The organism is Streptomyces sp. NPDC059224 (assembly GCF_042754285.1).
Lineage (GTDB): Bacteria > Actinomycetota > Actinomycetes > Streptomycetales > Streptomycetaceae > Streptomyces.
Genome location: NZ_JBHZAN010000039.1, coordinates 1 through 56886, shown reverse-complemented (window position 1 = coordinate 56886; position 56886 = coordinate 1). Strand labels below are relative to the sequence as shown.

Here is a 56886-nt window from a genome sequence, read left to right as displayed (position 1 = left end):
GCGGCAGAGCAGGCTCGCATTCAGGATTACAGACGGTGACGCCTCGTGACCACCTGGGCACCGGCTTGGTCATGAGACTCCACGAAAGGCGCCAGATGCATCGTGCACGACAGATCCACTCCGGTGCCCGTGTCGACGAACCGCCTTCGCCGTCCGGCCAGGGAACCGGTCCCCAGCCGGCGCTGGATCCTGCGGCACCCGCCGCGCACACCCGGCGTCCTCGCCCCGCGGTTCGCCCGTCTGAGTCTGAGGCCCCCGGGCCATGTGGGACGACTTCGCGCGCGGCACCCGGAGCCGGCCGCCGCGCCTGTCCTGACGCCACGGCCATCGGACGGATCCACGCACGGCCATCCGCTCGCGCCATGGCTCCCCGGACCGACCAGCACCCATCCACCCCAGGAGGTTTCCCCATGCCCGACCTGATGCACCGCCTGATCCAGTCAGTCCGCGTCTACACGATGACCGCCTTTGAAGTAGCCGTTCTCGGCGCGGGGGAAGGGCTCACGCCCCCGGATCCGGGACGCGAGGCTGCTGCCGGAACACCCCTCTGGACCCGGCGTGATCCCGTTCCCCGCGCTGCTGCCGCCCCGGGGGCGGCGGCAGCGCATCGATGACACTGGAAGAACAGCGGAGGGCCGCCTGCCCGTCCGGCCGTAGTGGGGAAGACAAGAACGTGAACAACAGCACGAACCGCTTCATGGAGTGGCTGGTGCGCGGCCTGGCCGTGCTGGCAGGCACCGGAGCACTGGGGACAGTGGACCTGGGCTTGGGACTGGCTCACCCGCTCGTCATCCTGCTCGCTGTCACCGTAGCCCTGGTTGCTTCGCGGCTGTCGGGTACCGCGCTGGGCGTGGGCGCGCTGGTACTGGGAGCGGCCATGCTTGCCGCGACAACAGGCCTTCAGGCGGGCGCTGCGAGCGGTGTTCGTCAGGCCCTGCCGTTCGGGCTCACCGTCGTGGCAGTCGCCCTTCTGGTCATCGGGCTGACTGCGTGGCGGGCGGCGCCCAAGCCCACCGCGTTCGCGCTACCGCTCCTGCTGGCGGGGCTGGTGCTGCAGCCTTTGCGCATGTCCTCCGACAAGATGTCACTGGTGGTATTCGCACTCGTCCTTGCGCTGGCCGGCGTCGTCACCGCCGGCACCGGGCTCTGGGTGCGGACGATTCAGATCAGTCGTCGTCGTGGAGAGATGGCCAGGCAGTTGGCGCAGCGCACGAGCATCGCCTCCGATCTGCACGATTACGTCGCCCACCACGTCACCGGCATCGTGGTGCTTGCTCAGGCCGCCCAAAGTGTCGCGGCCCAGCAGCCTCAGGCGGTGCTCCCCGCGCTGCAGCGCATCGAGCAGGCCGGGGACGAAGCGATGACGGCCATCCGCCGCATGGTGACCCTGCTGCGCGAGGCTGGGGCCGAGGCCCGTCTCTCACCACTGGGCACGATCAGCGACATCGCCTCTCTCACCGAGCACTTCACCTCCGCCGACGGCATGCGGGTAGGGCTGAGCGTCGAGGGTGATTTCGACGACGTGCCGATCGATGTCCAGTCGGCCGTGCACCGAGTGGTGACCGAGGCCCTGACGAACGTCCGCAAGCACGCGGAGGGCGTACGGGAACTCGAGATCCTGGTCGGCCGCGATATGCGTTTCGACATGGTGACGGTGGAGGTGGCCAACGACGGTCGCAGCCGCGGCGGCCACTCGTCAGAAGGCGGTTATGGACTGGCTGGTCTGCGGGAACGGGCTGAGGCGCTCGGTGGCTCATTCGTCGCCGGTCCAAGGAGCGAGGGGGGCTGGCGTGTGCAGGCCCGCATACCGGCAGGAGGAGCGTGATGACTATCCGCGTGCTGCTGGCGGACGATCAGGCCATGGTCCGGACCGGCTTCTCGCTGATCCTGGGCGTCGAGGAAGACATCGAGGTGGTGGGGGAAGCGAAGGACGGCGTCCAGGCGGTGGAGATGAGTCGCCGCCTCGAACCGGACGTCGTCCTCATGGACATCCGGATGCCGCGAATGGACGGGCTGCAAGCCCTGCGCGAGCTCAACCGCCTCGGCCATGGCTCCCCCAAGGTCGTGATGGTCACGACCTTCGACGACGACGCCTACGTCTACGAGGCACTGAACAACGGTGCCTGCGGCTTCCTCCTCAAGGACTCCGGGCCGAGGCTGCTGACCGAAGCGGTGCGCGCGGCTCACTCCGGCGAGGCCCTGGTGAGTCCGGCGATCACGGTCCGGCTGCTGAGAGGCATTCATCCGTCGAAGACCTCCCCCACGGTCGTGTCGGTCCTGTCCTCACGCGAGACCGACGTCGTCCGCCTGGTGGCCGACGGCAAGACCAACGCCGAGATCGCGGCAGCCCTCTTCGTGTCCCTCGGCACGGTCAAGACGCATCTGGGCAACATCCAGTCCAAACTCGCCGTACGCAACCGCGTCGAGATCGCACTCTGGGCGTGGCGTTCGGGCCTTGTGAGCGATTAGGCGGGGCCGTACGGGCCAAGGCGGCGTTGCCGTCCGTGTGCCCTGGTCCTGTGCCTGGCGGGCGGACGGCCTTGCCCCCGGGACTTCGGTACGTCCCTGGCATCCCGGGCCCGACGCATGGCCTGGGGCCGGCTGGGTGCCGGCCTCAACGCCGCTTCCTTCGTCGCCGGCGCGATTCCGGCCGCATGCCTGCGCGTCCCCGAACGGGCGGCCCTGCTCTCGCCGCAGGTGACCACCCCCTGCCCGGTCTGGTCAGACCCAGGGTGGCGTCGCCTGTTCGCAGGCCCCTGTCATGCGATGCCTGGTTCAGCCGGTCGGTGCTTGCGGGGCCGGCCATGGGATGGCGGATGTCGCCGACGCCGTGCTCGTCCACCAGCCAGTCGTGACTCCGGGCGTCGCTGTTGCCTGCGTGTCTCCGGACACCGGCCGTCCAGGGCCCTGCGGACCATCCGCCGGGTGACGTGGTCCTGCCCCGGCGACTCACCGCGTACAGAACAACGCGCGCCGATCTGGGCATCGGCATCGGAGGAGGCGGATCAGAGCGCTCGGCCGAAAGTCGTAGAGGGGTGCCACAGATCCAACTTCTGCTCGAAGCGCGGCGACGGGTCGTCTCCGTAACTTACTGGTCACGAGCGCGCCTGGGAACGGATCACTTCCTGAATGCGAGGAACCGTCAGCCGCGCCCGCCATGGAGGACGTGGCCACGCTGGTCGCGGCGTCCTGGAGAAGAGGCGCGCCGTCACCATGACGGCCGCTGAAGTGACCCAAAACCCGTGCATCAAGGAGTGTCAGTGAGTGACACCAGTCAGGGCGCCGCGTATGCAAGAAGCCCGATCAACACAGCCGGCCCCGTGGCTGAGCCGGCGGTGGAGGCCCACGCGGTGGGGCGGAAGTACCGCCGGGGCTGGGCCCTGAGGGACTGCTCGTTCCGACTCCCGGCCGGCCGGATCTGCGGACTGGTGGGTCCCAATGGAGCGGGCAAGACGACTCTGATGTCGATCGCCGCCAACCTGCTGGAACCGACGGAGGGCACCCTCACGGTCTTCGGCGCGCTCCCCCAGTCCGTGGAGGCGGGACGCCGCACGGCCTTCCTCGCCCAGGAGAAGCCGCTGTTTCGCCGCTTCACAGTGGCCGAGACACTGCGTCTGGGCCGCGAACTGAACCACGGCTGGGACCAGCTCGTCGCCGAGCACATCGTCCGCTCGGGCAATGTGCCCATGAACGCCAAGGTCGGCACCCTCTCCGGCGGGCAGCGCACCCGCGTCGCCTTCGCCCTCGCCTTCGGTAAACGACCCGACCTGCTGCTGCTCGACGAGCCCTTCTCGGACCTCGACCCGCTGGTGCGCCACGAACTCATGAGCCTGCTGCTGGCCGAGGCCGGCGAACACGGCACCACAGTGCTGCTGTCCTCCCACATGCTCAGCGAACTGGAGAGCGTCTGCGACTTCCTCCTCGTCGTCTCCACGGGAGGTCTGCGCATGGCCGGTGACGTGGACGAACTCCGCAGCACCCATCTTCTCCTGCAGGACGTCGGCGGCGCCGACTCGGCGGGCATTTCCAGCGAACTCGCCCGCCACACCGTTGTCGAGTGCCATACCAGCGCAGGCCGAACCAGCGCCCTCGTCCGCCCGGGCGGCCCGGTCAGCGACCAGTGGCAGTCCCGCACCCCGGATCTGGAGGAACTCCTGCTCCCCTACCTGCGCTCCCTCAAAGCGCCGCCACTGATCACTCCCGCAGCTCGGGTCCCGGCCCGGCCGCACAGCCCAGGGGGAGCCGCAGCATGAGCAACCTGACCACGCCCCCGGCCGCCGGACCCGGCAGGTCCGCCTCCTCTCCCGCGCCCTCCGCCGCCTCCCGCCGCATCCGAGCTTCCCGGCTCAGCGGCATGACCTGGCTCACCTGGCGCCAGCACCGCGCCGCCTACTGGACCTACCTCGCCGTCACGGCCCTGATCACGGCGTGGATCGCCCACCAGCGCGCCGGCCTGATGGACCACCTGACCGCCCTCGGCTGGCCCGACTCTTCGCCCGACAAGTGGACGGTGGGCATAGAGCCATACGTGCAGCGGACTCTCAAGGTCGGCTTGGCCCTTCTTCCCCTGCCCGTCATCCTCGGCGTATTCCTGGGCGCCCCCCTGCTCGCCGGCGATTTGGAGAGCGGCACCGCCAAGCTCGTCATGTCTCAGTCCCCGCGCCCCAGCCGCTGGCTGACCGCCAAACTCGGGCTCACCGTCCTGGTGGTCGTCGTGTGCACGACGGTCCTCTCCCTCGCCTGCGGCCGGTGGTGGACGCCGCTGATGGAACAGGACGGGAGCATGGGCTGGGACGTGACCGTGTTCAGCAACACCGGACCCGTGCCAGTCGCACTCACCGTCTTCAGCGTCGTCGGCGGCGTCGCCATCGGCATGGTGCTGCGTCGGACCCTGTTCTCCATGGTCGCCACCTTCTTCTTCACCGTCGCCGTCGAGTTGTTCTGGTCCATGAACCGCCTGAACTTGGCCAACCCCGTGAGGATCGCCAATCATTCGGGAGTCAACGGCTCCCTTCCGCCCGTTCCCCCGGGCGGCCTGACGGTGGACAGCGGGTCGTACATCACGAGCTCCGGGAAGGCCCTCCCCATGCACACCTGTCTGCACGAGCCGTCGGCGAAAGCCGTCGACATCTGTCTCCAGAAGAAGGATGTCGTCGGCAAGTCGGTGGACTACCTGCCCCTCTCGCAGCTCAGCAGCACCCAGTGGCTCGACACCCTGTTCCTCTTCGCTCTTGCCGGCGTTGTGACGGCCTTCATCTTCCTCTGGGGCCGCAAGCGCATCGTCTGACATACGCACCCTCGTCGGCGCCCCTGCCGGTCCAGGACTCCAGCAGGTTCGCTGTCTGACCTGCGGGTTTCGCTGGGCGGCTGGGGTGCAGCGGGTCACGGAGCGGTGAGGGGCGGTCTTACGGAGGCCGCCACTCGAACGTGTGTCGTCGCCGTAGGTAATGGCAGCGCCCGGGGAAGCCCCCCGACGTGATCACCGAGCGTGCTGGCGGACAACGGGACCTCGAATTGGACGACCTCTTCCTGGCCGTTGGTCACCGCTTCCGCCGCATCGGGCTCCGCCGCCGCATGCGTGACTACGTGCGTGGTCTCCTCGCCCGGTGGCCCGCAAGAACAACTGGCATCTGGCAGCCGGCCGAGCAGGTCGGCCGTTCCACTCCTGCCGGACTGCAGCATCTGCTGGCCGGCGCCAAGTGAGACCCGACGACATCCGCGACGATCTGCAGGAATACGTCGCTGACAAGCTCGGCGAGGACGAAGGAGTCCTCATCATCGACGACACCGGCTTCATCAGGAAGGGCACCACCTCTGCCGTGGTCCAGCGCCAGTACTCCGGCACCGCTGGACGCACCGAAAATTGCCAGACCGGCGTCTTTGCCGCCTACGCAACCTCCCGCGGCGGGGCCCTGGTCGACCGAGAGCTGTACTTTCCCAAGTCCCGCGCCGAGGACCGTGAACGCTGCCGCGCGGCGAGAGGTCCGCACGAGCCGGGACAGAGCGGGGAACAGGTCGTGGACAGGGTGGTCGATCGGCCAGCGGGTGACGACGGTACGGTCCCGGGTGGTGACCAACACGTGGAGGACGTCCGCCTACTCCGGCTCGAACCGCCAGCCGTTGCTGAAACCGTAGGCGGCGTCCGGCGTCACCCAGCCGAACGGGACCCGGTCGGCGATCGCCTTGGGGACCACAACCGCCGGTCGGTCAGTGTGCGTCCGCGGCCGGTGCGCAGGCCCGGAAGACCCCGACCTGGAATCCTGCCGGGGACACAACGAGAAGGGCCGGCTCAGGAGGGTTTTGCTCCCGGACTGACCCTTCGGCGTTCCAGGGGTTGTGCCACAGGCGTGCCGCTACAGGCCCGCGGGGTCCGTCTCGGACAGTCAGAGGCCACTCTCCACCTTCCTGGATCATTGCACCGAGCCGATCGGCGATGGCCCGGCCCTGATCGCTGGACATGTGCTGACAGATCAGCACGGCGCGTGAACTGCTGTGGCCCGTGCGAGTCATCGGCTCCGGCGTGCTGGCCCCGGCCGGGGAGGCCGGCGTGTTGCCCGTGGCCGGCCGAGCTGCATTTCCATGATCTGCGGCATGAGACACCGGCAGCCTTCCGGACTCGGGGCAGGAAGGTGTGCGAGAGCTGCCAGCCGAAGAGGGCGATCAGGACGACGACCCAGGGGCGCACGCGACCACGGCCCGGGACCGCCACGTGCCCGGACATCCGCACGAATGAGCACGCCTGACCGGTGGTGTGCGCCACGAGCAGCCGGGGTACTCGGGGGGCCACCGTGCGCGGGGCGCCCCGCAGGAACCCAGGCCGCGGACCGACGGCTGCGGGGTACTCGGCATCCCACATCCTCCCTCCTGCGAGGCCTTCGATGAGCCGTCTCTTCTCGCCGCTCACCCTCCGCGGCACGACCTTCCCGAACCGGGCCTGGGTGGCACCCATGTGCCAGTACAGCTCGGTCGACGGCTATCCACAGGACTGGCATCTGGTGCATCTCGGCTCCCTGGCACGCGGCGGGTCCGGCCTGGTCATGCAGGAGGCCACGGCAGTGGAACCTGAGGGCCGGATCACCCCTTCCGACGCCGGCATCTGGGATGACGGACAGGCCGCCGCGTACAAGCGGATTACCGACTTCGTCCACGGGCAGGGAGCCGTTGCCGGCATCCAGATCTCCCATGCCGGCCGCAAGGCGTCGACGGCACCGCCCTGGGAGGGTGACGTGTACGTCGAACCGGAGGCCGGAGGATGGCAGACGGTCGCACCGTCACCGCTGCCGTTCGGCGACTGGCCGGCCCCGCGGGAGCTCGGCGCGGACGACATCCGCGCTCTGGTCCGGGCCTTCGGCGAGGCCGCCGCGCGGGCGCTGTCCGCCGGTTTCGAGGTCCTCGAGATCCACGCCGCGCACGGCTATCTGCTGCACCAGTTCCTGTCACCGCTGTCCAACCACCGCAGCGACGAGTACGGAGGCGATCTCGACGGCCGCAGCCGTTTCCTGGTCCAGGTCACCGACGCCGTGCGGGCGCAGTGGCCGGAGGACCGCCCCCTGTTCGTACGCTTCTCGGCCACGGACTGGGCCGACGGCGGCTGGACCCCGGAGGAGACGGTCGAGCTGTCGCGGCACCTGGTGGCCCACGGTGTCGATCTGGTGGACATCACCAGCGGCGGGCTCGTCCACAACGCCCGTATCGAAGTGGAGCCCGGCTACCAGGTGCCCTTCGCCCGAACCATCCGCGAGGGCGCGGCCCTGCCCGTCTCCGCGGTCGGCCTGATCACCGCACCGGAGCAGGCCGACCAGATCCTCGTGGACCGCTCGGCCGACGCGATCATGCTCGCGCGCGAACTGCTGCGCAATCCGACGTGGCCGCTCCGCGCTGCCCACGTGCTCGGTGACGACGTCCCGTGGCCGAAGCAGTACCAGCGTGGCCGCCCACGTCATCGCTGAGGCCGTCGCCTCCCGAGCACCCGGGAATTCGACACAAGACAATGCTGTTTCCACCAATATGAGCGATCAATGCGTCAATGCCGCTTTTCCCGCACCCCAGGGCGAGTGGATGCGGACGCTGCTCTCGGCCGACCGTGTCAGCACGCTGCAGCAGATATCCGCCCTTAGCCGTGAGTTCGAAGGGATCGTCGAGGCGAACGCATTGGTGGCGATTGACGACGAGCACGACCCGGAGGGGGCGAGCACGGCCTTCGAGCGGGCACACGTCGCCTCCCTGCTGTCCCAGGCGCGCGAGCATCTGAACGATCTCGATCACGCCCTGGAACGGTGGGAGAGAGGGGACTGCGGGCGCTGCGAGCAATGCGGTGAGCCGATCCCGATGGAGCGCCTCGAAGTTCGCCCGGCGGCGAAAACCTGCGTACGCTGCGCACCCGTAGCTCGTTGAAGGGTGGACAGTTGAGGGCGCGACGACATGTCGTCCGTCCCCACCCGTCGTACGCGCGGACGGCGAGTTCCCCCGTCGGCAGCCGTTCAACGTCCGGCCTTCACCCCGCTTGATCAGGAGAAGCCACGGCCTGGCTCATCGGATGCCGCCGACCGCACCGCCGCTACGAACGCGAGGCCGGCCCCGAGGCCACCGTCAAGCGCTTCCAGCGCGAGGACGGCCACGTCTGGCTCCTCCCCCACAACGCGGCCTGCGAGCCCACCCCCGGCGGCGACGCGACCATCAGGCAAGGTCGTCGCGGTACTGCGGCGCGTGTGACGCCTGCTGCGGGCGCTCATCCCGCCCGCCCTCCGACCGGGCCCCGGAACCTCTGTGCCGGTTCCGAGGTCCTGCACTGTCCGGACCCCGGCAGTCTCCCCTCGGACCGCGGGGTGGCCTGACCGGCACCGCTCAGGCCACCCCGCGATCACTCCGTCTCGGCCTCCGCCTGCCGCGCCGCCGCGTCGATCACCGCAAGCGACCTGCCGACCTGGTTCCAGCCCGTGGTGCACCGGAAATCGGGCAGCGAGGACTTCAGACGTCCGCCATACCGCACGGTGGGTCGAACGCTCACACACCTGGGTCATGAACGCCCGTCGGCACGCGCGCGACTACGAACGGCTCATCGAGCACTCGGAATCGCTGACCACCTGCGCCGCCACCACCCTCATGAACAGGCGAATCACCTCGGCTCTGTCGAGCAACCCCCGGACGGCGTCGTTGAATCCTGCCGTGTCGGTCAAGCCGAAGGCCACACGCTGGAGCAGGAATCCGTGCGGCAGACCGCTCAATACCCGTGCGCCGCTCTCCGGCTCCACGTTTTGGACAGCGCCCGCCGCCTGTCCACGGCGCAGTGCGGCGGCGATGACGACACGCCGTTCATGGCGCTGCCGATCTTCCCGAACCGCAACTTCCGGCATGCCACCGTCTTCGGGAACACCGAGGCGGGAATCGAGAAGCCGCAGGACCTCGTCGGCAAGACACTCGGCGAGTTCGCGCTCTTCGGACACGACGCCGGCGTCTGGCCCAAGGGCATCCTGTCGGACGAGTACGGCGTGACCGTCGACCGATGCCGCCGGGTCATCGGCGGCACCGATCATCCCCTCCCCGCGTTCGACCGGACAGGTGCGGCCGTCCGCAGTCGGCAGATCTCGACCGGTACGACTGATTCGACTGATTCGACCGACATGACGGAATCCCGGTCCCGGACGGGAGATCCGGACCGTGCGGAGCGCGCAGCCATGGGCTCGGTAATTCGGTTTCATTTCCGCGGGAACAATAATGCGTCATTGCATCCCGAACCCGCGTGAGGTTCTGGTAACTCCCCTTTATTCCGGATGACTTCGTTCGGAAATCCCCGAGGGCTGGAGTTGGTCTCCACGGACAGCGGCGAGGTGGCAAGACCTCGGCGCCCGGCATGGAGGATGTCATGCCCGAGATGTATTTTCATGTGCGCTGGCCCGATGGCGTGACGCAGCGCTGCTATTCCCCCTCCACGGTAGTCGAGGACTATTTCGTTCCCGGCGGTCAGTACCCACTTGCGGATTTTGTCGAGCGCAGCCGTACGGCACTCGGGATCGCCGGGGAGCGCGTGAAGGAGAAGTTCGGCTTCTTCTGTACCGGTGCTTTTGACCAGCTCGCACAGATCGAGCGGACCGCCGCCGCGTACGCCACCGTCAGCGGTGCCAAGGTCACGGTCGAATCTCTGACCGGCGCCGACGGGAGCGCGCGGTGAGCTCGGCTCCGGCGACACGGCCGGTCGGCGCCCTCCCTCACAGCCTGTCGGGCAGGGGAGGTGCCCCGATCCCGGTGGTCGTGGTCGGTGGCGGTCAGGCGGGGCTCTCGATGAGCTACTGCCTCGGTCGGCGTGGTGTCGAGCACGTCGTCATCGAGGCGAACCGGGTCGGGTACGAGTGGCGGGAACGGCGCTGGGACTCCTTCTGCCTGGTGACCCCCAACTGGCAGTGCAGGCTGCCCGGTTATCCGTATCAGGGCGATGATCCGGACGGGTTCATGGTCCGTGACGAGATCGTCCGGTACCTGGAGGACTATGTCTCCTTCTTCCGGCCGCCACTGGTTGAGGGCGTGACGGTCACCCGGCTGCGGCGCTCGCCGAGAGGAGTGTTCGAACTCTCCACGACCGCCGGGGACTTCACCGCCGGGCAGGTGGTGGTCGCCACCGGCCCCTACCACACGCCGTCCGTCCCGCCGATGGCCCAGCGACTGCCCGACGGCATCACCCAGGTCCACTCCTCCCGCTACCGCAGCCCCGACCAGCTCCCGGAGGGTCCCGTTCTCGTGGTCGGCACCGGCCAGTCCGGCTGCCAGATCGCCGAGGACCTCCACCTCACCGGGCGCCAGGTGCACCTGGCCGTCGGCAGCGCCCCTCGTGTGGCCCGCTTCTACCGCGGCCGCGACTGCGTGGCCTGGCTCGACGAGATGGGCCACTACGACAAGTCCATCGACGAGTTCGACGACGCAGACGCCGTGCGCATGCGGGTCAACCACTACGTCACCGGCCGCGACGGCGGCCGCGACATCGACCTGCGCGCCTTTGCCCGCGACGGCATGCGGCTGTACGGGCGGCTCACCGGAGTCACCGGTACGGGCCTGGAGTTCGCCGACGACCTAAAGGTGAACCTGGACCACGCCGACGCCGTCGCCGAGGGCATCAAGGACGCCATCGACGCGTACATCGCCGCGCACGGCATCGCCGTCCCGACCGAGCCCCGGTACGTCCCGGTGTGGGAGCCGAACGAGCAGCCGCGCGAACTGGACCTGGAGGCCGCCGGTATCACCTCGGTGGTCTGGTCGACCGGCTTCAGGCGCGACCACCGGTGGATCGAGGCCCCCGTCTTCGACGGCCGCGGCTACCCGATGCACTGGCGCGGCGCGACCGGCACGCCCGGCCTGCACTTCCTCGGTCTGCCCTGGCAGTACTCGTGGGGTTCGGGCCGCTTCGAGGCGGTGGGCCGGGACGCCGAGTTCCTCGCGGACCACATCGACGCCTCGCGCCGCCTGGCCGACGTGTGCGGCACGCTCACCGGAGCCCCCAGCGAACTCGCCTCCGCCCTCCCGATCGGCTGAGGAACCACACCATGGTCTACGACGCACACCGCCACATCGGCGTCCTGCCGGCCTATCCCTTCTACGGCGGCCCACCCGTCAACCCGGACACCACCGCGCGCGCCACCGTCAAGCAGCTCATCGCCGACCTGGACGCGGAGGGAACCGAACGGGCTTTGGTCATCCCCAACTACGGCGTACCGGATCCCGCGATTGCCTTCTCCTTCAACAAGCTGGCGCTGGAGGCCGCGCAGAGCGACGACCGGATCCGTGCCGGGTTGTGGGTGTCCCCGCGCCCGGAGGACGCCCAACGCACGGAAGAGGCCCTCCGGTTGGCCGGCGAGCCCGGGGTCAGGGCCCTCAAGCTGAGCTTCCTGCTGGGCGGCCGCCCCACGGACCCTGCCTGCCGCCCCCAGCTAGACCGGATCTTCGCCGAGGCCGCCCGGCACGGCCTTGTCGTCCATGTGCACACCTCTCCCGGCGCCGCCTCCGACATCGACGAGGTCGGCCATCTCGTCGACTGGTACGCCGGTCAGGTGCCCGTCCACCTCGTGCACTTCGGCGGCGGGATGAGCGGCCACATCAAGCTCGTCGGCTCCCGGTTCTTCGACTGGATCAGCGCCGGCAAGCGCGTCTACACCGATCTCTCCTGGGCCATCGGCTTCACTCCCCGCTGGCTGGCCCAGGAGATCGAGCGCCGCGGCATCGGCCACGACCGGGTGCTCTTCGCCAGCGACCAGCCGTGGGGCGACTTCACCGGCGAGTACGCCCGCCTCGCCGAAGCCACCGGTGGCGGCGAACTCGGCGACCTGGTCTTCCGGGACACGTTCGCCGCGCTCTACGACTGACCGCCCCCGACTCCCTTCCCGTACGCACAAGGAGACAGTCATGTCCGAATCCGTCGTCACCGCCGAGCTCTCCGACGTCGAGCAGAAGTCCCTCGACGAGATCCCGCACCCCTCGCTCCCCGAGGGCACCAGCATCTACGGCTCCACCAAGGTCTTCCCCGACTACCGGGCCGAGAACGGCGAGACCTACTTCACCCTCGTCCACGGCATCGCCCACGAGTCCTCGGTCTCCTTCGTCGCCGTCCTCCAGGCCACCCGCGCCCTGCGCAAGGGCTTCGAGACCGCGATCTACTTCTACGGCCCCGGCTCGCTCAACTGCCTCGCCACCCGCGGCTTCCCGACCGTCGGCAACTCCGCCTTCCCCGGCGAGCACAACATCAACAACCAGCTCAAGACGTTCATCGCAGAGGGCGGCAAGGTCTACTGCTGCCGCTTCGGCCTCTCCCTGCACGGCGCCCGCGAGGAGGACCTCATCGAGGGGGTCATCCCCACCCACCCCCTGGACGTCCAGGACGCGCTGATCCACTACGCGCGCAAGGGCGCCATCATCAACTCCACCTACCAGCTGTAGGGAGAACGACGTGAGCGTTGGCACCGGTGACAGCGGTACGGCGGTGGACGTGCGGATCATGACCCGCGCCGAACTCGCCCTGCGCGGCGTCGCGTCGGACGCGCCCGTGCGGCGGCCGGACGGCGCGGGGCCCAGCGACGACGGACATGTCCTCGTCGACGGTGCCAACGCCGCGCTCCCCCGCAACCCCCACAGTCCCTACTCCGTGCGGAACGGCAAGGTGTGGCTCGGTGACGAGGACACCGGAATCTCCTTCACAGCCGTGCAGCGACCGAAGTTCTACGACCTGACCACGGCCGACGGTCTCCGCTACGAGCAGATCGCCCGCCTGCACGGCTCCGACGTCCTGGCCACCACCGTCGTGCAGACCTGCATCCGCTACGCCGAGTCCGACCGCTGCCGCTTCTGCACCATCGAGGAGTCCCTGCGCTCGGGCGCCACCGTGGCCGCCAAGACCCCGGCGCAGCTCGCTGAGGTCGCCGAGGCCGCGGTACGGCTCGACGGCGTGAAGCAGATGGTGATGACCACAGGCACCACCACCGGACCGGACCGCGGCGCCCGCAACCTCGTGCGGTCGGTCCGGGCGGTGCTGGGGGCCGTGCCCGGTCTGCCGATCCAGGTGCAGTGCGAACCTCCCGGCGACCTCGCCTGGATCCGCGCCCTGCACGACGCCGGGGCCACCGCCATCGGCATCCACGTCGAGTCCCTCGACGACGAGGTGCGACGACGCTGGATGCCCGGCAAGTCGACGGTCCCGCTCGCCGAGTACGAGGCCGCGTGGGACGAGGCGGTGCGCGTCTTCAGACCGAACCGCGTCTCCACCTACCTCCTCGTCGGACTGGGCGAGGACCCCGACGAACTCGTCGCCGGCGCGGGCAGGCTGATCGACCGGGGGGTGTACCCGTTCGTCGTCCCGTTCCGCCCGATGAGCGGCACCCTCGCCGCCCGCGATGGCGCCGGGGCACCCCGCGCGGAACACCTGACGTACGTCACCGAGGGCGTCGCCGCGAGGCTGCGCGCCGCCGGAATGAGCGGCGCCGACCAGAAGGCCGGCTGCGCGGCGTGCGGCGCCTGCAGTGTGCTCCAGGCAGCGGGCGGGTGACCGCCGTGTACCTCGACGGTTCCGTGGTCGTGCCGGCCGTGGACAGTCCGCAGGACATCCTGGCCCTGCTGGGCGACCGCAGCACGCTCGCCCGCCGGCCCGCCTTCCGCATAGAGGAGGCGGACGGCACGGCGGACGTGGCCGCCTACCGGGAGCTGCGCCGTGCCGCCTTCGTCCAAGAGCAGGGGCTCTTCGTCCGTCACGACCTGGACGACCGCGACACCGACCCCCGGACCGTCGTCCTGGTCACGAAGGACCCGGAGGGCACCGTGGTCGGCGGGGTGCGCCTGTGCCCGGTCGACGACGGCTCCGACCTCGGCTGGTGGCAGGGCGGGCGCCTGGTCGTCGCACCCCGGGCCCGCGGCCCGCACGGCATCGGCGCGGCGCTCGTCCGGGCCGCCTGTGCCCGCGCCGAGGCGGAGGGCGTGCTGCGGTTCGACGCGACCGTCCAGGCGCGCAACGAGGTGCTGTTCCGGCGGCTCGGCTGGCAGCGGGTGCGGGACACGACGGTCGCGGGCGTACCGCACGTCCTGATGCGCTGGCCGATCGGCCGTATCGCCGCCCTCGCGGCGGCCACGAAGTCCCCCCTTGGACCGCTCCTGACCGCGCTGGCACCTCCCCCGGGCTTCGTCGGTGACGACGGCGCCCCCGTCCCCGGCACCGACGTGATCGCGGCGTGCGACGCGATCGTGCCGTCCATGGTCGAACGGGACCCCGAGTGGGCGGGCTGGTGCGCGGTCCTCGTGAACGTCAACGACCTCGCGGCGATGGGCGCCGCGCCGCTCGGGCTGCTGGACGCGGTGGGCGCTCGCGACGCCGCGCACGCCGCCCGAATCCTGGCCGGACTGGCCCGGGCGGCACAGGCGTACGACATCCCGGTCCTCGGCGGGCACACCCAGCTCGGCGTCCCGGCCGCCCTGTCGGTGACCGCGCTCGGCCGCACAGGCCGGCCGGTGCCCGGTGGCGGCGGCCGCCCCGGTCACGCCGTACGGCTCACCACCGACCTAGGCGGCCGCTGGCGCCCGGGCTACCGGGGCCGCCAGTGGGACTCGGCCAGCCACCGCCGTAGCGACGAACTGCGCACCATGACCGGCGCGGTGGCCGCCGCCCGGCCCGCCGCCGCCAAGGACGTGTCGATGGCGGGAATCGCCGGCACCCTCGGCATGCTCGCCGAGGCGAGCGGCTGCCGCGCGGTGCTCGACGTGGCCGCCGTCCCCCGACCGGGGGGTGCGACCGTGGGCGACTGGTTCACCTGTTTCCCGGGCTTCGCGATGCTCACGGCCGACGAGCCGGGTGCACCGCCCCTGCCCGCCGGGCCCGCCACGGGTGCGGTGTGCGGGGAGCTCACCGAAGGAGAAGGCGTCGGGCTGCGCTGGCCCGACGGAGAGATCACCGAAGCGGTCATGTCCACCGTGACCGGGATGGGGACCGCATGACCACCCTGCGTATGGCCGCCGTCGCCGCCGAATTCGGCCGCGACCTGGAGGAGGACTTCCAGATCGCCGAACGGCTGATCAAGGAAGCCCGGAGGGAGGGCGTAGGGCTGCTGGCGCTGCCCGAGGCGTGTCTCGGCGGGTATCTGCTCAGCCTCGACGACCGCGCCGAACTCGACGAGGGCCCGCCCGCGCTCGCCCTCGACGGCCCCGAGATCCGCCGGCTGGCCTCCCTGGCGGGGGAGATGACGGTCGTCGCGGGATACTGCGAAGCGGCCGGCGAAGCCCGCTACAACAGCGTCGTCTGCGTCACCGGCGACGGCGTTCTCGGCAACCACCGCAAGGTCCACCAGCCACTCGGCGAGGACGCCAGCTACGCCTCCGGGGACCGCTTCCACGCCTTCGACACCCCGGTCGGCCGGATCGGCATGATGATCTGCTACGACAAGGCGTTCCCGGAGTCCGCCCGCGCGCTCGCGCTCGACGGCGCCGCGATCGGGGTCTGTGTCTCCGCGTGGCCGGGATCCCGGACGAGCGCGGCCGCCCGCCTCGAAGAGGACCGCTGGAAACGCCGCTTCGACCTCTTCGACCAGGCCCGCGCGCTGGAGAATCAGATCGTGTGGCTGTCGGCCAACCAGGCGGGCACGTTCGGGTCGCTACGCTTCGTCGGCAGCGCCAAGGTCGTCGACCCCGGCGGCGAGATCCTCGCCGACACGGGTGTCGCCGCCGGCGTCGCCGTCGCCGAACTGAACGTCGCACAGGCACTGGAGACCGCCCGGCGGTCGATGGGGCACCTGCGCGACCGGCGGCCCGAGACCTACGACATACCCACGGGAGCAGTCAGCGCATGAGCACGATCCGGATCGCGGCCGCGGCCGCCCACTTCGGCCGCGACCTGGAGTTCGACCTGGCCCGCATCGCGAAGCTCATCGACGACGCGCGCGCCTTTGGCGCCGGTCTGCTGGTCCTGCCCGACGCCGCGCTAGGCGGCTACCTCGCCGACCTGCGCCACCCCGACCCCGGGGCCCTGCCGCCGGCTCTGAAGCCGGACGACCCGCTGATCCTCCAGGTCGCCCGCCTGGCCGCCGAGATGGTGGTCTGCCTCGGCTACTGCGAGGACGGTGGCGACGAGCGCTACAACGCCGCGGTCTGCGTCAGCGGCGACGGTGTCCTCGGCCGCCACCGCAAGGTCCATCTGCCGGCCGGCGAGGTCGCCGCCTACGCGGCCGGTGACCGCTTCGACGCCTTCGACACACCCGTCGGCCGCATCGGCATGCTCATCGACTACGACAAGACGTTCCCCGAGTCGGCCCGTTCTCTGGCGTTGGACGGCGCCGAGATCCTCGCCTGTCTCTCCGCCTGGCCCACGTCCCTCACCAACCGCGCCCCGCGCATGGCCCAGGACCGCCAGGCCAAGCTCTTCGACCTGTACGACCAGGCCCGCGCCGCCGAGAACCAGGTCGTCCTCGCCTCCTCCAACCAGACCGGCGCCATGGGCGGCATGCGGTTCCTCGGCCAGTCCAAGGTGGTCGGCCCGGGCGGTGACGTCCTCGCCCGCACCTGGTCCAAGGCCGGCCTGGCGGTCGCCGAGACCGACGTCGCCGAGGAGATCGACCGCGCCCGCCGCATTCTGCGCCACCTCGACGAACGCCGGCCCGGCGCCTACCGGGAGGACCGCACGTGAAGATCGCTCTGCTCAGCTACTCCACCAAGCCGCGCGGCGGCGTCGTCCACACCCTCGCCCTCGCCGAGGCGCTCGCCGCGGCCGGGCAGGACATCACGGTGTGGACGCTGGGCCGCGGCGGTGACGCGGGCTTCTTCCGGCCGGTCGACCCAGCCGTACGGCTGCGGATCGTACCGTTCCCGGACGGCCCGCCCGAGGAGTCCGTCGGCGAACGGATTCTGCGCTCCATCGCCGTCCTGGGCAAGGCTTTCGAGCCCTGTGCGATGGCGTACGACGTCGTCCACGCCCAGGACTGCATCAGCGCCAACGCGGTCGGTGGCCGCTGCATCCGCACGGTCCACCACATCGACCGCTTCACCACCCCCGAACTGGCCGCCTGCCACGAGCGGGCCATCGTCGAACCGTACGCGCACATCTGCGTGTCGACGGCCGTCGCCACGGAACTGGCCGACGGCTGGGGCATCAACGCGGCGGTCATTCCCAACGGAGTGGCCTACGACCGTTTCGCCACCACCGCGCCGGCCGCCCGCGCGAACTGGCGTGCCCGTCTGGGCCGTTACGTCCTTACCGTCGGTGGTATCGAACCCCGCAAGGGTTCGCTGGACCTGCTGGAGGCGTACGCCCGACTGCGCTCCGCACACCCTGACGTACAGCTGGTGATCGCGGGCGGCGAGACCCTCTTCGACTACCGCGACTACCGAGCCCGCTGGGAGACACGCGCAGCCGAACTCCGCCTCGAACCGGTCGTGCTGGGCCAGGTCGCCGAGGACGAGCTGCCGCCACTGGTGGCCGCCGCCTCCGCTTTCGCCTTCCCCTCTGTCAAGGAGGGCTTCGGCCTCGCCGCGATGGAGGCACTCGCCGCGGGAGTTCCGCTGGTCGTACGCGATCTGCCCGTACTGCGCGAGGTGTTCGACGGCGCCGCCCGTTTCGCGACCACCCACCGGGACCTGGCCGCTGAGCTCGGTGCCGCGCTCACGTACGACACCCCCGCGCGCCGGGCCAGGGGCCGCCGACTCGCCGCCCGCCACACCTGGGCCACCGCTGCGGAACGTCACCTGACGTTCTACGGCTCTCGGCTGAAAGACATCTCACGTGCCTGAGCGGCTGTCGTCCTTCCGGCCTTGAGGGCTGCGTTTCCGCTGGTCAGGAATAGGGTCGGCGGCCTCGGGGAGTGGTTACGCGTCGAGTTGTCGCTCTGGGGAGGTTGGGGATACCGTCGGTCGTGGGGTTGCTGGAACAGCGCGAGCTGACCGCTCGCCGTCGCATGGACGAGCTGCAGGAGGAGGCCTACCGAATCCAGGCCGAGCCGGCCGTGGTCGAGCAGGAGTGGAACGGGCGGGTGTTGTAGCGGGTCAGCCGGGCGAAGACGGTCCTGCGACAAGTGGTGGCGTCGCCGTAGTCGTGGACGCCCTGGAGGGTCTCGCGTTTCAGGGACGCGTGGAAGCCTTCGCGGGCCGCGTTGCCCGCACTGGTGCCGACCGCACCCACCGACCGTGTGACCCCGAGCTGGTCGCAGAGGCCGGCGAAGGCCCGGGAGCCGTATTTGGGCGAGTTCAACCAGTCGTTGCAACACCGGGCTGTTGCAGCGAGCGTAGCTGCTCTTCGAAGACCTCGGCGGGTGTCCGCCAGCCGAGGGTCTTGCGGGGCCGGTTGTTGATCGCCATGGCGACGGCTTCGAGGTCCGTGGACGACCACCGGGACAGATCGGTGCCCTTCGGGAGGTACTGACGCAGCAGCCCGTTCGTGTTCTCGTTCGTCGGTCGTTGCCAGGGCGAGTGCGGATCGGCGAAGAACACCTTCGTCCCGGTCTCGAGCGCGAACTGGGCATGACCGGAGAGTTCCTTCCCGCGGTCCCAGGTGAGGGTCTTGCGCAACTGCTCGGGCAGCCGCGCCATCGACGTCGTGAGCGCCGCGTTCATCGCGATCGCGCCATAGCCCCCGAGCGAGGTGCCGTTCTTCACGGGCGGATTCTCGCCCCAGCCCTCGAGCCGGGGCAGGTGCACCAGGAGCGTGGAGCGGCTGCTGCGCTCGAGAAGCACCGCGACGCCCGTCAAGGCGGGGAACGCCTATTTCGCCGAGGTCGGCGGCGAGCATCAACCCCGACAACCTCGTGCGTCTGAGCTGTCACACCCGGAGGGGCTACCTCGTCTCCCTGATGAGAACGCAAAACGGCGCGCGCCCGACGAGCGCGGCGCAGGCCACACGAACGGATCGAAGGAACCATGACCAACCCCCAGCGTGTCAACATCGGCGAGCAGCACCCGGCCGCCTACAAGACCCTCATCGCCCTGTCGGCGGAGGTGGAGAAGGCCACCGCCGCAGCGGGTCTCGACCCCCTCCTGGTCGAGCTGCTGAGGATCCGCACCTCCCAGATCAACGGCTGCGCGTTCTGCCTGCGCATGCACACCCACGACGCCCTCAAGAAGGGCGAGAACCCCGACCGGATCGCGGTGCTGTCGGCCTGGGCGGAGACCGGCTACTTCTCCGACACCGACCGCGCCGCCCTCCGCCTCACCGAGGCGATCACACGTGTGCCGGACGGACATGTCAGCGACGAGGACTTCAACGCCGCCGCGGCCATACTCACCGCAGACCAGATATCGGCAGTCGCCTGGCTGGCAACCGTGATGAACGCCTTCAACCGCGTCGCGATCACCAGTCGGTACCCCGTCGGCAGCTGACCTCGACGGCGCTACCGGCGGTGATGGAGGCCGCCGAAGCTCCACGTCGTGCAATTGCTGGTGCAATCAGCCGGGCGGCCTGTGCGAGCCCAGCGCGGCGCAGCAAACGTCAGGTGCGGCAGGTGTTCCGCCTGTGCTTTGTACAGGCCGACGACGGCGTCGTCCCGTCGGGGCTGGGGACGCGGCGGGCGGGGGCTTGTGTTCGTGGAGAGCTGCGTCGGACGTCGCTGAGGCCGTCGTGGTCGGCGGTCTGTGCCGGGGCGGGCAGGACGGGCGGAGGCTTGTGCTCGGCTGGGGCAGGGATGAGCCGGCCTCGCTTTGAGCGGAGATGCCGGACATCGCCATTCGTGGGCTTCGGTGTCGGAGAGGTTCAGCACGTGCTTCTCCTGGACGCGGCCGCCGAGGACGACCCGCCCGCGGCCAAATGCCGGGGGGCGGGTGCGGGCTGACCGCTGGGACCAGCAGCGGCCAGGCGTTTCAGTCTCGACAAATTCGTGCCCGTCTGAGCTGTCACACTCGGAAGGGCTACCTCGTCTCCCTGATGAGAACGCGGGAACGCGCGACGAGCAGAACAGGTGCCGGAAGGCAGCATCGATCCTGCGGAACGGCGTAGGTCGCGCACACCGGCACATATAAGCAGTGCGTTTCAGCCGACATGACCGAAACTTGTATTTGAGGTGGAAAGTGGAAGCCAAACCGGGTTCAGAGTCGAAGATGCAGAAATTTGATATCTGCGTGAAGGGGATCCCGCCTCTCCCGGAGGGGACGCATGGGATGGTGCAGGTCGTGGAACTTCCGCCGGGCGATCCTGGCCCGGAACCACACCGTCACTCCGGCCCCTTGTTCGGGTACATGCTCGAAGGGGAGATGCTTTTCGAGCTGGAAGGCGGAAAGCCCTACGCGATCAAAGCCGGGGAGGGATTCTGGGAGCCCGCTGATGTCGTTCACTATCGGGCATCCAATCTGCGGGACGACATCACAAGTCGGTTCGTGGTATTTATGCTCTGCGCTCCGGGTGTACCGATGACTACATTCCTTGACGAAGCTGAGATCGCAGAGCGTTCTCAGCTTCGCTACCCGAATGTGGAGATAGAGGAGTATTCTCACCGAATTCCTCCGGTGCCGTCATCCTAAAGGATTTCCCGCGACTCGGTGAAAATGCTGTCCGGGGCGGCGAAGTGCGAACGGGTCCTGTGCTCGATGGCCTGACCTTGGCCGCTCCGTGGCACTCGGGGTTCATCAGGTCACAACGGCCGGTTCACTCGGTGAAACAGCTGCGACGATCCCTGACTTGATGCCCGGTGGCAATCCGTCGCGAGTGCTTGTCGGCTTGCTGCCGACCCTTTCCCTGACGCCGTCACACTGGCGGATGACATGAAAGGTCCACGGGCTGATCATGGTGAGGGGGATCGTCCGTGGGAAGCACCCGCCGTCACACAACGGCCTCGGTGTGCAGTTGAGATGATTTCCCGTTGTGTTTGCACTCGGCCGCCGCAAGGTGGGGGCGCTTGTCCTCCACCGCGGGTGATGGCCTCCCACGAGACGGTCCGGCGATCGTGCACCACGTCTGCGCACCTACGACGACGGACTGCGTCGCGGCCGGCTCCGGCCTGGAGCGAAGGGCATCTGAGGTGTTCGTCGCGGTCAGCAGGACGGACACGTACCCGTGGCAGGCCCTCGACGAAGACAGCGACATCCTCGAGACCCTCGTGCATCGGCACCGGACGAGGCCGACGCCCGGTGCTTTGACCGACCTGCTCGATCAACACCGTCCGGCGCAGGAGAAAGGCAAGGACATCGCGGTGGCTGCTCTGCACTGGTTGCTGACGGTCTGCTTCGCCGCCGTCGCCGGGCGAGCGGCGTGGCGTGCGGGCGCCGCCCCCGACGGTGGAGCACCTGCCGGGGATCCTGCCCTCGAGCGTGTCGCACACGCGCTGCACGCCCTGATGGCCGTGGCGATGGCCGTGATGACCTGGCCGTGGGGCATGAGCGTTCCCGTCACACCGCAGGTGGCCTTCTTCTCCCTCGCGGCCATCTGGTTCCTGGCCGCGGCGTGCTTCGTTCGATCCTCGACCGCGCCGCTGTCATACCGGCTCCTCCACGCCGCTCCGCACGCCCTCACCATGGCCGCAACCGCCTGGATGGCCCATACGATGCGCACCGGTCCTTCCGTCGGCGGTGGCGAAAGCGGCTCCAGCATGGTGGAGATGCCCGGCATGCAGATGAGTGCACCGGGAAGTACAGCCGCCACGACGCTCACCGGCTCGGACTCCAGCCTCACGATCATCGTGGCCGTGGTCGCCCTCGCCCTCGCACTGCGCTGGCTCACCCCGGGGTTCAATCTTGCCCGGAACAAGCCAGCGGTGAGGACGCCGCATACGCCGATGCCGACCGCACCACACGGCCTGTCCTACCACGATCTGATGGCACTGGGCATGGCGGTCATGCTGATCGTGATCGCCTGATTCGAAAATCACCGGTCCTGGGTCCGTAGTCGCTGGTTGCGATGGTGAGCAGGGGCGCTGTGACGGCTGCCGTCAGGCCGGGTACGACGACGACCAGGCCCACGGTGCCGACGGAGACGTGGAGACTGGATCCCATGACGGGCAGGAGCCCGATCGGCAGGAACTCCGAGAGCACCAGCACGAAGGACATCAAGGCGACCGAAGCGACGGCCGGCCAGTTGCTCTGCGGCGAGGGTGTGGCGTGCCCTTCCGCTCGTAGCGGTTCTGGTCGGCCGACGACCGATGCCGTGCTGGAGTGGTCACTCATGTTTCTGGTCTCCTGGAAGGATCGGGGCCGTGGGTGGCCCGCGCCGCGTTGTTGCGCGGCGGCTGTGCCACAACGGTGGGACGTGAGCGGCCGCGGTCACGGCGGCGTGACCATGGGAACGAGGCGCGCGCTCGGGCCGGTGGATCGCCGGGCAGGTGGGGGCGCACCGCAGCCGCGCCGGTGACCTGCTGCGTTGATCGGACGGTACGCCCGGTACGACAGGGTCACGCGGCAGTCGGATCCTGTTGTGCTGCAGGTGAGGGCTCTCTCGGCCCGCTGCTGGACGGAGGACCACTCAGATCTGGTTCAGTCCACCGTCGACGTAGAGCTCGGCGCCGGTGACGAAACTGCTCTGGTCGGACGCGAGGAAGAGAGCAGCCGCGGCCGCTTCGGCGGGCTCGCCCATGCGGCCGAGAGGAACCTGCTGCGCGAAGAAGGCGTGCAGCGACTTGGCCTCTTCCTCGTTGGGCGCGAGGCCGGTGATTCCCGGGGTCTTGATCGGTCCGGGCACCAGGGTGTTGACACGGATGCCACGGCCACGCAGCTCGTTGGCCCAGGTGCGCGAGAAGGAGCGGACGGCCGCCTTCGATGCGGCATAGACGCCGAACGCCTCTCCGCCGGTGGTGGCGGCGGTGGAACCGGTCAGGATTACCGAGGCGCCGTCATTGAGGAGCGGAAGTGCTTTCTGCACGGTGAAGAGCGTCCCGCGAACGTTGATGTTGAACGTGTCGTCGAAGTGCTGCTCCGTCACCTCCTCCAGGGTTGCGAATTCCCCGCCGCCGGCGTTCGCGAAGAGTACGTCGACGCGGCGGCCCTGCTCGGCGATGACCGAGAAGAGCCGGTCGAGGTCGGCTGGGCTGGCTATGTCTCCGCGGACGGCGGTGACGTCGTGGCCGATCTCGGCGGCGGCCGCGTCCAGCGCATCCTGGCGTCGGCCGGTGATGATCACATGGGCGCCTTCAGCGGCGAATCGCCGCGCCGCAGCCAGCCCGATGCCGCTGTTCGCCCCGGTGACCACGGCCACTTTGCCTGCGAGTACTGCCGTCATGACGCGCCACTCCTAGATAGTTCTTGACTGCTTCGTCCATAACGCTAGCCGTTATGGACGAAGCAGTCAAGAACGCGTAGGATCACCTCCATGGCACGACCTCGGAAATTCGACGAGCAGCAGGTAGTGGCGACCGCACGGGAGCGGTTCTGGGCGGGCGGGTACGCCGCCACGAGCATGGACGACATCGCTGCGGCGACAGGCCTCGGCAAAGGCAGCCTGTACGGCGCGTTCGGCGGCAAGCAGGACCTCTTCCACCGCGTGTTCGACGACTACTGCACCTCAGTAGTCGACGCCACAGCCCAGCAACTGCGCGGCGATGACGAGAACGCGTACACGCGATTGTCCGCCCACATTCACGCGGTGGCCGCAGCCGCCGCGGACACCGCCCAGCGCGGATGCCTGCTGGCCAAAGGCACCGCCGAGCTGGCCGAACACGACAAAACCGTGGCCCAGCGTGCGCACACAGCCATCGAAGCGCTGCACGCACTGCTGAAGGACGACATCGCCGCCTGCCAGCGCAACGGCGACCTCGACGCGAAGGCGGATCCCGGACAGCTGGCCGCGCTGGTGCTCGCCGTACTACGGGGCATCGAAGCGCTGGCCAAGGCCGGAGCCAACGAGGAGACACTGACGGACATCGCTCGCACCGCCCTCGCCGTACTGCCACGCTCCGCGAACTGACGGACCCATCGGCCCACGTCGTCGGGGTTACAAGGAGGGCGAGAGCCGTCTCGCCCAGCACTTTCACTATTGCGCCAACTCGCCCCGCTGTCCGGCGTCTCGAAGTCTGCGGCAGACCGGATCGTCGACCAGCGCACCCGATGTCCCCCGGAGCGACGGGCGCCGACTCTACGAGGCACTTCGTGCCCGCCGGTTCGTGCTTGCCACCTCGAACGACTCCGCTCACCCTCGCCTCGTCGATCAGCGGGTGGTCCGACAGAGTGGAGACCGTGTCCGCACAGGGCTCGACGGTAAGAAGTGTGCTGGGCCGGCCTGACGCCTATATCGCTTGGGCCGTGACGGACGAGTCACCTGAACGCCGCATCGACACAACTCGCCAGGCGTTGGCGCACAAGTGCGGGGCGCAGCAGGCGAGTCCACGAAGCAGACTTCGCTCGTGTGACACCTCCGCACAGTTTACGAGGGCCCATGCGGAGCCGAGCACTTTCACCACCCTGCGTCCTCTTGCCGGTCGGCCCCACCGGAGCCCGGTCGGGTCAGCGCGCAGCCGGATACCCGGGAAGAAATGTGCCTTGAACCATGCCCTTTACCGTCCGTGCCGCAAGTGCCGCATAGCCAAGGGTGGAGAGTGCGAGGAGAACGTACGCGATCACCCTCGAATGATCGACGTCCTCGGCTCTCAGCCAGAAGATCACATCCGTGACAGCGGCGACGTACGTGAAGGCGAACGCCCAGTAGGGCGGCCCGAAAGGAGCCGTCCGGTACGAGGGAATCATGGAAATCTGCACGAGCGCCATGAGCAGTGCGTAGCCTGCCAGTCCGCTCGCCACGAAATCTGCTCTTCCTCCGTTCATCGCAAACCAGACGTTCCCGGCCACGACAGGCGGAGCGAATTCGATGGCGATGACGGGCAGCAGCCGATTCGGCAGTGCGGGCTGCGTGAACAATCTGAGAAGGAGAATCGAGCCGAGGACGACCCAGCAGATGAACCCGAACCCGAACATGAGCTCGGAAAGTCTGACCCAGCCGAATGATGCTGCCCCACCCGCCGCCAGCAGACCGCCGGCCACGGTAGGCAGGAAATATCCTGGATGCCAGTCAACGAGTTTCATGTCGACGCGGATCCACGCGCCGGTCAGGAATCCGCCCAGAGTGACCGTGACGACAAATGCGACTAGGAAGATGCATTTACCGGCTGTGTCCGCGTACGGCTTCAGGGCGACACCGATGAGCATGGGAACGATCGGCACCAGTGAAATGAACGGGCCAGTAACCGGGTGTGTGAATTCTTTCCCCAGATGTCCCCGAGAACTGACATTCACCACGTAGGCGGCCATTGTCAGAAGCCACAGAAGGCCGGCACCCAACCACAGAACGATTCCCGGCCATTCGGGTGTGCGCGCCACGCTGTGTGCCGCTGTCCACGCTTGAGCCAGGCCTGCCAGACCAAAGCTGATGCCGAAGAGATTGGGAGCCACCAGATACTTGCGGCCGGTCAAATACATACTCCGTTCCGTGACCCCCCTGCCCGGGTGCTTCCGTGACGTCTCCTCAGCGATCATCGCTCCCGCAGGCAGCCGACGCGAGGCGACGCTCCAGCGGGCGGCAAACCGAACCCGCACGAGCCATATGGCACGGCGGCGGCGCCATTCGGGTCTGTCCGGTCCGCGACGAGCAAGCTGTCACAAAAATCTCGTGAAAGACCGGCCTCAGCGTTTCGAGTACGGTCTGGTTGCCAGCGCGCGCCACCAGATGCTTCGTCCTAGAATCTCTCTACAAGCAAAGCGGCAACGGAGGTCTAGATGAACGCTCTGTCGTACGAGCGGGGACGCATAGGACTGCTCCTCATAGACACCGTCAACGACGTATTCTCCGAAGAGGGGAAGGCATACAGAGTCTTCAAGGAGGAATTCGAGCGGATCGGCACCCTCGAAAACCTCAAGACACTCCTCGCGGGAGCCCGGGAGCAAGGTTTCCCCGTCTTTCACGCCCCGATGTCATACACGGAAAGCGACTACACGACCTGGAAGCACATCTCAGGCGTGCACCACGAAATGTTCGACAACCGCCTGTTCGTGGAAGGGAGCTGGGGTGCCGACTTTCACCCGGACCTCTCCCCCATCGACGGCGAGATTGTCATCATCCCACACAAGAACATCGACGTTCTGGCCAATACGGACCTCGAAGTACAGATGCGGCAGCACGATGTCGAGTACATCGCCATCGCCGGCATGGTCGGAACCATGTGTGTGGAATCGACCGCGCGCAGTTGCATGGAACACGGTTTTCACGTCACGACATTCACGGACGCGACAGCAGCCTACGGTGGACGCCCCGCATACGACGCCATGATCCTGCGGTACCCACTCATATCGCACGCGACTCTCAGCGTCGAGGAATTCCTTTCCGCAATCAAGGCTGCGGGCACCTGACACGCCGGCCCCCAGACATCGCCGGCCTCCCGCAGCAGTGGCACGCCTACCACGGCACGGGGAGTAGCGAAAGAAGCAGCCAGAAGGGAACCGGCCTTCCGGCGTCTACAGATCAAGATCGCTACCTTTTGCGACAGGTCGCCCCCGGTACGGTCCTGCGGTGGTCCCGCTGACGGAAAGCAACGGTCGGGGGCGTCGCCGTCGGCTTTCCAGCAGTACAAGTCCTCATGATCCGGTGCCCGCCCAGCTGAGCAGCCCGTCCTCCCTGAGGCCCGTCCATGGCTCCTGGTTCAGGTCCAGAAAACCGTCGAAGGCGCCTTCGCCGAACGTCTCGGCCATCCGCTTGTAGTCGCTCGGCACCGCGGTGCCCAGGCGTGACTCGACCTCCGCCCAGTCCACGTCTTGCCGCCGGGCGGCCCCTGTCCAGCCGTTGATCCGTACAAGCCGCTGCATCCAGTCGAGGTCCTCGCCCAAAGCGACCGCCAGGGGTGTGGGCTCCTCCCTGTGAGCGACCACCAGCGCCGGCCGCTCGGCTCCCTCTGCTTCCCGCGCCGTACCCGTGCCGACCCAGTGATCACCGTACGCCCACGCCCGTATCGTCATGCCCCGGTCCTCGAAGGGGGCGGGAAGAACCGCCCCCTGGAGGGAACCCCACCCGAGGAGACCGCTACTGGACGTAGCCATCGTCAACGAGATCTCGGAATTGTGGATCCGTTGCTGACGATCCCGCCCTCATTGCTGACGATGTCGCGGATCCCAGTACTCCAGCCGGACTTTGGACTCCTGTCTTTCTCCTGGTCAACGGCCTGACGCTGGGGAGGGTCGTGGGGATTGGGTATGGGTGGGACGGTCTTGGAGACAGGTCGTCCCACCAACGGGTGCCCGCGCCGCACGTAGTGACAGCAGCGTCGGGCACGTGCCTGGGGACGGCGGCGCCGTCGGGACCAGTTCGGCACATGGTCTCGGCTGCAGGACGGTGGCGGGGTTGAGTTGCCGGCAGACGACGGATTTCGGCTGGTGTGAGCTCCACGAGGTCGGACGTACCGGCCTCGGCACCCCTCTTTCACGCTCCTGCACGGTCATTGTCGCGAGAAACGCGTGGGCGAGCACGGCAGGCGTGATGTCCCGGTGCCGGCCCACGGAGCGGCAGACCTCGTACTGGTCCAGGCCGCACTCGTCCTTCGCGCTCTGGAAACACTGCTCGATCTTCCAGCGGCATCCGCCGACGCGGACCACATCGGTGACGGTGACCTCCAGCGGAGTGCAGGCGAGGCAGCAGGCGATCTCGCCGGGCCTGCTGATGCTGCGGCGGGCCACTACCCACCTCTGCCGTGTCGGCTCCTCGACACCGGACTCGGTAGCGGCAGGCAGGCGGCGGCCGCCTGGCCCACTTCGCGGGCAAGAACGTCGCGAGGTGCTGGACCGGCATCCACCACCTGCCACCAGCCCCTGCCCAGCCGGACTCCCTCGACACCAAGATCAAGACAGACCTGAGGGAGTCCTCCTACTCAGGGCGCCTGGATTTCGAACTCCGCGAGGTCCGAGGTGACGCCGTTGATGTGCAGGGCGATTGCGTGCCGGCCCGGGTGGCAGCCGCGGGTGGCAAGGGGCCGGAAGGAGTGTTCCCGGGTCACCGCGATCGTCTCGTCCGGGGCGACGGCGCGGGCCGTGAGCTTGAACGTCCTGGTACTTCGCGACCCGTCGGCCCCGCGGTGGTGGACCACGTAGTCGATCGCCAGCCGGGCGTCCGAGGCTCCGACGTTACGGATGGTCGCGGTGAAGCGAACACTCCCGCCGAACGGAACACGGGTACGGTCGAGCACCGGTCCGTCGACCTCGAGCGTCGCCGAGGTGAAACCGAGCAGTTCGAGGGCCCCGGGGTGGCGGCGTTTGACGAGCGTGCGCAGTCCGCGGCGCACGAGCCGTCCCGTCGTCGGTGCAGGAGCATCCAGCCAGCGTCTGGCGGTGGCCACGGCGAGGTCTGCGTGGCCACGGCCGAGGTCGTCGAGGTGGTCGGCGACGGATCGCCGGACGTACTCGCTGTCGTCGCGGTGGAGGGCGTCGAGGACGGGCACGGTCGCACCGGGACGGGCGACGAGCTCCGGCACCGGGACCGATCGGGGGAGGTAGGGCCGAGTGCCCTCCACGGCGAGGCGGCGCACATCGGGGTCGGTGGCAGCCGTCCATCCGGCGATGATCCCGAGCGCCCGGTCCAGGTCGTGCCGCAGCAGGATGCGCAGGGCGAACTCGGAGGTCAGCCGCCCGGTGAGGTCGGCGAGAAGCGCCATCGCGTCGTCGAAGGCGGTGTCGGTGCCCTCGGCCACCGCCTTCGCGGCGACAGCACTCGTGACCGGCCAGATGAGCCACCCGCCGAACCCCGGCACGGCGTCCCGGGCGGCCCGCACCACGCCCGCCAGCTCGGCGTATCCGCCGGGCACGTCCACCAGGAGGGCGTCGCGCAGCAGGTCCGCCCGTTCGCGCAGCGGGAGGGGGCCGAGGCGTTGCGCGGCGGCCCGCAGCGAGGCGGGTTCCACGCCGGGCAGCGCGGAACGGACGGCTCGGGTCAGCAGCCGCACGGTGTGGCCGTTGACGAGTTCGTCGGCGAAGGGCATCGTCGTCTCCTCCCGTCGGTCAGGGCTCCACGTACTGGATCACGGTCGTGAACTGCCAGTCGACGGTGGCATGGTCGATCGCGTCGTGCACGGGCGAGCCGCCCATCTCCCCGGTGATCCCGGCGGCTCCCGAGCGGGCGTGCTCGATGCTGTCGTAGGCGACGATGTCGAGGACCGTGCCGTCGGCGCGCACGACGATCCGGCGCCACTGAAAACCGGGCCTGCCTCTGAGGTACTCGTTGATGTCCGCATTCGCCGCGACGAAGTCCTCCGGCGTGAGGCCCGGCGCGGGGCGGAGGGTGGTGATTTCCAGGATCTCGGGAATGACAGGCTGTCCTTTCCTACGGGGCGGAGGTCGCGGCTCGGCGGATACCGTCCGGTCGCGTTTCCACGGCGTGCGTGCCGCCCGGTGGGCGGGACCCGGGAAGGGGGCCAGGTCCGGGCGTGGTGACGGAATGCTCAGGCCTGCTCCGCCATCGAGGCCAGGTACGTCAGGGCTTCCTCGCTGCGGCTACCGGGCTCGGGGGTGCCGACGAGCAGTTGCTGGCCGGGAGCGTCGACCACTTCGAACGTCTGGTAGGTCAGCTCGACGCGGCCGACCTCGGGGTGCACGAACACCTTGAACTTCCGGGTGAGGCCCGCGACGTCATGGTCGGCCCACAGCGCCCTGAACTGCGGCGAGGCCGCGCTGAGTTCGGCGACAAGGTCGGTGATCTCCGCGTCGTCCGGGAAGCGCCCCGCGTTCAGGCGCAGCGCATAGACGCTGCTGCTCAGCTGCAGCTCCCAGTCGGCGAACACCTCCTTGGCCCGGGGATCGGTGAACAGGACACGGGGCATGTTCCGCTCGGTGCCGAAGGGGGCCAGCAGCGCCTCGGCGATCGGGTTCGCCGCGAGCACGTCGAGGGCCGGGCCGAGCACGTATGCCGCCGCCCGGGAGAAGGATTCCAGCAGCCCCAGCAGCGACGGGTGCACGAGGTCCCGGGGACTGTCCGGGCCCAGCCGGGGATTGAGCCCCGCCAGCCGGAACAGGTGCTCACGTGCCTCGGGCGCGAGGCGTAGGGCGTGTCCCAGGGCATCGATCACCTGGACGGAGGGATTGCGCTCGCGTCCCTGCTCGAGACGGGCGTAGTAGTCCGCGCTGACCCCGGCGAGCACGGCGACCTCCTCGCGTCGCAGGCCGCGAACGCGTCGCCCCGAGACCCCGCCGGCCAGCCCCGCGTCGCCCGGCTCCAGACGCGAGCGGCTCGCGCGGAGGAAGGCGCCGAGGTCGTTGTCGCGGGGGTTCATGCCACCGATGCTAGCTCCGCCCGCCGGATCGGCGATCGGTTGGTTCGGGACCGTCAGACACCTGATCACGGACCCTCTCCCTTCCCCGGCGTCGCGGCGCGCCGCTCAGACGCCCGGAATGACATAGGGCATGTCCAGCAGGATCCGGTGGCCCACGATCTTCCATTCGCCGTCGATCCGACGCAGGTCGGTGTCGTAGTACCCGGACTCTATGGGTTGCACAGTGCCCTGGGAGCCGAAGGTGCCGTCCGCCCAGCCACTCTCGGGCCGCGCGGCGGCCTGGACGCGGAAGACGATGAACTGGGCGCTCATGTGGGCGCGGTCGCCGTCGATCTCGATGATGTGGTCGGCGGTCACGTGGTGGCTGGAGCCGCCCACGGGGTGCGGGGCCATGTAGTGGTCCACCGCGTACTCCACGGCGGCCCCGCCGATCATCGGCGGGGCGACCGGCTCGTGGCTGCCGGGCCCCGTCTTGAAGAGACTCTGCACGACCGCGTCGTCGGCGAACAGCGCCCCCTGGGTCCTGCCGTCGCGCTGGTCCGTGGCCCGTACATAGCGCGCCAGGACCTCCTGGATCTTACGTTCGTCGCTCATGGCGGCCCTCTCGTGTCGTCCCGGCAGACGCGTTCAGGCTCAGCCCGACGTCCTCACCGGTTCCTCCAGCCTCCACCCGCGTCCCACGGCGAAGAAGGGTGCGTGAGCCTGGGTGCGCGGCACCCAGGCTCACGGTCCCTTGTCCGCGCCTCGCCGACGCGGTGAAGTCGAAGGCGCGGCAGTCGCCGTCTTGGCATATCTGAAGGAGCACACGTGGACACGCCAGCACAATCGAAGACCGTCCTGATCACCGGCGCCAGCAGCGGCATCGGCGAGGCCACCGCGCGCCGGCTCGCCGGGCTCGGCCACCGTGTGCTTCTCGGCGCCCGCCGGACCGACCGGCTGGCCGCCCTCGCCGGAGAGCTCCGTGCGGCCGGCGGTTCGGTCACCCACCGCGAACTCGACGTGACCCGTCTCGACTCCGTGCGTGCCTTCGCCGCAGCCGGCGTGGAGGAGTACGGCGGCATCGACGTGCTGATCAACAACGCCGGCGTGATGCCGTTGTCACCGGTCGAGGATCTGCGCATCGCCGAGTGGGAACAGATGATCGATGTCAACCTGCGCGGCGTGCTTCACGGAATCGCCGCCGTGCTGCCCCAGATGCGGCGGCAGGCAGGTGGCCACATCGTGAACGTGTCGTCGGTGTCGGGGCACCGGGTGGATCCGACGGCCGCCGTCTACAGTGCCACCAAGTTCGCCGTGGCAGCCGTGTCGGAGGGGCTGCGGCAGGAGAGCCGGGACATCCGGGTCACTGTCGTCAGCCCCGGATTCACACGCAGCGAGCTGACGCACCGCGGCGGCTCACCACAAGCCCAGGGCGCCGCCCGGGCGGCGGCTGAGCAGCTGGCGATCCCCGCCTCGGCCATCGCCGAAGCGATCGCCTTCGCCATCAGCCAGCCATCGAACGTCGACGTCAATGAGCTCGTCGTCCGCCCCACCGCACAGGGCTGACGGATCAGGCGCCGGGGCCGCGGCGTGCCCGACGGCGGGACGGAGGGCGGTGCCGTCGGTGGGCAGTATGCGGGCGGCGAGGCGAGGCGCGGCCCGGCGGCACCGCAGCGATCGGTCAGGGCGACAGAACCGCTCACCGTTTTGATCGTTAGCGGGTGAATCGATCCTTCCGTACACGGGAGGGCTGTCAGAGGCGCGTCTCGAGGCCCTGACCGACCTCGACCCCGGATGGTGCTCCGTGTGGGAGCTTGTCCTGGCAGCGGAGCTGCCGGCTCGTCCTCGCCCACACGAAGGCGGGCGGCGTCCTCCCGGCCGGAGCGGGTGAACTCATCGTCCGGGGCGAGGACCTGGGGGTGTGGGCGGCCGGGCAGCGGGCCGGGTGGGACGGGCTCGCGCCCGCGCAGCAGTGACTGCCGGAGTCGGTCGGGATCGAGCCCCTGGCAAAGGGCGAACCGGTGGCGGGTGCGCCGCGGTCGCAGGTGGCAGGTCCTCTGTCCCTGCTGTGAAGGGCTCACCGACCACCTCGACGTCGAACCGTCGTCCCAGGCCTGACCTGTCGGCGCGCCGATCAGGAAGCATCGTGGCCATGCGCTGGGCGATCTCCGTCGGCGCATCGTCACGTCGACGCCGCGTGACACGCCGGCCCCCTGCCAGCAGGGTGCAGGCAGCACGGTCGGATCTCCTCCCGCACCGCGGCGAAGGATCCGTGCCCCGCCTCCGGGCCCACGGTCACGCAGCGCTCCCCGCACTCCGCCCCGGCCGTTCTCTCTTCCCGGCCATGACGGTGCTTTGGGTGCTCTGTGGGGGATGCTCTGTGGGGGATGTCAGCCCCTCGACCATGCCCGGAAGGCCGTCGCGCGCTACACCACGGCGTCCGTCGACGCGGTCATCCCCGCCCGCCCGGAGGTCGACCGGGAGCAGCTGCGCGCGGTGGAGAAAGGCCGCCGCTCCCCGCTCGCCTCGCCGCATCCGGCTCCGGCCCCTGCCTCGGCATCCGCCCGGGCGAGCGGGCAAAAACATCGCCGTCCACTGATGACGGCCTGGACCGGCCGAAGGCACGCTTCACCGCCGACGATGTCGTTCTCCGGGTGCATACCCGCGGACAGCGCCGGTCCGGATCGGTGGACGACCCTCGTACGACGTCGGCTGCTGGACGGACTCGTACGGTGCCGACTCCGGGGCGGACGTCTGCTTGCCCGTCGGCGCCTGCAGACTGCCGTAGCGCTCCATGCGCTGCCACCGCAGCCGTGAACCCGACACGGCTGTGAAGACGGACTGGATGACCACCAGGGACATCAGCTGGCGGTAGACGAACTGCTGCAGCGGCAGGCTCCACAGCGGGCCGGGGCGTTCGCCGTCGAGGCGGAACGCGTACAGGCCCATCAGCAGTTGCAGAAGCAGGAAGGCGAGCCACAGGGCGGTGATCCGGACCGGGTCGAGGAAGAGCAGGCCGTAGACGGCGAAGACGTCCACGACCGGCGCCAGCAGGGGCAGCAGGACCTGGAAGAGGAGGAGATAGACAAGGCCACGGCGGCCGAGCTTTCCGGCGGCGCCGCGTTGCACCAGCGCGCCGCGGTGCTTCCACATCGCCTGCAGGGTGCCGTAGCACCAACGGTACCGCTGCCGCCACAGGGCGCCGAGCGATGCGGGCGCCTCGGTCCAGGCAACCGCCCCTTCCTCGTACACCACACGCCAGCCGGCCCGGCACAGCGCCATGGTGAGGTCGGTGTCCTCAGCAAGGGTGACGTCGCTGACCCCACCGAGGGCGAGCAGTGCCCGGCGCCGGAACGCCCCGACCGCGCCGGGCACGGTCGGCATGCACTCTGCGAGGTCGAAGAGGCGGCGGTCGAGATTGAAGCCGACCACGTACTCGATGTGCTGCCAACGGCCCAGCAGGCCACCGCGGTTGACGACCTTCGCGTTGCCCGAGACGGCGCCCACCCGGGGGTCGGCGAAGGGCTGCACGATCGTGCGGACGGTGTCGGGTTCGAAGACGGTGTCGCCGTCGACCATGACCGCCAGGCCGCAGGTGGCGGCGGCCAGGCCGGTGTTGAGCGCGGCGGGCTTGCCCGCGTTCCGCTGCCGGATCACCCGCACTCCCGGCAGACCGAGGGACTCGACCAGGTCTGCGGTGCCGTCGGTGGAGCCGTCGTCGACCACGATGATCTCCACCGGATGGTCCGAGGCGACCAGGGAACGTACGGCCGCCTCGATTCCGGCGCTCTCGTTGTACGCCGGGACGATGACGCTGACCGGTTCGGTCACCGGCGGCCCCCAGGGCCTGGCCCGGCGTCCCGTCCGCAGTTGTCGGTGCCTGCGGGCCGCAACCAGTACGGCCCCCGCGCGCAGCACGCTGATCGCTCCGGCCGCGTACATCAGCACGCCGAGCAGCCGGATGGTCCCGTCGCCGAGTTGCAGCATCTTGACGAGGGCGATGCCCTGGAGATGGTCGTCCAGCCCGGCAGGCCGGACGGGATCGGCCATGCCGACCGCGGCGCCGACCGTCGAGAACCGGAAGCCCCGTGCCTTGAGCCGGGGGATGAGGGCGTTCAGGGCGGCGACGGTCTGGGAACGGTCGCCTCCGGCGTCGTGCATCAGCACGACCTGCCCGGCCTTGCCGCGCGGTGTCGCGTTCGCGACGACGTGGGCGGTGCCGGGGCGCTGCCAGTCCTCGGCGTCCAGGGTGGAGAGCACCGTGACGTACCCGGCCGTGTCCGCCTGTTTGAGGACGGACCAGTCGGCGTCGTCCAGGGCGTCGTTCTCCGAGGAGTACGGCGGTCGGAGAAGCGCGGTGGTGACGCCGGCGGCCCCCGCCACCGCCAGTTGGGTCTCGCGCAGCTCCAGGGAGCGCTGCCAGGGGGCGATGCGGGAGAGGTCGGGGTGGGTGAAGGTGTGGATGCCGATCTGGTGTCCCTCGGCGACGATCCGGCGGACCAGTTCCGGGTGGGCGACCACCTGGGTGCCGACCACGAAGAAGGTCGCGTGCACGTGATTGCGGCGCAGCACGTCCAGGATGCGTGGCGTCCAGACCGGGTCGGGGCCGTCGTCGAAGGTCAGGGCGATGGTGCGGGTCTTCGGGCGGGCGGTGTGCGGGGAACCGGCGGCGCCCGCAATCACGGGGCCGCCGTGCGCCACCTGGCCGGGCACCGTGTCGGCACGGCCAAGGGGACCGGTCACGTCGTCTGAGGTGATCTGGAACATGTGGTGGGTGTAGCCCTGCAGCAGCAGGGCCGCAGACAGGGTCACCACGAGCACGCACAGCAACAGCCAGTGAGTGCGGGGGGTGACTCTGCGGGTGCGGCCGCGGAGGCGCGGCGTAACGGTGCGGCGTCGGCGATCGGTCACGTCAGGGCCTTGGCTCACTTCACGGGCTTGTGGGACGAGGCGATGGTGCGCCCCTTGGTGGAGTGCGCCGTGGTGGGAGTGGCGCTGGGAGTCGCGGTGGGGGTCGGCGAGGCGGTGCCTGCCGGCGTCGCGGTGCCTGCCGGCGAGGTGGTGCCGCTAGTCGCCGTGGTGGGCTCCGGCGTGGCCACGGGGGCGGTCGAGGCCGTCGGACGACCGGTCACGCCGGAGGCCGTCTGACGCGCACCGGGACCGGGGCTGTCGAACGCCTCGCTGGAGCCTGCACTCCCTGCGGAGTGGCCGGCGCCGGACGGGGAGTCGGGGACAGTCGCGTGGGGCGTGGCCGTGCGAGGGGTCTCGGGCAACGGGACGAACGGGGCACTGATGGTGGGGCCGCCCAGGACCGTGCTGATGAGCAGGGCGACGTAGCAGGCGGCGGGGATCACCAGCAACTGCGCGGCACGGCGCACGCGGCGCTGACGGCGACCCGAGGCGTCCACGAAGACGGGCGCCGGATCGCTCTCCGGCGTGTCCGGTTCCGCTACCGGACGGCCGGGCTCGTCATGGTCCGTCGGCGGCACGGTGATGACGTCACCGTGCGGAGAGTCCCACTCCGCCCCGGCGGGGTGGCCCGGCCCGGTGACGAACACGGGCCCGTCGGCGGCCGAGGGCGCCGGCTCCGCCGTGACCGTGTCAACGGTGGTGCCCCCGGTGGCCACTTGGCCATGGGCATACCCATGACCCGGGCCGGCATGGGGCTCCTCGCCGTACCCTGCGCCACCATCACCCGTCCACTGCACGAGTCCCGCCTCCTCTCCAAGACGACCCACGTGGTCGTTCGCATGAAAAGAGCGCAGCGGGCCGAAACTGTTACACCTCCCGCCTCACACAGCCACAAGTCCCACCCCGCGGATCCGCAGGTCCCGCCTCGCGGCGGTCCCAGCCCGTCCTGGATCGCGACCCCTCACACCTCGGAACAGCACTTCACCACCGCTGCCCCCCACTGGGCCGCGTGCGTGTAGAACGCCCGTAGCGCCCGGTGCGTGACGACGAACGCGTGTGACGTCTCGGCCTCCGCGGTCATCCCACCGTCACCAGGAAGCAGCCGGTCCCGGGCGAGGTCCCACAGTGCGTCGAAGTCGGCGTCCTCCAGAAATCCGGCCACCCGGCGGGTCTGGGCCGCCGTGAGGACCAGCAACGGCGGCTCGCTCCGGTTGCGGAACACCGGGCGGCCGCCGAGCACCACCTGGGCCTGGAGCCGGCCCCCTGGAGCCTCCAGCGGGGCGCTGGTGTAAATGCGCTCCTGGTCCAGACAACACGCGTCCAGGATCCCCTCGGGGCACCGGCCGACCAGGTGGCGCAGGGACTCCCCGTCGCTCGCGAAAAGCCGCCCAAGCCAGGCCGGACTGTTGCGCAGTGCCGGGGCTGGCACCGCTCGCAGACGGACATACGTACTCATGACAGAGGGAGCGCACGGAAGTGCCGGAACGTCACACGCCCCGCGGTGCCGGGAGACGGGAGCGACCGCTCGCCTCAAGTCTGACCGGTCCTCTCCGCGCCGCTCGCGGGGCGAGTCGTAAACGGCACAGAGAGAGGGTCAGGGGCGGACTGGGGCTTCACAACCGGTGAGGATCGCCGCTACCGGTGCGGTACCGGGCTCGACCAGCTCTCCAGCGCGGGGCCCGCTGGAAGCGTCGCCAGGTTCGGACGGCACCGGTCCCGCTCCGTCGCCGTCGTGCCTGCCGAATCCAGCAGTTGATCACCGGGAGACAGGTGATAGCGGACGGGGCTCCTGGGCGTTGTGACGTTTCCGGGAGAGCGTGCGCTGATTGTCGTGGGGCCGTCGTTGCGACCGGAGCGCGACGGACGGCGGGAATTCGGTTGTGAACGGTGCGAACGAGGGCAATCTTGGGCCAGGTACGGCAACCCCGGCGTGTACATGAGTACGACGGGGAGCTGGGTGCGGCGGTCGTGCGCGCGCAGCGGGGCGACGAGAGTTCCTTCGCGGTCGCCTACCAGATCGTGCAGCCGGGCCTTCTGGGCTACCTGCGGGGCGTCGTCGGCGACGACGCGGAGGACGTGGCGTCCGACGCCTGGCTGGAGATAGCCCGTGACCTCGGACGCTTCAAGGGGGATGGCGCCGGCTTTCGCGGCTGGACCGCGACCATCGCCCGGCACCGGGCGCTGGACCACCTGCGCCGTCGGCGGGTGCGGCCGCAGGCCAGCGGTACCGACCAGGACGTACTGGATCTGGCCGGCCCGTACAACACTCATGAGCAGGCTCTGGAGTCCCTCTCCACGGAGTGGGCTCTGGAGCTGATCCACGGACTGCCGCAGGACCAGGCCGAGGCCGTGCTGCTGCGGGTCGTGGTCGGTCTGGACGGTCCGGCGGCCGCGCGCGTCCTGGGCAAGCGGCCGGGTGCGGTGCGCACGGCCGCCCACCGGGGACTGAAACGCCTCGCCCGTCAGCTGGATGTCGGTGGCGAAGTGGAGCAGCGTGTGACGGATGTGGCTTCCCGCGCGCTGGGGGAGCCGACGTGAACGGCAACCGCGGCAGGATCGACCGAAAGGCGTGCGAGCCGACATGGCGGACGAACCGAAGCGGTCGGACAGAAACGGAAACGGACATGGGTGAACGGCTGAGCGGCGACGGGGTGGGGGGCCGTCGGCGTGTGCGGCCCGACGGCACCCTGTCGGACCCTCGGGACGCGGGCGATGACACCGTACTTGAGGACGCAGCGCTGGAGACCGCGCTGGCCGTCGCCGTTCGTGCAGGTGATCCCGGGTCACAAGGCGAGCAGCAGGCCGTGGCCGCGTTCCGGGCCGCCCGCGCTGCGGGTGCGCATCGTGCACGTACCCGGCGCCGGGACGACTGGCGACCGGCAGCCGAGCGGCGGGCGCGGCGCCCGGTCAGGCTGACGTTCGGCGTGGTCTTCGCCAGCCTTGCCCTGGGCGGTGTGGCGGTCGCGGCCATCGGTTCCGTCGGTCCCTCCACCGAGGGTGCCGGACAGAACCGGGGCACGGCGAACCCGTCGGCGGCCGCCTCGAATCGGCCGGGCGGCGCGGCCTCGGCACCGCCCTCCGGCAAGGCCCGGCCGACGGCCCGGCCCACCACCGACCAGGACACCGAAGCCCACTGCCGCGCCTATGACCATGTCCAGGGCCACGGCAAGACGCTCGACGCGACGGCCTGGCAGGAGTTGATCACAGCGGCCGGCGGTACGGACAAGGTGGCCGCCTACTGCGCCGAACAGCTGGCAGGCGCGGCGGCCAAGCCGAGCCACTCGACCGGCTCGGGCAAGTCCGGCAGGAGCGCCGCGCACTCCGCCGCCGGCACAGCAGGCGGCACCGCCGCGGCCGGCAACGGCCAGGCCAACGGCGGGCAGGCGAACGGCGGGCAGGGCAACGGCAAGAACAAATAGCCGCCCGGCGCCGCGGGCTGCGGAAGACCTCCACGGACGTCGAGTTCGCCACCGCCGAGTGGACCGACTGGTACAACCACCGCCGGCTCCACAGGGCTCTCGGTCACACAGCACCAGCCGAGTTCAAAACCGCCTACCATTACCAGCACACCCGCGCCAACGAACCCGTCCGCTGGTGACATCCCAGCTGTCTACCGAACCCGGAACGGTTCACAACGTCCGCACCTCCCTCGCCCCGGTCCCACGAACGGGACGCGCAGAGCGTCGCCTGCTGCGCAGTTGAGAGCTCGGGAGAGACGGTGGGGGCTGCATTCCTCATGTGCCCGAAGGAGCCCTCCGCTCCGGACTTCCCGGAGGCAGAGGGCTCCTTCGTGAGGTGCGGCCGGCGGTTCAGCCGACGGTTGCGATGCCGTCGGTGGTGACGGTCGGGCGGCCCGCGGTGCCGACCACGACGATTTTCAGGGTGTGCTTGGCGGACGTCGACCAGCTCTTGGTCCAGATGGCCTGGCGGTAGAGGGTGGTGGAGGACTTCAGGTCCACCGTGGTGGCCTTGGTGCCGTCGACGTAGACGTACGCCTGACCCGAGGTGGAGGCCCGCGAGACGATCCAGGCCACCGAGCGTCCGGTGAAGGTCCAGCTGATCGAGGCCCTGGCGGACGAGGAACCGTAGGAGTACCCGCCCAGGTAACTGGTGCTGTTCTTGTGCGTCCAGGTGCCGGTCCGGGTGGTGGAGGTCTCCTGGACGATCTTCGGCGTCCGGTAGACGGAGGCTGCGGCTGGGTTGCCGGCCATGTCGTACGCCTTCAGGGCGAACAGGTCCGACGTGCCGGGCTTGGCGCTGGTCGACCAGGAGGTCACCGTCGGGCCGAAGGTGGCCGAGGACGGCGAGGTCGCCGTCACTTTGGCGAGCGCCGCGTTGTCGGCGGCCTTCCAGCTCACCGTGACCGGGACAGAGGTGGAAGTCACCGTGCCGGTGCGCACTCGCACTCCGGGAGCCGTCGGGAACGTGGGCGCGGTGGTGTCGCCGACCAGGGTGACCGAGCCGGAAAGCGTGGTCGCCCCTCGGACGTGGGTGGCGCGCACCTGGACGGTGTGGCTGCCGGAGGCGACCGAGATCGAGGCGGAGCGGACGGAGCCGGAGGCGTGGGCCACGGCCTTGCCGTCGATCAGGACGTCGAAGCCGGAGATCACAGCGGATGGCGTGGTGGTCGTCCAGCTCACCGTGGCCGCGCCCTTGGTGTAGTAGCTCGTCCCGGACTTGGTGGCTCCGCCGGACAAACCGGTGACGGAGACCGCGCCGACTGGGCCGGCCGCGTAGGAGCGGATCGTGCTGAGGGCGTTGTAGAGCTGGTTGCCGGGGCAGTCGGTAGCGAAGCCGTTGCGGTGGCCGGAGATCGCGTTGAAGCTGTAGCTCTTGCCCAGGGTGAAGCCGTAGCTGTCGCCGGCGCCCTCGGGCAGAGACGCGGTACCGGTGCCGGGGTTCACGCCGGTCATGCCGAACTTCCAGGCCGCGATGCGGGCGATGGAGCCCAGCATCGCCTGGCTCGGCGCGGCCCCGGTGAAGGTGCTGGCCGTGGAGTCGCCGCCGCTGAGGTCGGTGTAAGTACCGATGGCGGCCACGCCCATGCTGTTGGTGTTGAACCCGTAGGTCTGGGCGCCGACGACGGGTAGCGCCATCCCACCGAAGCGGCCCTCGAAGATCGTCCCACACTTGTCGACGAGGAAGTTGTAACCCAGGTCGCGCCAGCCCTGGTTGAGGTGCTCGGCGTAGATGCCTCGCACGATCGCCGGGGAGTCGGCGCAGGAGTAGCTGTTGGTGGTGTCCGTGTGGTGGACGAACATCACCTTCGCAGCCGAGCCGTACGACGGGTAGCCCGATTCCCGCGCGCACTCGTCCGCGCCCCAGCCGGCCCGGGTCACCACGGTGGGCGGTGCCACCACCGAGACGGTCGCGGCCGGCATCGGGTCGGGCGGGGTCGCCGACGCGGACGGGGCGGCCGTGCAGGACGGGTACGCCTCGGACATCGTCGGAAGCTGGCTGGGCCAGGCCGTCGGGGACGCGCTCGGCGAGGTCGGGGCGGAGGTCCCGGCGGACGGGGTGGCGGAGGCGGGGTCCGTCGCCGTGGAGGTGCCCGTGGGCGGCACGGAGTCCGTCGCGGTCGGGGTGTCCGAGGCGCCGGTGCCCGTGGTGGCCGTCGCGGTGTCCGCCGGGGCGGGGCTGTCCGTCGGCGAGGTGGTGTCGGTGACCGTGGGGGAGGCGGTGTCGGCGGCCGTCGCATCCATGGCGTAGTTCGCCAGCCCCATGCCGGAGTCCCGCGTTCCGCTGGTGGCGGGCCTGCCCGGATCGACCAGGTCAACCCGCAGCCCGGCGGGCAACGCGGTCGTCCTGCCCGCGCCGGTCGCGCGGACCTGGATTCCGTTCGACGGCCCCGACCACATCGGGGACATCCCGCCGCGTACACCGGGACGGTTCAGCTCGGCGGCATCGGGGAGCCCGTCCGGCTGCTGCATCTTCAGCCACTGGGTCCAGTGCCCGTCAGTGGCGGAACGGGTCCGTACCTCCACCGTGCCGCGCAACTTGGCGTGCGCGCCGTTCCAGGTGACACCGACCATGCTGAACGGAGCTGTGGACCGGGTCCCCAGCGTCTTGAGCGACGCACCTTCTCCGGTCAGGGACAGTGAGTGGACATGCGTCTTGACCGGTCCCTGCACGGACGGCGCTCCATGGCCTGGTGAGCCGGCCAGGGCGACGGTCGCCGCAGCCACACCGCCACCGACGACTACCGCCCCCAACGCCACCCACGTCCGCGTCTTCGGACCGGATCGACGGCGACCGTGCCGGACGCTGTGTTCAGTTCTCATGCCCCACCCAGAAGATCCGTTGTTGTCATAAACCATCGCTGGGCACAGCCGTCACCGGAGTGCCCTGGGATACCAGCGCACCCGGCCGATCAAACGTCACATTCACAGGACTCGGGCTGGGACGGACGCCACGCCGACGGCGGCTTTGGCGGCCCCTGCACGCCGGAAACCGTGAGCGGACGGTCCAGCACAGGCGGACGTGAGCGGTATCACGCAGGATCTCCCCACCGCCCCCCCAGACAGGCCAGGGATGCAACCAGGCTCCGGCCCCGCCGGATGCACCGCCGCCCTCTGCACCGCGCGGGCCCAGCTCAAGGCGCTGATCTTCGGCGGCGCCAACCGAGTCGGCGGTACGCCCACCACGACGACCGGGGTCGAAAACTCCCCCGGCTCTCCCGACGGCATCGACGGCATCGACGGCCCCATGGCCGACATGCACGCCCAGGCTGGGCGGTCCGGTGCCGAGGTGATCGACGATGACATCGTCTCGGCCGACGTCACCACCGACATCGAGACCGTCTCCGACACCACGGGCACCATGCACCGCGCCAAGTCCGTGATCGTCCCCACCGGCTCTGGCTGCCGCAAGCTCGACATCCCCAAGGAGGACGAACTCTCGGACCGCGGGGTGTCCTGGTGCGCGACCCGCGACGGCTTCCTCTTCCACGACCGCGACATCGTGGTCGTCGGCGGCGACGACACCGTGATGGAGGAGGCCACATTCCTCACCCGCTTCGTCCGCTCCATCACCGTCGTCCACCGTGGCTCCAGCCTGTGGGCCTACCAGGTGATGCAGAACCCCGACTTCTCCGACGAAAAGATCTTCTTCGCTTTCGACACCGGGATCCGCGGGCTCAAGGAAGAAGGCGGCAAGCTCTCCGGCCTCGTCCTGCACGACGTCTTCACCGGCAAGACCCGCGACCCGGACGTGACCGGCCTGTCGTCGCCATCGGCCACGATCCCCGCCGCGAACTGTTCCAAAGGCCGGCCCGACCTGGACCACAACGGCTGCATCAAGGCCGGACGAGGGCGACGAGGTGGGGTGCGTTGACCGCCGTCCACCACTGCTGGGCGGACTCGACGAGTTTGAAGACCATGGCCAGGACGGCGGCGCGGGAGCCGGAGACGCGGGTCACCTTGGTCCCGAGCCTCACGCAACTTCGCGGCGCAGAGCTTTGGCGGACGTTTTGATCGCCGTTTCGGCGTGGTCGCGGTCCTCGGCGTTGCAGATGTCCTGGATGGCAGCCGTTTTGTCAGTCCAGCACCTTTGCTCGCAGGTGGCCGGGAACACCTCGGACAGGGCCTTCCAGAAGCCCAGGGCGCCGTCGCCGACCGCCAGGACCGGGGCGCGCATGCCCCGGCGGGCGCAGTCGAGCATCAGGTCCGCCCAGGATGCTGCGGATTCGCGGTAGCCGTTCTGGAAAGCGACCAGCTCCTTCGAGCCGTCGACGCGGACCCCGATGAGGACCAGGACGCAGGCTTTGTCCTGCTCCAACCGGACGTTGAGGTGGATGCCATCGGCCCACACGTACACGTAGTCGGCCTCGGACAGGTCGCGGTCCATGAAGGCGGCATGGTCGGCCTGCCACTGCTGGGTGAGCCGGGTGACGGTGGCCGGTGAGAGCCCAGCCGCCGAGCCGAGGAGCGGGGGGACCATGCAGGCGTCTTCGGTCCGGTCACGGTCCGTTCGCCTCGGCAACCGACGGCCCGGCGGCCGCTCGCCGAAGTTGACGACGCCGTGCCGGTCGCGCTGGAGCCGCATCGGCCGAGATCCCGTTTGGAACAGCCCTGCGGAATTGAGAGTGCGCTGAGGGGATTTCCTTCGGCCTACCGAGTGAGTTTTCGGCAGACCGCAGGTAAAGGGTTGCTCCGCGGACAAAATCGTCCTGAGGTACGGCAGCGTGCCGCCACACGAGTGCACGACCGCGCGCGATACCTGAAACTACAGAGAGGCGCCCTCCATGCCCGTCCTGAGGAAATCCCTTCGCATTTTCCCCGCCGTCACCCTGGGAGCCGCACTTCTGGGGATGAGCGCCGGTCACGTGCAAGCGGTTCCAGCCGCGCACCAGAAGACGCAGAAAGCCGCCCGTGCTTCCGACGACTGGCGCAAGACGGCCGTCCAGTACGCGGACACCCACTGGAACTGGAGCGCATGGGACGACAACATCCCGCGGGTGAAGGAGGGCCAGGCTCAGCCCTATTTCGAATGCGCCGAGTTCGTCGCTCGCGCTCTGGCCGCGGGCGGCCTCATCCCCGGACTCAGGCCGGATGATCCTCAGGATTCCTATTACCACTACAAGGCACCGAACGGCAAGGAATACGACCTCTTGCTGATCTCGGACGTCATCGGCTACCGGAGCCTCTACGACTTCATCATGGACTACAAACTCGGCGCGGACATCGGCAACAACCCCGCCCAGGCTCAACCCGGCGACGTGGTCGTCATCTTCAACTCGGACTACTCGGACAAGCTGCACACGGGTCTCGTGGCCCAAGAGGTGAAGGACGACGCGGACTCCACCGTCGACGCCCACAACAACGCGCATTACCGACGCACGTACCAGAGATTCGACACGGGCGGATACGCCCACATTATCCATATCGATCCGAGTGTGATCAAATCACAGCGGCCCGCCGTTCAGCCGCCCTCCGACCCGGACCTCATCCGATCCCACGCCAGTCACGCCCGACCCTCCTAGCCCCAATACCGGTAATTTAGGGGCAGGGCGGCCGTTGTTGTCGGTGTGGCAAGAGCGGGTCAACTGAAGTCATCTGGTGAGCGGTTGTCGGACCGTATCGCGGTCGGGGTGCTGACACAGGCGTTTCCTCAGTCGCTGGTGGACGAGGTGTTGGCGGAGACGGGGCCGGTGCAGCAGCGGAACCGGCTGTTGCACCGGCCCGGCTGTTGCACCGGCCCGGCTGGTGGTCTACTTCGTGTTGGCGATGTGCCCGTTCTCCGGGGAGAGCCATGAGGAAGTCGCCCGGCTGCTGACCACGGGTCTGCAGGGTGCTCGGCGCTGGCTCACGTCATGGGTGGTGCCGAGTACGGCGGCGATCCGGAAAGCCGGGTCCCGGCTGGGGGTGGCGCCGTTGCGGCAGTTGTTCGCGCGGGTGTGGCGTCCGATTGCCACACCGGACACTCAGGGCGCCTTCTACCGCGACTGGCGGCTGACCGCGATCGACGGCACCACATTCGACCTGCCCGACACGAAGGCGAACGTGGAGACGTTCGGCCGTCCGCCCCGCTCCGGGCGCGGTGAACAGGATGTCGGATACCCGCAGTTGCGCATGGTCGGCCTGGTGGAGTGCGGTACTCACGCCGTCTTCGATGCTGCGATCGGAGCTCCGCGCACCGGAGAGCGGGCTCTGGCCCAGTCGGTCCTGCTGTCCCTGCGGCCGGGCATGCAGCTGCTGGCCGACCGCGGCTTCTACGGCGTGGACCTGTGGCGCGCAGCCGTGGCCACCGGGGCGGACCTGCTGTGGCGAGTCCGCAAGGACCTCGTGCTGCCGGTGGTCGAGCAGCTGCCGGACGGCTCCTACCTCACCGAGATCTTCGACCGCAGCGACATCCACCACACCCGTCGTGGAGTGCCGGTACGTGCGGTGGAATACACCATCGCCGGCCATGAGGGCGTCTACCGGCTCCTCCCCACGATCCTCGACCCGGACCAGGCCCCGGCCGCGGAACTGGCCGCCCTCTACGCCCAGCGATGGGAGTTCGAGTCCACCCTCGACGAAATCAAGACCCACCTCAAAGGGCCGCACCTGGTACTGCGTTCGCAGCACCCCGATGGGGCCGAGCAGGAACTCTACGGCTTCCTGCTCGTCCACCACGCCATCCGGCACCTGCGCCAGGCCGCACGACAAGCCGACCGGGACCCCGACCGGATCTCCTTCACCCGCTCGCTGCGCGTCGTGCGCCGCCAGGCCACCGACCAGGTGGCGTTTCCCCCCGGCAGACTCGCGCGCGATCAAAGCCCCCCCACACTGAGCTCCTCGTACGCCTCCTGCCTCCTCGACGCCACCGGACCAACCCCCGCTCATCAAACCTAAAGTCGCCGGCTGGCCTCTCAAACGTGCTGTCCATCGAGCCTCGCACCCGCTACCCACCGCGGCCATCACCCTCGTTGGCGCCACCAAACCCAAACGGGTCAAACAAACACCAAAGCCCTAAGTTACCGGTATGGCGCCTAGCCCCAATATCAGTGACTTAACGCATCCCTCACTGTCCTGGCCTGCGGAGAAGCCGACGAGTGAGCCGACCGGCAAGGGTGCCGCCCTGGCGGCCCTGGAGTACGCCTGGATCACCGACGAGATGCCCAGCTCCCTGTCGACCGTCGACCAGGTCAGGTCCGTCGCTCGCTGATCACGTGTACGCCGGTCAGGTCAGCTGCTGTAGCAGACCGCCCTCCCCGGTGAGCTTCACCCCCACCGGCCTGGGCTCGGGCCACCACCTCGGCGACCCGCCTGTCATCCACGGCGCCCAGCCCACTCACAACGACCCCCCGGCCTCGATATCACTCGTCACGTCAGTCATCAACTGTCGCTTCCAGCTCGCGAGTACACCACTCACCGTACAGACTCAAGCGTGCGCAACCGTCGCGGCCCTGACGCTCTGTAGGGGATGATTCCGAGCATGAGGGTGGATACACGGGTCATCGCCCTGGCCAGTGGTGCAGTGGTGGTGGCGGTCGTGCTCGGCTTCTGGACAGAAGCATGGATCGGTGCCGCAACTGGACTGGGAGGACTTTTTGCGCCAGTGCTGTGGGAGGCGGCCGTCACCCGGTGGAACAGTCGCGAGGCGACGGCTGAACACGCCGAATCCGTGTTTCAGCCGATGGTTTCGCACGCCGCGACCGAGAGCATCACGGATCTGTTACGGCCGGAGAACGAGGTTGTCCCCTTTCGCCGTCGGCCGGAGTCGGCGGAGTTGCTTCAATGGTGCCAGACTCCCCAGCAGCAGAAAGTGCGGCTGATCACTGGGGAAGGTGGTGCCGGAAAGACCCGTTTGACCGTGCAGCTCGGACGCGACCTCGTTGATGCGAAATGGCAGACGCGATGGGTACGTCGGGGCGAAGAGGCCGATGCCGTTCGTATCGCGAGCGAGTTGCGTCAATCAGTGCTCTTGGTGGTCGACTACGCCGAGACAAGGAATGGCCTGCTGCAACTAGTTCGGGCCGCGGCGAGCGTTCCGGACCAGCCGCCGCTTCGGATCCTGCTCTTGGCGCGTAGCGCCGGAGAGTGGTGGGAGGAACTCCTCAATAGCTGTGATGACTCGTTGAGTGAGGCGTTGATCGCCTCGCCACCGCTCACTCTTGAGGCGATGCCCGCTAGCAGCAGTCAAGAAGCGTTCGTTGACGCGGTTAGTGCGTTTGCTGCGAGGCTCCGCCTTCCTCCGCCCGACGCAGTCATCACGGATCACGAGCCGAAGACAGTAATCCTTGCCCTGCACGCAGCGGCCCTGCTGGCCGTGGTTGAACAACAGGGTGAAACAGACTCGACGGTAACACTTGGCGTTGGCACCGACGTTTTCGCTCGCCTGCTCCGACATGAAGAGCGCTATTGGCACCAAACGGCGCGGGCCCGCGTGCTCCTCCTCGATGCGAGCGTTGAACGCCGAGCGGTCGCGCTGGGAACATGGATAGGCGCCAACAGCGAGACCGCTGCCGCCGATCTGCTCAGATATGTTCCCGATCTCGTTGCGTCACCGGGACTACGTGGAAGGGCTGCGCGTTGGCTGCGCGACCTATACCCGGCCGATTCGGTCGGCAGCACTGTCGGGTACCCAGAATGGCTGGGTTCATTACAGCCGGACCGGCTCGCCGAGCGACTCATCGGAGATCTGCTGGCCAATGATCCGGGCCCGCTGCAGTCGATGCTTACGGCACTTGAGTCACGGCGATTGCTGCGAGCGTTGACCATTGCGGTTCGCGCCGCCCAGACCGACAGCCGGGTCATCACCTGGCTCCAGGAAGCGTTGGCTGCCTTTCCGCATGCGCTGATCCCGCCGCTGATCACAGTCGCGATCGAGACCGACCCTGCTGTCGGCAGTCTCATCGCGCAGACAGTGGAGGAGGAGGAAATTGACGCGGCGACCCTGCTAGCTTTCGACAGCATCATCCCGGGCCGCACGCTTGCTCTCGCAGAACCGGCAGTAGTGATTGCGCGTCGGATCGTGCACCTCACATCGCCGGGTACCGACCAGCGTGCATACCGGCTCATCAGTCTCGGCAGTAGGCTTTCGAATGCTGGTCATGCCGCGGAGGCGGCCGCGGCAACCACGGATGCTGTCACCATTTTCCGGCGCCTTGAAGCCGAGAGACCGCAAGAGTTCACGTATGACCTCGCCAACAGCCTGATGGGATTGACTGGTTACCTGGTACACGCTGGCCGCTCGGCAGAGGCACTGACCTCCGTTGAGGAGGCGGTCACGCTCCTTCGTGAACTGGCTGACTGTGACCTTTCAACGTACGGCCACACATTTGCCGATGCGCTGGTGAACTATGGCGGAGCTTTGTTCTTCGTCGGGCGCGCGGAAGATGCGCTGCCAGCGTTTGACGAAGCCGTCGCCATCTACCGGAGCTTGGCTGTGGCGAGCCCCGGAGACGGCGCTGCGGAAGTGGGCAGTGACGACATGGCGAGCGCACTGATTTTCAAGTCCGTATGTCTGGGAATGCTAGGCCGCGCCGAAGAGGCACTCGCAGTTTCGGAGGCAGCGGTCACCACCTACCGTAGACTGGCCGAGGGGAACGCCGATGCGTTCAGGTCGTTATTGCCAGCTGGGCTCATGATACATGCGGCTCTGTTGCTTGGATGCGGACGATTGCAGGATGCGCTTTGGGCGACCGAGGAAGCTGAGACGGCCTGTCGGAGCCTCGCGGCCGATCGACCCGCAGCATTTAACAAGGATCTGGCTGAGGTTCTCGCCGTTCGGGCTCTTTGCCTGGAGGCGCTCGGACGCACGGCTGCGGCGCGGGAAGTTATTGACCTTGTTGTCGACACCTGCGGGCGCGCAACAACTGCTGATGCTGCAGTGGCGATAGCAGATATTTCAGGGATGTTGGCGGAACACGCCGAGATCCTGGAGCGGTGCGGCAGGCCAGCCGAAGCCGAGGTGGCACGCCGTACCGCCGCGACCCTCGCTGACCGGAGCGCATCAGAACCGTAGACAGTGCGGGCCCCAGCGCGTCTTGATGCATCTCTCACTGTCCTGGCCTGCGGACACGCCGACGGGTGCGCCGTTCGGCAGCCGTTAAGTCACTGGCGTCGAGGTCAACCGACTGGCCGACCAGCACCTCCCCGCTGAGGAAGAGACCGCCGGCATCTCCACAGAGGCAGGAGGAAGTCGAGGAAGAAGATCGACTCTGCGGGGAATGCGAGGGCTCTGGCGATTGCGCCGAGTGCGGCGGTAACGAAATCGCCGACGACTGCGAAACCTGCGGCGGCGAAGGCACCTGGTGAACCTCACCCGGCGCCTGGGCCGACGATCCCGTCTTCGCGTTGCTGGTAACGAGTTCCGCTGTGCCGGCCCTGTAACGATGCAGCCCTGCTGACATCCGGCCCAGGTATCCGCCGGTTTCGCTCACGGATCCTTTTGAGCATTGCTGCCAGCTCTGCCGCGTCCACAGTCTCCCGCGTCTGCTTCTCGAAGCTCAACTGACGCGGAGGTGCGCTGCAATGTCCCCTGACCACGCCGCTGACCCTCGAGACCACCTCGCCACATACAACGCTGACGCCATGCAGAAGCTGGAACTGGACGGCCTTGCCGCCGGGGAATCCGTCCTCTTGCGTACGTGGCGAGCCACGCGCGCTATTCCCGCCGGGTATTCCACATGGGTGCCGGCTGTAGTTTCTGAGCCGTCCGCGGATTGCGGACGGCACGGACTTGCCCGGGTCCGTCTGGGCGATGGTTCCGGCGTGGGCCGCGAGGTGGAAGCTGCCCGCTGGCTCCTGCGCCGCGCTGCGGACGCCGCGGCCGGGAGATGGTCCTTCGCTCCCCAGTCCCTGTGATGCTGCCCCGCCCTCCAGGGCGGGGCAGCTCTTCTCCCCACCGCCAGCCGCGAGCTGAGGCCGACCGTGCTTCCCCTCGTGGCGTGAGTCCGTGACAGCCGGGGAGTTCGGGAGGAGACCAAGCGGATCTCCGATGAGTCCTGGCGGACTCACGGACCGCGAAGATCTACCTCGAGCCGATGCGCGCCCGCCGGCGTGTGTCGGTGAACACCATGGCCAGGCGCACGGCCTAGCTCGGCCTGGCCGCCCACACGCTGCGCCGTCGGTCCGGCCCGACCCGACCTGGCCGACGGCGCCGTACTGGCTACGGCGCGACTTCAGCGCTCCCGCCGCGTCCACCGTGTCAGCCGGGGACATGGCCGACATCGACGCAGAGGAAATCAAGCTGTGCCTGGCCACCCTGATCGACAGCAGCACATCGACCCGCACCTGGTCGCATCCTTCGACGGCATGACCCACGACCCGGGCCGCGGCTCTCGGCCACGAAACAGGACCCCACTCATCACCTCGGCCCGCGCCAACTCCCGACAAGCACGTCCGGCACTGCTCCGTGGGCACCGGCCCCGGCGACCCCGTCCTCGGTGACGAGCAGTGGAGCGACATCGCCCGTCGTACCGTCGCCGGCATCGACCCCGGCAACGGCATGGCACCCAGGCGCCCCACCACCGCCGAACGCCCCAAGGCCGAGCGACAGGCACGCGAACGTCCCGCACGTGTACGACTACGCGAGGTCGTCAGCCTGGCCGGCGCGGCTGCGGCCGGCGAGTCGGAGTTCTTCAACCGGCTTCAGGCCGCAGGGACCGTCATCGAGCCGCACGTCGCGTCGTCCGGGGATCTGCTCGGGTACAAGGCCGCCCTGCCCGGCGGCCTCAACAGCCTCGTGACCTCCATCGCGACGAACTTCTTCGTCGCCCAGCTCGGCATCCTGGGACGCTTCCTGGTTCGCCACTTCGAGCAACAGACCCGCATCCCCTTCGCCGCCTGGTGCTGATGCCCACCGAACCGAGACAACGGCTTCCCTGCGACAGAGTCCGGGAACGCCCTTGCCCCCCCGACTCTGGCAGCCACCGATTCCTTCGCTCACCGAGTCACGTCCAGCTCCGTGTACATGCCGGCCGCGTAGTGGCCCCGGACGTTGCACAGCAGCTCATAGCGGCCCGGCCGCAGCGTCACCGTGGTCCAGCCTGCCGCACCGGGGTCGATACCGTCTCCGGCACCGCTGCCACAGGTGCGCGACGCCTCGCCGAAACTGCCTGCTTCCGACACCCGGCCGTCGGAGCCGATGGCACGTCCTCCGGCAGCCTGGCCCGCCGGCAGCGGCAACACGATCACCTCGTGCGCGAGGGTTCCCGCATTGACCACCCGCAAGGTCACCTTTCCCGTCGGGATCGTCATGGGGTGGGCCGCCATGCGCATCATGCCCATGCCGTACCAGCCGGCACGACCGTTGTCCGGAGACCAGCTCGGGCCACGCATCATGCGCCCCATGTCCCACACCGTCACATCGACCGCGCGGCCTTTCGCGTCCGGTGCGCTGCATCGTGCACTCTGACCTCGCCAGGAGGCCGGTCCCGTCCTGTGGAAGGAGCCGGACGCGGCCATCAGACCCATTGTGGCCACGCCCAGCACCAAGGCCGCGGCGGCAACGGCGATCACCGACCACACCCCTCGGCGACCGCGCGCGTTCATCGGTGCTCCCGAAGCAACGCATACCGACGTTTGTACTCGTCCTCGTCGATCTCCCCGCGTGCGAACCGCTCGGCGAGCAGGTTCTCGGCCTGCCGGTCCTGCCACCCGCCCTCACCGGACGGTGGTGGGAGACCCGGCTGCTGGTGACGCGCACCGCTGAGGAAGCGCACGAGTGCGATGAGCCCGACGATCAGGACGGCCCAGAACAGCACCATGAACACCGTCATGACGATCCAGCCGCCCCAGCCCCATCCGTCGCCATACCACATCATGCCGATCACTTCCCTCGGCTGATTGCTCCAGTGCCGCCAGGATGGATCAGTGAGACCTCGGGCGATATGGGCCACAGTTCCCAGAAATAGGGCCGGAGGACTCAACGCCTCCCCCGGCTCCGCTGTCCACAGGTGACGGACCTTTCGCAGAGCACGACGTTCCGCCCAGGGCCGTTCACCACCCTGGACTCGGCCGCGCCTTCCCCCAATCCGCGGCAGCCCACTTGTCTGACCGGCACTGCCGACGCATACCGGCGAACGCGTGGCGGTGGTCACTCCTTGCCGCGGACCACCGCCACGGAGCAGTGCGCGTGATGCGGCAGGGCCTGGCTGACCGAGCCGAGCAGCAGGCCGGTGAATCCACCGCGTCCACGGGCACCGGCCACGACCAGCTGCGTGTCCTGACCCGCCTAGATTCAACGCCGGGCGGATCCGGGAGCGCACCAGGCGCCGGATCACCGTGACCTGCGGACAGTGCGTCTGCCACGGGGCCAGGGTCTCGTCCAGTAGCCGTTGCTCCTCCTCACGGAGCCGGTCGATGTCGACCACCGTGTTCAGCGAGTCGCCCGGTCCCTCGTAGGCCCGTTCGCTCCAGGCGTTCCACACGCAGGGCCGGCAGGACCGCTCCGCGCATCTTCGCCTCGGCGAACGCGAATTCGACAGCGCGTTCGCCCGCCGGGGAGCCGTCCACCGCCAGGAGGACGGGACCGGCCGGGTTCGGCGTGCCCCGCACCACCAGCACCGGGCAGTGACCGTACGCGGCCAGATGTACGGCGGTGGAACCGAGGAGCAGGCTGCCGAACGCGCCCAGCCCGCGGCTTCCCACCACGACGAGAAAGGCGGTGCGCGACTCGATCTCCAGGACCATCAGCGGCTCGCCCACGGTGACCTGACGCGTGATGTCCAGCCGGGGTGCGATCTCGCGTGCCCGTTGTTCTGCCTCCGCCGGCGTGCCGTCATCCAGCTCACGCACCCCCACCCTGGCAGGATCCCAGGGCAGTCCACCAGGCGGTGGATGAATCGAGGCCACCAGAAGGCGTGCACCGGTCGCAGGCCGCCCCCACTCCGCAACGCCTCGTGTTCCGCCGTCCCGACCGCATCCAGGCTGGACGGTGAGCCGTCGACTCCCACAACGACCGGTCTCCTCATCCCGCCTCTCCTCGCCAGGCCGGCTTTGTGGCCCCTGCCCGACTCTCGGCCGGCTGCGCTCTCACGCACACCGAGCCGGCATCGCCGGCCCTCGCTTTGCCCTGCACACAGACCGGGGCCGGCCATGACCAGCACGCACGGGCACCGTCTGCATGGCCCTCAATCAGGGCCGGACGTCCCCTGCCGTGGACACCCGGTGGCGCGTTGCGATGGAGAGGAACCGGTTTCACGATCACCGCGCCGGACGGACCGAGGTATGCCATGACCCCCCGCACGTTCACAGCGCAGCTGCGCCGCTTGCCCCCGGCGATCGGGTCGCCACGGCTCGAATCCGTCCTCCTGGCTGTCACCGCGGCGACGCTGACAGCCGGCGGCATCGCCTGGCTCACGGGGGCAGGCGACCTCGCCGACCTCTTCTGGGGACTGGGCACCCTCTCCGCCGTCATCCCCGCGGTGGCATGGGTACTCGCCGCACTGCGGCACGGGCACGTGGGCGTGGACCTCATCGCCGTCCTCGCGCTCGGCGGCACCCTGGCCGTCCACGAATACCTCGCCGGTGCGCTGATCGCGCTGATGCTCGCCACCGGCCGCACCCTGGAAGCCGCCGCCCAGCGGCGCGCCTCCCACGACCTCCGGGCCCTGCTGGAGCACGCGCCGCGCTCCGCGCGCCGCCGCACCGACGCCGGTGTGGCCTCGGTGCCGCTGGCCGAGGTGGCTGTCGGTGACCTGCTCGTCGTCGGCCCCGGCGAGGTCGTCCCTGTCGACGGCCGGGTGGAGAGCGACGCCGCAGTCCTCGACGAGTCGGTCCTCACCGGTGAGGCCCTCCAGGTCGAGCGGGCCCGCGACGAGACGGTACGCAGTGGCGTGGTCAATGCCGGCGGCGCTTTCGAGCTGCGCGCCACCGCCGGCGAGCAGGACAGCACCTATGCCGGGATCGTACGGTTGGCCCGGCAGGCGGGCGCCGAGTCCGCGCCCGTCGTGCGGCTGGCCGACCGGTACGCGGCTTGGTTCCTTCCGCTGTCGCTCGCAGTGGCGGGCCTGGCCTGGCTGATCAGCGGGTCCGCGGTACGGGCTGTCGCCGTTCTGGTGGTCGCAACCCCCTGCCCTCTCCTGCTGGCTGCCCCGGTCGCCGTGGTCTCCGGCCTCTCGCGCGCCTCCCGACTCGGCGTCGTCATCCGCGACGGCGGCGCCCTGGAGAACCTCGGCCGGGCCCGCACCCTCCTGCTGGACAAGACCGGCACCCTCACCCGCGGCCGCCCCCGCGTCCTCGACGTGATCGCCGCGCCCGATGTCAAAGCCGCCGAAGTACTGCGCCTCGCCGCCTCCCTCGACCAGTACTCACCGCACGTCCTCGCCCAGGCCATCGTCAACGCCGCCCGCGAACGCGGACTGGCGCTCTCGGTCCCGACGGACGTCACCGAGGAACCCGGCCGGGGCGCCACCGGAACCGTGGAGGGGCACCAGGTCTCGGTAGGCCGTACAGGCGCGGCGACCGCCCGGCCGGGCTGGGCGAAGGCCGTCGACAACCGCGCGCTCCTCGACGGCGCGGCCGTCGCATGGCTCACCGTCGACGGACAGCCGGCCGGCGCCGTCCTGCTGCGCGACCCTCTCCGCCACGACGCACCCCGCACTCTGCGTCACCTGCGGGCGGCGGGCATCGAACGGCTGCTGATACTCACCGGCGACCGCGCCGCACCCGCCCAGGAGGTAGCCGCCGTCCTCGGCCTGGACGACGTGCGCGCCGAACTCGGTCCCGCCGACAAGGTCGCCGCCGTACGCGCAGAACGCCAACGTGCGGTCACCGTGATGGTCGGCGACGGCGTCAACGACGCCCCCGCCCTCGCCGCCGCCGACATTGGCGTCGCCATGGGCGCTCGAGGGTCCACCGCCTCCTCAGAAGCCGCCGACATCGTCCTGACCACCGACCGTGTCGACCGCCTCGCCGACGCCGTCACCATCGCCCAACGGACCCGCCACATTGCTGTACAGAGCGCCCTCGGCGGCATGCTGATGTCCCTGGCCGGCATGGCCGCAGCCGCGGCCGGCTTCCTTCCGCCCGCCGTCGGCGCCCTGATCCAAGAGGGCATCGATGTCGCCGTCATCCTCAACGCTCTGCGTGCGCTGCGCGTCGGCCGAGCCGCGCACCCGGCCCTCACCCCCGCTGCCGAAGCCCTCATCCACCGCTTCGCCGCCGAACACGACGACCTCCAGGACGTCCTGGCATCCGTACGCGACGCGGCCGACCGTCTCTCCGACAGCGCCGGCCCGACGGCCCTGGCCGCAGTACAAGAGGCCCACCGTCTGCTCACCGAACGGCTGCTGCCGCACGAGTACGCAGAGGAGCACGAGCTCTACCCCGCCCTCGCCCCCGCCCTCGGCGGCCCCGAGGCCACCGCCACCATGAGCCGGGCCCACACCGAGATCGAACGCCTCTCCCGCCGCATCGCCACCCACCTGCAGCTGGCCGAGGCAGACGGGGGCCTTTCCACCGAGCAGCTCGACGACCTCCGCTCCTGCCTCTACGGCCTCAACACCGTCCTGCGTCTGCACTTCACCCAGGAGGAAGAGAACTATTTCTCCCTCGCTCCGTGAACGACCGCGAGAGGCGGGTGGGGAGTCAGAGCAGCGCGACACCCGCGCGCCGCTGACACCCGGCTGTCATTGCGCTGCCGTGGAACCACGTCACCTGCCCGCCACCATGCCGGCCATCCACGCCGCCCGGCGCACAGTCGATCCGCTACGATCAAGGCGTGTGCTGCTGTGCTCCCATGACGACAACCGCCGCTTAGCGGCGGTACCGCGGTTGCTGTAACCGCGGCCAATGTCCGCCCCCTCCAGGGGGCGGTGCCATGACGTACCGCCGGATCAGTGTCCTGCTGGCAGTCACTCATATTCGTGTGACGCCGGTTCGTCCTGCCTGATCAGGGAAGTCATGTCCCAGTCACAGCGTTTCGACGCGCAGCATCCGCGTGCAGCCGCCCGCCGCGCTACGCAGCACTCACGTGCTGCCATCCTGCTCCTGATGGTCGGGCTCCCCGGAGCTGGAAAAACCACCCGTGCCAAAGAGCTCGCCGAAACCCACCGCGCGCTGCGGCTGACCCCGGATCACTGGATGATCCCGCTGTTCGGCGATTCCATGGCCGACGGCAAGCGCCGGGTGCTCGAAGGGCGGCTCATCTCGGTTGCCCTGCAGGCGCTGAGCCTGGGGACCAGCGTCGTGCTCGACTTCGGACTCTGGAGCCGTGATGAACGGTCGGCGCTGCGCTGGCTGTCCCGGGCGGCCGGTGCATCGTGCCAGGTGGTCTACGTGCCCGTGGACAAGGACGTCCAGCTCGCTCGCGTCGCGCACCGCCAGGAAACAACACCGCATCAGACGTTCCCCATGAGCGAGGCCGACCTGGACGCCTGGCGGGAGCAGTTCCAGGTGCCTGACGCCGACGAACTCGCCGGTGGCGAGATCCCCACCCCACCGGCAGGCTGGCCGAGCTGGGGGCACTGGGCGGCGGACACCTGGCCCTCGTGCACCGACAGCTGACCTGGGCCGGTTGCCCGGGCGGCACCGGCGCGGGCGTCCGGATCACGCAGGGGCGGCAGATCGCCGGGCAGGTCTGGGAAGGAGTACTCCATGGCGGCAAGGGCCACCGTGGCGGCGAGGAACGATGCCGGGCCAAGGGCGTTCGTGCCGGTTGTGGGTGAGGGGTCGGCTGGGGTCACGGGCACCTCCCAAGTGTCATCCAATGGACGACACCACGTTTGTCATCCATTGGATGACATGCTACAACGGTGTCAGTGAGCGCACCCGAGCGCATGGGCAGCCACTTCCTGAACCCTCTGGAGGTGTTTTCCGATGTTGATGCGCACTGACCCCTTCCGTGACCTCGACCGGCTGGCGCAGCAGCTGATGGGTCCCGGCACCTGGTCGCGGCCGTCCCCGATGCCCAT

At 69.2% G+C, this 56886-nt stretch carries 50 protein-coding genes and 9 pseudogenes; 39 read left to right on the top strand and 20 right to left on the bottom strand.

Features of this window, described 5'->3' with window-relative positions; translation table 11 throughout:
• The first annotated feature begins 673 nt into the window (after positions 1 to 673).
• The 6 genes and pseudogenes from ACFXI4_RS35440 to ACFXI4_RS35415 form a co-directional block, all read left to right on the top strand.
• Positions 674 to 1825, top strand: coding sequence for a sensor histidine kinase (locus ACFXI4_RS35440; protein ID WP_384998950.1), 1152 nt, complete (start codon positions 674 to 676; stop codon positions 1823 to 1825).
• On the top strand, positions 1825 to 2469 hold the full coding sequence (locus ACFXI4_RS35435) for a response regulator (RefSeq protein ID WP_384998947.1): 645 nt from the start codon (positions 1825 to 1827) through the stop codon (positions 2467 to 2469). Before ACFXI4_RS35440 ends, ACFXI4_RS35435 begins: the two co-directional genes overlap by 1 nt.
• A gap of 851 nt (positions 2470 to 3320) precedes the next feature.
• Positions 3321 to 4253: an ABC transporter ATP-binding protein gene (locus ACFXI4_RS35430; RefSeq protein ID WP_384998944.1), complete on the top strand. Its 933-nt coding sequence runs from the start codon at positions 3321 to 3323 to the stop codon at positions 4251 to 4253.
• Positions 4250 to 5287 (top strand): ABC transporter, encoded by a 1038-nt coding sequence (locus tag ACFXI4_RS35425; RefSeq protein ID WP_384998941.1) that lies wholly within the window; start codon positions 4250 to 4252, stop codon positions 5285 to 5287. The genes ACFXI4_RS35430 and ACFXI4_RS35425 overlap by 4 nt, the downstream gene beginning before the upstream one ends.
• Before the next feature lie 188 nt (positions 5288 to 5475).
• A complete protein-coding gene (locus ACFXI4_RS35420) occupies positions 5476 to 5703 on the top strand; it encodes a hypothetical protein (RefSeq protein ID WP_384999038.1) in 228 nt (75 codons plus the stop codon).
• Positions 5607 to 5975, top strand: a pseudogene (locus tag ACFXI4_RS35415) (transposase); the annotation flags it as partial. The gene ACFXI4_RS35420 and the pseudogene ACFXI4_RS35415, both read left to right, overlap by 97 nt.
• Before the next feature lie 18 nt (positions 5976 to 5993).
• Here the strand turns inward: ACFXI4_RS35415 and ACFXI4_RS35410 are convergent.
• Positions 5994 to 6194 (bottom strand): annotated as a pseudogene (locus tag ACFXI4_RS35410) (IS701 family transposase); the annotation flags it as partial.
• A 684-nt stretch (positions 6195 to 6878) separates the two neighbouring features.
• Between ACFXI4_RS35410 and ACFXI4_RS35405 the strand changes: the two are divergent.
• The 3 genes and pseudogenes from ACFXI4_RS35405 to ACFXI4_RS35395 all read left to right on the top strand — a co-directional run.
• Positions 6879 to 7949, top strand: a complete 1071-nt coding sequence (locus tag ACFXI4_RS35405; protein WP_384998938.1) for an NADH:flavin oxidoreductase/NADH oxidase — start codon at positions 6879 to 6881, stop codon at positions 7947 to 7949.
• A gap of 109 nt (positions 7950 to 8058) precedes the next feature.
• Positions 8059 to 8394 carry a TraR/DksA family transcriptional regulator gene (locus tag ACFXI4_RS35400; RefSeq protein WP_384999029.1) on the top strand — a complete coding sequence of 112 codons (336 nt, stop codon included), beginning with the start codon at positions 8059 to 8061 and terminating at the stop codon, positions 8392 to 8394.
• A gap of 185 nt (positions 8395 to 8579) precedes the next feature.
• A pseudogene (locus ACFXI4_RS35395) lies at positions 8580 to 8712 on the top strand (LexA family protein); the annotation flags it as partial.
• A 332-nt stretch (positions 8713 to 9044) separates the two neighbouring features.
• Here the strand turns inward: ACFXI4_RS35395 and ACFXI4_RS35390 are convergent.
• Positions 9045 to 9251: a hypothetical protein gene (locus ACFXI4_RS35390; protein WP_384998935.1), complete on the bottom strand. Its 207-nt coding sequence runs from the start codon at positions 9249 to 9251 to the stop codon at positions 9045 to 9047.
• A 3-nt stretch (positions 9252 to 9254) separates the two neighbouring features.
• Between ACFXI4_RS35390 and ACFXI4_RS35385 the strand changes: the two genes are divergently transcribed.
• The 10 genes from ACFXI4_RS35385 to ACFXI4_RS35340 all read left to right on the top strand — a co-directional run bounded on the left by ACFXI4_RS35385 (position 9255) and on the right by ACFXI4_RS35340 (position 18237).
• Positions 9255 to 9743, top strand: coding sequence for a hypothetical protein (locus ACFXI4_RS35385; protein WP_384998932.1), 489 nt, complete (start codon positions 9255 to 9257; stop codon positions 9741 to 9743).
• Positions 9744 to 9862: 119 nt separating this feature from the next.
• Positions 9863 to 10168, top strand: coding sequence for an MSMEG_0570 family nitrogen starvation response protein (locus ACFXI4_RS35380; protein WP_384998929.1), 306 nt, complete (start codon positions 9863 to 9865; stop codon positions 10166 to 10168).
• Positions 10165 to 11520: an MSMEG_0569 family flavin-dependent oxidoreductase gene (locus ACFXI4_RS35375; protein ID WP_384998926.1), complete on the top strand. Its 1356-nt coding sequence runs from the start codon at positions 10165 to 10167 to the stop codon at positions 11518 to 11520. Before ACFXI4_RS35380 ends, ACFXI4_RS35375 begins: the two co-directional genes overlap by 4 nt.
• Before the next feature lie 11 nt (positions 11521 to 11531).
• Positions 11532 to 12347 carry an amidohydrolase family protein gene (locus ACFXI4_RS35370; RefSeq protein WP_384998923.1) on the top strand — a complete coding sequence of 272 codons (816 nt, stop codon included), beginning with the start codon at positions 11532 to 11534 and terminating at the stop codon, positions 12345 to 12347.
• A 40-nt stretch (positions 12348 to 12387) separates the two neighbouring features.
• Positions 12388 to 12918, top strand: a complete 531-nt coding sequence (locus ACFXI4_RS35365; protein ID WP_282703651.1) for an MSMEG_0572/Sll0783 family nitrogen starvation response protein — start codon at positions 12388 to 12390, stop codon at positions 12916 to 12918.
• Between the two features lie 10 nt (positions 12919 to 12928).
• Entirely contained in the window at positions 12929 to 14020 is a 1092-nt protein-coding gene (locus tag ACFXI4_RS35360; RefSeq protein WP_384998919.1) for an MSMEG_0568 family radical SAM protein, read from the top strand.
• Positions 14017 to 15456 carry an MSMEG_0567/sll0787 family protein gene (locus tag ACFXI4_RS35355; RefSeq protein WP_384998916.1) on the top strand — a complete coding sequence of 480 codons (1440 nt, stop codon included), beginning with the start codon at positions 14017 to 14019 and terminating at the stop codon, positions 15454 to 15456. Before ACFXI4_RS35360 ends, ACFXI4_RS35355 begins: the two co-directional genes overlap by 4 nt.
• A complete protein-coding gene (locus tag ACFXI4_RS35350) occupies positions 15453 to 16304 on the top strand; it encodes a carbon-nitrogen hydrolase family protein (protein WP_384998914.1) in 852 nt (283 codons plus the stop codon). Before ACFXI4_RS35355 ends, ACFXI4_RS35350 begins: the two co-directional genes overlap by 4 nt.
• Positions 16301 to 17137 carry a carbon-nitrogen hydrolase family protein gene (locus ACFXI4_RS35345; protein ID WP_384998911.1) on the top strand — a complete coding sequence of 279 codons (837 nt, stop codon included), beginning with the start codon at positions 16301 to 16303 and terminating at the stop codon, positions 17135 to 17137. Before ACFXI4_RS35350 ends, ACFXI4_RS35345 begins: the two co-directional genes overlap by 4 nt.
• A complete protein-coding gene (locus ACFXI4_RS35340; RefSeq protein WP_384998908.1) occupies positions 17134 to 18237 on the top strand; it encodes an MSMEG_0565 family glycosyltransferase in 1104 nt (367 codons plus the stop codon). Before ACFXI4_RS35345 ends, ACFXI4_RS35340 begins: the two co-directional genes overlap by 4 nt.
• A gap of 187 nt (positions 18238 to 18424) precedes the next feature.
• Here the strand turns inward: ACFXI4_RS35340 and ACFXI4_RS35335 are convergent, their stop codons facing one another.
• Positions 18425 to 18694 carry a hypothetical protein gene (locus ACFXI4_RS35335; protein ID WP_384998905.1) on the bottom strand — a complete coding sequence of 90 codons (270 nt, stop codon included), beginning with the start codon at positions 18692 to 18694 and terminating at the stop codon, positions 18425 to 18427.
• Positions 18691 to 19173: pseudogene (locus ACFXI4_RS35330) on the bottom strand (IS30 family transposase); the annotation flags it as partial. The gene ACFXI4_RS35335 and the pseudogene ACFXI4_RS35330, both read right to left, overlap by 4 nt.
• A 186-nt stretch (positions 19174 to 19359) precedes the next feature.
• Here ACFXI4_RS35330 and ACFXI4_RS35325 point away from each other — a divergent pair.
• The 3 genes from ACFXI4_RS35325 (at position 19360) to ACFXI4_RS35315 (ending at position 22283) form a co-directional block, all read left to right on the top strand.
• Positions 19360 to 19818, top strand: a complete 459-nt coding sequence (locus tag ACFXI4_RS35325; protein WP_384998902.1) for a carboxymuconolactone decarboxylase family protein — start codon at positions 19360 to 19362, stop codon at positions 19816 to 19818.
• A gap of 684 nt (positions 19819 to 20502) precedes the next feature.
• A complete protein-coding gene (locus tag ACFXI4_RS35320; protein WP_384998899.1) occupies positions 20503 to 20952 on the top strand; it encodes a cupin domain-containing protein in 450 nt (149 codons plus the stop codon).
• Positions 20953 to 21449: 497 nt separating this feature from the next.
• The gene (locus ACFXI4_RS35315) at positions 21450 to 22283 is read left to right on the top strand and encodes a DUF5134 domain-containing protein (protein ID WP_384998896.1); all 834 of its coding nucleotides are present in this window, start codon (positions 21450 to 21452) and stop codon (positions 22281 to 22283) included.
• Here the strand turns inward: ACFXI4_RS35315 and ACFXI4_RS35310 are convergent.
• Together ACFXI4_RS35310 and ACFXI4_RS35305 are read right to left on the bottom strand one after the other, a co-directional pair.
• On the bottom strand, positions 22261 to 22590 hold the full coding sequence (locus ACFXI4_RS35310; protein ID WP_384998893.1) for a hypothetical protein: 330 nt from the start codon (positions 22588 to 22590) through the stop codon (positions 22261 to 22263). The genes ACFXI4_RS35315 and ACFXI4_RS35310 overlap by 23 nt on opposite strands.
• 295 nt (positions 22591 to 22885) lie before the next feature.
• Complete coding sequence (locus ACFXI4_RS35305; protein ID WP_384998890.1) at positions 22886 to 23638, bottom strand: SDR family oxidoreductase; 753 nt, start codon at positions 23636 to 23638, stop codon at positions 22886 to 22888.
• A gap of 90 nt (positions 23639 to 23728) precedes the next feature.
• Here ACFXI4_RS35305 and ACFXI4_RS35300 point away from each other — a divergent pair, with 90 nt between their 5' ends.
• Positions 23729 to 24322 (top strand): TetR/AcrR family transcriptional regulator, encoded by a 594-nt coding sequence (locus tag ACFXI4_RS35300; protein ID WP_384998887.1) that lies wholly within the window; start codon positions 23729 to 23731, stop codon positions 24320 to 24322.
• Between the two features lie 140 nt (positions 24323 to 24462).
• Positions 24463 to 24711: pseudogene (locus ACFXI4_RS35295) on the top strand (hypothetical protein); the annotation flags it as partial.
• Between the two features lie 147 nt (positions 24712 to 24858).
• On the opposite strand, the gene ACFXI4_RS35290 reads toward ACFXI4_RS35295, so the two are convergent.
• Positions 24859 to 25821 carry a TDT family transporter gene (locus ACFXI4_RS35290; protein WP_384998884.1) on the bottom strand — a complete coding sequence of 321 codons (963 nt, stop codon included), beginning with the start codon at positions 25819 to 25821 and terminating at the stop codon, positions 24859 to 24861.
• Positions 25822 to 26124: 303 nt separating this feature from the next.
• Here ACFXI4_RS35290 and ACFXI4_RS35285 point away from each other — a divergent pair, with 303 nt between their 5' ends.
• Positions 26125 to 26754, top strand: coding sequence for a cysteine hydrolase family protein (locus ACFXI4_RS35285; protein WP_384998881.1), 630 nt, complete (start codon positions 26125 to 26127; stop codon positions 26752 to 26754).
• A gap of 225 nt (positions 26755 to 26979) precedes the next feature.
• Here ACFXI4_RS35285 and ACFXI4_RS35280 read toward each other — a convergent pair whose 3' ends face one another.
• The 5 genes from ACFXI4_RS35280 to ACFXI4_RS35260 all read right to left on the bottom strand — a co-directional run bounded on the left by ACFXI4_RS35280 (position 26980) and on the right by ACFXI4_RS35260 (position 31247).
• Positions 26980 to 27357 carry a hypothetical protein gene (locus tag ACFXI4_RS35280; RefSeq protein ID WP_384998878.1) on the bottom strand — a complete coding sequence of 126 codons (378 nt, stop codon included), beginning with the start codon at positions 27355 to 27357 and terminating at the stop codon, positions 26980 to 26982.
• A 905-nt stretch (positions 27358 to 28262) separates the two neighbouring features.
• Positions 28263 to 29366, bottom strand: a complete 1104-nt coding sequence (locus tag ACFXI4_RS35275) for a DNA alkylation repair protein (protein WP_384998876.1) — start codon at positions 29364 to 29366, stop codon at positions 28263 to 28265.
• Positions 29367 to 29385: 19 nt separating this feature from the next.
• Positions 29386 to 29559 (bottom strand): hypothetical protein, encoded by a 174-nt coding sequence (locus ACFXI4_RS35270; protein WP_384998873.1) that lies wholly within the window; start codon positions 29557 to 29559, stop codon positions 29386 to 29388.
• Between the two features lie 266 nt (positions 29560 to 29825).
• Positions 29826 to 30653, bottom strand: coding sequence for a helix-turn-helix transcriptional regulator (locus tag ACFXI4_RS35265; protein WP_384998870.1), 828 nt, complete (start codon positions 30651 to 30653; stop codon positions 29826 to 29828).
• A gap of 105 nt (positions 30654 to 30758) precedes the next feature.
• A complete protein-coding gene (locus ACFXI4_RS35260) occupies positions 30759 to 31247 on the bottom strand; it encodes a nuclear transport factor 2 family protein (protein WP_384998866.1) in 489 nt (162 codons plus the stop codon).
• Positions 31248 to 31460: 213 nt separating this feature from the next.
• Between ACFXI4_RS35260 and ACFXI4_RS35255 the strand changes: the two genes are divergently transcribed.
• Entirely contained in the window at positions 31461 to 32198 is a 738-nt protein-coding gene (locus ACFXI4_RS35255) for an SDR family oxidoreductase (protein ID WP_384998863.1), read from the top strand.
• A gap of 248 nt (positions 32199 to 32446) precedes the next feature.
• Positions 32447 to 32608, top strand: a complete 162-nt coding sequence (locus ACFXI4_RS35250) for a hypothetical protein (RefSeq protein ID WP_384999035.1) — start codon at positions 32447 to 32449, stop codon at positions 32606 to 32608.
• Between the two features lie 652 nt (positions 32609 to 33260).
• Here ACFXI4_RS35250 and ACFXI4_RS35245 read toward each other — a convergent pair.
• From ACFXI4_RS35245 to ACFXI4_RS35235, 3 genes are all read right to left on the bottom strand, one after another.
• Positions 33261 to 35444 carry a bifunctional polysaccharide deacetylase/glycosyltransferase family 2 protein gene (locus tag ACFXI4_RS35245; protein WP_384998860.1) on the bottom strand — a complete coding sequence of 728 codons (2184 nt, stop codon included), beginning with the start codon at positions 35442 to 35444 and terminating at the stop codon, positions 33261 to 33263.
• Positions 35445 to 35557: 113 nt separating this feature from the next.
• Positions 35558 to 36259, bottom strand: coding sequence for a hypothetical protein (locus ACFXI4_RS35240; protein WP_384998858.1), 702 nt, complete (start codon positions 36257 to 36259; stop codon positions 35558 to 35560).
• A 245-nt stretch (positions 36260 to 36504) separates the two neighbouring features.
• Entirely contained in the window at positions 36505 to 36999 is a 495-nt protein-coding gene (locus ACFXI4_RS35235) for a DUF1877 domain-containing protein (RefSeq protein ID WP_384998856.1), read from the bottom strand.
• A 449-nt stretch (positions 37000 to 37448) separates the two neighbouring features.
• On the opposite strand from ACFXI4_RS35235, the gene ACFXI4_RS35230 reads away from it, so the two are divergent.
• From ACFXI4_RS35230 to ACFXI4_RS35220, 3 genes are all read left to right on the top strand, one after another.
• Positions 37449 to 38081, top strand: coding sequence for an RNA polymerase sigma factor (locus ACFXI4_RS35230; protein ID WP_384998853.1), 633 nt, complete (start codon positions 37449 to 37451; stop codon positions 38079 to 38081).
• Positions 38082 to 38167: 86 nt separating this feature from the next.
• Positions 38168 to 38962 carry a hypothetical protein gene (locus tag ACFXI4_RS35225; RefSeq protein ID WP_384998850.1) on the top strand — a complete coding sequence of 265 codons (795 nt, stop codon included), beginning with the start codon at positions 38168 to 38170 and terminating at the stop codon, positions 38960 to 38962.
• Positions 38959 to 39141: an integrase core domain-containing protein gene (locus ACFXI4_RS35220; protein ID WP_384999026.1), complete on the top strand. Its 183-nt coding sequence runs from the start codon at positions 38959 to 38961 to the stop codon at positions 39139 to 39141. The genes ACFXI4_RS35225 and ACFXI4_RS35220 overlap by 4 nt, the downstream gene beginning before the upstream one ends.
• A 211-nt stretch (positions 39142 to 39352) precedes the next feature.
• Here ACFXI4_RS35220 and ACFXI4_RS35215 read toward each other — a convergent pair whose 3' ends face one another.
• Positions 39353 to 41674 (bottom strand): N-acetylmuramoyl-L-alanine amidase, encoded by a 2322-nt coding sequence (locus ACFXI4_RS35215; RefSeq protein ID WP_384998848.1) that lies wholly within the window; start codon positions 41672 to 41674, stop codon positions 39353 to 39355.
• A gap of 400 nt (positions 41675 to 42074) precedes the next feature.
• Here ACFXI4_RS35215 and ACFXI4_RS35210 point away from each other — a divergent pair, with 400 nt between their 5' ends.
• Positions 42075 to 42875, top strand: coding sequence for an NAD(P)/FAD-dependent oxidoreductase (locus ACFXI4_RS35210; protein WP_384998845.1), 801 nt, complete (start codon positions 42075 to 42077; stop codon positions 42873 to 42875).
• Here ACFXI4_RS35210 and ACFXI4_RS35205 read toward each other — a convergent pair.
• Positions 42838 to 43466: pseudogene (locus ACFXI4_RS35205) on the bottom strand (transposase); the annotation flags it as partial. The gene ACFXI4_RS35210 and the pseudogene ACFXI4_RS35205 sit on opposite strands and share 38 nt — an antisense overlap.
• 319 nt (positions 43467 to 43785) lie before the next feature.
• On the opposite strand from ACFXI4_RS35205, the gene ACFXI4_RS35200 reads away from it, so the two are divergent.
• The 5 genes and pseudogenes from ACFXI4_RS35200 (at position 43786) to ACFXI4_RS35180 (ending at position 50825) form a co-directional block, all read left to right on the top strand.
• On the top strand, positions 43786 to 44523 hold the full coding sequence (locus ACFXI4_RS35200) for an amidase domain-containing protein (protein ID WP_384998842.1): 738 nt from the start codon (positions 43786 to 43788) through the stop codon (positions 44521 to 44523).
• A 45-nt stretch (positions 44524 to 44568) separates the two neighbouring features.
• Positions 44569 to 45778: pseudogene (locus ACFXI4_RS35195) on the top strand (IS4 family transposase); the annotation flags it as partial.
• 229 nt (positions 45779 to 46007) lie between these two features.
• The gene (locus ACFXI4_RS35190; protein WP_384998839.1) at positions 46008 to 46190 is read left to right on the top strand and encodes a hypothetical protein; all 183 of its coding nucleotides are present in this window, start codon (positions 46008 to 46010) and stop codon (positions 46188 to 46190) included.
• A 270-nt stretch (positions 46191 to 46460) separates the two neighbouring features.
• Positions 46461 to 48992: a tetratricopeptide repeat protein gene (locus ACFXI4_RS35185; RefSeq protein WP_384998836.1), complete on the top strand. Its 2532-nt coding sequence runs from the start codon at positions 46461 to 46463 to the stop codon at positions 48990 to 48992.
• A 1392-nt stretch (positions 48993 to 50384) separates the two neighbouring features.
• On the top strand, positions 50385 to 50825 hold the full coding sequence (locus ACFXI4_RS35180) for a hypothetical protein (protein WP_384998833.1): 441 nt from the start codon (positions 50385 to 50387) through the stop codon (positions 50823 to 50825).
• Positions 50826 to 50914: 89 nt separating this feature from the next.
• Here the strand turns inward: ACFXI4_RS35180 and ACFXI4_RS35175 are convergent, their stop codons facing one another.
• The 3 genes and pseudogenes from ACFXI4_RS35175 to ACFXI4_RS35165 all read right to left on the bottom strand — a co-directional run bounded on the left by ACFXI4_RS35175 (position 50915) and on the right by ACFXI4_RS35165 (position 52944).
• Positions 50915 to 51490: a hypothetical protein gene (locus tag ACFXI4_RS35175; RefSeq protein ID WP_384998830.1), complete on the bottom strand. Its 576-nt coding sequence runs from the start codon at positions 51488 to 51490 to the stop codon at positions 50915 to 50917.
• A 29-nt stretch (positions 51491 to 51519) separates the two neighbouring features.
• Positions 51520 to 51795 (bottom strand): SHOCT domain-containing protein, encoded by a 276-nt coding sequence (locus ACFXI4_RS35170; protein ID WP_384998827.1) that lies wholly within the window; start codon positions 51793 to 51795, stop codon positions 51520 to 51522.
• Between the two features lie 272 nt (positions 51796 to 52067).
• A pseudogene (locus tag ACFXI4_RS35165) lies at positions 52068 to 52944 on the bottom strand (universal stress protein).
• Between the two features lie 261 nt (positions 52945 to 53205).
• On the opposite strand from ACFXI4_RS35165, the gene ACFXI4_RS35160 reads away from it, so the two are divergent.
• From ACFXI4_RS35160 to ACFXI4_RS35150, 3 genes and pseudogenes are all read left to right on the top strand, one after another.
• Positions 53206 to 55536, top strand: a complete 2331-nt coding sequence (locus ACFXI4_RS35160) for a heavy metal translocating P-type ATPase (RefSeq protein WP_384998824.1) — start codon at positions 53206 to 53208, stop codon at positions 55534 to 55536.
• Positions 55537 to 55876: 340 nt separating this feature from the next.
• The gene (locus tag ACFXI4_RS35155; protein WP_384998821.1) at positions 55877 to 56479 is read left to right on the top strand and encodes an AAA family ATPase; all 603 of its coding nucleotides are present in this window, start codon (positions 55877 to 55879) and stop codon (positions 56477 to 56479) included.
• A 312-nt stretch (positions 56480 to 56791) separates the two neighbouring features.
• Positions 56792 to 56886 (top strand): annotated as a pseudogene (locus tag ACFXI4_RS35150) (Hsp20/alpha crystallin family protein); the annotation flags it as partial.

What these genes read in the sequence shown, in the direction of transcription:
- ACFXI4_RS35200 (WP_384998842.1), top strand. Translation starts at nt 43,786, where the DNA reads ATGCCCGTCCTGAGGAAATCCCTTCGCATTTTCCCCGCCGTCACCCTG.
- ACFXI4_RS35275 (WP_384998876.1), bottom strand. Translation starts at nt 29,366, where the DNA reads ATGCCCTTCGCCGACGAACTCGTCAACGGCCACACCGTGCGGCTGCTG.
- ACFXI4_RS35235 (WP_384998856.1), bottom strand. Translation starts at nt 36,999, where the DNA reads ATGAGTACGTATGTCCGTCTGCGAGCGGTGCCAGCCCCGGCACTGCGC.
- ACFXI4_RS35345 (WP_384998911.1), top strand. Translation starts at nt 16,301, where the DNA reads ATGAGCACGATCCGGATCGCGGCCGCGGCCGCCCACTTCGGCCGCGAC.
- ACFXI4_RS35310 (WP_384998893.1), bottom strand. Translation starts at nt 22,590, where the DNA reads ATGAGTGACCACTCCAGCACGGCATCGGTCGTCGGCCGACCAGAACCG.
- ACFXI4_RS35365 (WP_282703651.1), top strand. Translation starts at nt 12,388, where the DNA reads ATGTCCGAATCCGTCGTCACCGCCGAGCTCTCCGACGTCGAGCAGAAG.
- ACFXI4_RS35435 (WP_384998947.1), top strand. Translation starts at nt 1,825, where the DNA reads ATGACTATCCGCGTGCTGCTGGCGGACGATCAGGCCATGGTCCGGACC.
- ACFXI4_RS35380 (WP_384998929.1), top strand. Translation starts at nt 9,863, where the DNA reads ATGCCCGAGATGTATTTTCATGTGCGCTGGCCCGATGGCGTGACGCAG.
- ACFXI4_RS35155 (WP_384998821.1), top strand. Translation starts at nt 55,877, where the DNA reads ATGTCCCAGTCACAGCGTTTCGACGCGCAGCATCCGCGTGCAGCCGCC.
- ACFXI4_RS35225 (WP_384998850.1), top strand. Translation starts at nt 38,168, where the DNA reads ATGGGTGAACGGCTGAGCGGCGACGGGGTGGGGGGCCGTCGGCGTGTG.
- ACFXI4_RS35305 (WP_384998890.1), bottom strand. Translation starts at nt 23,638, where the DNA reads ATGACGGCAGTACTCGCAGGCAAAGTGGCCGTGGTCACCGGGGCGAAC.
- ACFXI4_RS35160 (WP_384998824.1), top strand. Translation starts at nt 53,206, where the DNA reads ATGACCCCCCGCACGTTCACAGCGCAGCTGCGCCGCTTGCCCCCGGCG.
- ACFXI4_RS35350 (WP_384998914.1), top strand. Translation starts at nt 15,453, where the DNA reads ATGACCACCCTGCGTATGGCCGCCGTCGCCGCCGAATTCGGCCGCGAC.
- ACFXI4_RS35285 (WP_384998881.1), top strand. Translation starts at nt 26,125, where the DNA reads ATGAACGCTCTGTCGTACGAGCGGGGACGCATAGGACTGCTCCTCATA.
- ACFXI4_RS35370 (WP_384998923.1), top strand. Translation starts at nt 11,532, where the DNA reads ATGGTCTACGACGCACACCGCCACATCGGCGTCCTGCCGGCCTATCCC.
- ACFXI4_RS35265 (WP_384998870.1), bottom strand. Translation starts at nt 30,653, where the DNA reads ATGAACCCCCGCGACAACGACCTCGGCGCCTTCCTCCGCGCGAGCCGC.
- ACFXI4_RS35190 (WP_384998839.1), top strand. Translation starts at nt 46,008, where the DNA reads ATGGCGCCTAGCCCCAATATCAGTGACTTAACGCATCCCTCACTGTCC.
- ACFXI4_RS35185 (WP_384998836.1), top strand. Translation starts at nt 46,461, where the DNA reads ATGAGGGTGGATACACGGGTCATCGCCCTGGCCAGTGGTGCAGTGGTG.
- ACFXI4_RS35210 (WP_384998845.1), top strand. Translation starts at nt 42,075, where the DNA reads ATGCAACCAGGCTCCGGCCCCGCCGGATGCACCGCCGCCCTCTGCACC.
- ACFXI4_RS35325 (WP_384998902.1), top strand. Translation starts at nt 19,360, where the DNA reads ATGACCAACCCCCAGCGTGTCAACATCGGCGAGCAGCACCCGGCCGCC.
- ACFXI4_RS35260 (WP_384998866.1), bottom strand. Translation starts at nt 31,247, where the DNA reads ATGAGCGACGAACGTAAGATCCAGGAGGTCCTGGCGCGCTATGTACGG.
- ACFXI4_RS35300 (WP_384998887.1), top strand. Translation starts at nt 23,729, where the DNA reads ATGGCACGACCTCGGAAATTCGACGAGCAGCAGGTAGTGGCGACCGCA.
- ACFXI4_RS35170 (WP_384998827.1), bottom strand. Translation starts at nt 51,795, where the DNA reads ATGATGTGGTATGGCGACGGATGGGGCTGGGGCGGCTGGATCGTCATG.
- ACFXI4_RS35405 (WP_384998938.1), top strand. Translation starts at nt 6,879, where the DNA reads ATGAGCCGTCTCTTCTCGCCGCTCACCCTCCGCGGCACGACCTTCCCG.
- ACFXI4_RS35425 (WP_384998941.1), top strand. Translation starts at nt 4,250, where the DNA reads ATGAGCAACCTGACCACGCCCCCGGCCGCCGGACCCGGCAGGTCCGCC.
- ACFXI4_RS35400 (WP_384999029.1), top strand. Translation starts at nt 8,059, where the DNA reads ATGCGGACGCTGCTCTCGGCCGACCGTGTCAGCACGCTGCAGCAGATA.
- ACFXI4_RS35280 (WP_384998878.1), bottom strand. Translation starts at nt 27,357, where the DNA reads ATGACGATACGGGCGTGGGCGTACGGTGATCACTGGGTCGGCACGGGT.